We start from the raw sequence: 57,157 nt of genomic DNA, 5'->3' as shown, positions 1-57,157 counted from the left end.
GGCGAGGGCAGCGGCATGGTGGTGCTGGTACGCGCCGGCTTCGCCCGCGAGCACGGGCTGACGGGGCTCGCCGACATCGCGGGCTACGGGCTGTCCGCCGACGGGTTCCACGCCACCGCCCCGCACCCGGAGGGCAAGGGGGCGGCCCGGGCCATCGAGGCGGCGCTGCGCCACTCGGGCGTGGCCGCCGACCGGATCGGGTACGTCAACGGGCACGGCACCGGGACGCCCAAGAACGATCCGGCCGAGACGCGGGCCATCACGCTGGCGCTGGGCGAGGAGCAGGCCGCCCGTACGGCGGTCTCCAGCACCAAGTCCATGATCGGTCACCTGCTGGGCGCCGCCGGGGCCGCCGAGGCCATCGTCACGGCGTACGCGCTGGCCGAGCGGACCGCGCCGCCCACCGCCTCCTTCACCACGCCCGACCCGGACTGCCCGCTGGACTACGTCCCGGGTGCGGCGCGGCCGCTGTCCACGGGGGCGGCGCTGTCGAACAACTTCGCCTTCGGCGGGGCCAACGCCGCGCTGGTGCTGACCCGGACGGAGGACGGTCACCGTCCCCCGCTGCCGGACACCGACCGCGTGGTGGTCACCGGCATCGGGCTGCTCAGCCCGGCGGGCGGGTCGGCGGCCGAGGTGTGGTCCGCGTACGAGCGGGGCGAGAGTCCCGTCGACTGGGCCGGCGGGATGCCGCTCGGCCGGGTGGACTTCGACCCGGAGCCGTACCTGACGAAGCGTCAGCGTCGCCGGATGGACCGGCTCGGACAGCTCGGCGTGGCCGCCACCGTGAAGGCGCTCACCGACGCGGGCATCGCGCCGGGCGGCGCGGAGGCGGAAGCGGCCGGCATCGTCTTCGGCACCGGCACGGGCCCCATGGAGGCCATGGAACGGTTCACCGTCCCGCTGCTCGCCGAGGGACCGGCCGCCGCCGACCCGGCGGTGTTCCCCAACACCGTCTACAACCAGGCGGCCGGCCAGATCGCCATCCACCTGGGCCTGCGCGGCCCCACGTCCACCCTGTCGGTGGGCCACGCCACCGGCGCGGCGGCCCTCGCCTACTGCGCCGACCTGCTGGCGGCCGGGCACGCCGACACCCTGGTGTGCACCGTCACCGACGCGCTCACCGAGCAGGTGGCCCGGGCGTACGCCACCGTGGGCGCCGCCTCCACCCGGGCGCCGGGCGCGCCGGCCGACGGCCGGTTCACCCTCGCCGAGGGCAGCGTCGCGGTCGTCCTGGAGCGCCGCTCCCACGCGGTGGCCCGGGGCGCCCGCATCCTGGGCGAGGTCCTGGGGCAGGGCATGGCGTCGGACGCCAGCCGGGCCCGGCTGTGGGACCCGCGCGGCCGGGGCCTGGAACGCGCGATGCGGACGGCCCTGGACGACGCGGGGATCGCCCCGGAGGGGCTCGGGGCGGTCTGGCTCGCCTCGGCCGGGCTGCGGGTGGCCGACACCGCCGAGGCGGAGGCGGTACGGCGGCTGCTCGAAAGCTGCCCGGTGCCGCCCGCGCTGCACGCCCCGAAGACCGTGCTCGGTGAGCCCATGGGCACCGGCGGGGCGCTGAGCCTGGCGCTGGCCCTGCACGACGGCGGCTCCGGTGACCGGCCGGTCCTGCTCAACAGCTCCTCCCTGGGCGGCAGCCATGTGTCGCTGGCCGTGCGCCGCGCCGCCCCCGGTGAGGGCACCCGTACATCCCACGTCACCCCGACAGGAGAGACCCGATGACGCTCGAAGGACAGGTAGCCCTGGTGACCGGCGGTTCCCGGGGCATCGGTGCCGCCGTGTGCCGCCGCCTGGCCGCCGACGGCGCCGCCGTCGCCATCAACTACCGCAGCTCGGAGGGGGCCGCCAAGGAGCTGGCCGACGAGATCGAGGCGGCGGGCGGCCGGGCCCTGGCCGTGCCCGGCGACGTCGCCGACGCGGCGCAGGCCGAGGAGATGGTGCGCCGGGTCACCGAGGACCTCGGCGGACTGGACGTCCTGGTCAACAACGCCGGGGTCGCCCAGGACGCGCTGATCTACAACATGGGCATGGACGACTGGCTGGACGTCATGCGCGTCAACTTCGGCGGGGTGTTCCACTGCACCAAGGCCGTGATGCCGCACTTCATGGCCAGGGGCAGCGGCGTCATCGTCAACGTCTCGTCCGTCATGGGCGAACGCGGCTGGATCGGCGAGTCCAACTACGCCGCTTCCAAGGGCGCGGTCAACGCCTTCACCCGCTGCTGCGCCATGGAATCCGCGCGGTTCGGCATCCGGGTCAACGCCGTGCTGCCCGGCTTCGCGCCCACCGACCTGGTGGCGGGCCTGACCGAGGGCGCCACCGGCCGCTCGATCAAGAAGCAGATCCCCATGCGGCGATTCGGCGAGGTGGAGCAGATCGCCGAGGTGGTGCGCTTCCTGAGCGGCCCGGAGTCCTCGTACATGACCGGCTCGCTGGTCAACGTGGACGGCGGCGCGATGACCGCGCTGGGGCTCGGCCGCCCGTGACGTCACGCCGCCGGGGCGCGGGGTGTATCCACGGCCCCCTCAGGCGGATCTCAACCATGACAGCGGGCCGGCGCCGCCCGCCCACCCCCCACAGCACTTCCCTTTCACCCGGCTCTGTGCCCGGCTCACCTGGAGGACATCTCATGGACCGCACCACCATCGTCGACGCCGTGAACGACGCCGTCATCGACGCCCTCGGCGTGGAGCCGGAGGAGGTCACGCCGGACGCCACCCTGCTGGACGACCTGGGCGCCGAGTCGATCGACCTGCTCGACATCCTCTTCCGGCTGGAGCGCTCGCTCGGCATCAAGATCCAGGCGGCGGAGCTGGCCGCGTACGTCCAGGGCGGCATCCCGGACGAGGAGTTCGGCGACGAGAACGAGATCGTGTCGGCCGTGGGCCTCGCCCAGCTCAAGAAGGTCATGCCGCAGATAGACGTCGACGCGCTGGCCGGCACCCTGCACGCCACCAAGGTCATGGGCCTGTTCACGGTGGACAACCTGGTCGCCCTCGTCGCGCACCGCGCGGGTCTCGGCGCCGCCGAGACCGCCGGCGCGGCCGCGTGAGGACGGCGCCCGTGACCGCGATACACATCATCGGCACCGGCGGCTACCAGCCCGGTGAGCCGATCTCCACCGAGGAGATCGCGCGCCTCGTCGGCCCGCTTCCCGACGAGGTGCGCGAGGGCCTCTCCATCGAGCGCCGCTTCTGGATGATCGACCCCGCGACCGGCGAGCACCGCGAGAACAACTCGGACATGGCCTACAAGGCGGCCGTCCGGGCCCTGGACTCGGCGGGGCTCGAGCCGGGCGACGTGGACCTGCTCGTCCTGGCCACCGGCACCCCGGACTTCCCGCTGCCGCCGCTGGTGAACCTGGTCCAGGAGCGGCTGGGCCTGGCGCGCTGCGCCACGCTGGAGCTGCGCTCCGGCGGGGCGGGCGTCGTCCAGGGCCTGGACATCGCCCGCATGTACCTCCAGTCGGGCGTCTACCGCACGGCGCTGGTGATCGGCAGCGAGGCCATCTCGCCCGTACTGGCACCGGTGTTCCTCGGCAAGGACCCGAACAAGATCCGCATGCGGGACCGCATGCCGGTGTACATGTTCGGCGACGGCGCCGGAGCGATCGTGCTGCGGGCCGAGGAGGGCGCCACGTCGGGCGGGCTCCTCGGGGCGTCGATGGAGGCGATCGGCGGCGACCGCAAGGCGGGCATCCACTCGGTGGGCGGCGGCACGCACGCGCCGATCCACGAGCAGCTCAAGGCCAAGCGGCTGGTCGACCTCAAGGTCGACGTGGTCGGCGCCGGGGACTTCACCCCGGTGATGGTCACCGAGGCGATCAGCAGCACGCTGCGGCGCAGCGGTGTGGACGTGGAGAGCGTCGACCTGTGCCTGGTCCCGGAGGGCAACGTCGGCTGGATGCTCGACTCCCTCCAGGAGCTGGGGCTGGACACCGCCGACTGGAAGGCGCTGGACGGCAAGATCATCGACAGTCTGTCCACGATGGGCGCCGTCGGCTGTGCGGCGGTCCCGCTGTTCCTCGACGACGCCTGGCGCAGCGGCCGGGTGCGGCCGGGCGACCGGCTGATGCTGGTGGGCGTCGAGTCCACCAAGTGGATCTACGCCGGTGCGGTCGTGGACTGGACCGCGCCCGCTCCCACCGCCTGAGGAAGGAGCCGGCCATGACGTCCCATCAGCCCGCCCCGGTCGCGGAGGTCGGCACCGGGCGGTTCCGGCAGGCCATGGGGCGCTTCCTCACCGGCGTCGCGGTGGTCACCTCGTCCGGCCCCCAGGGGCCGCACGGCACCACGATCAGCTCGCTGGCCTCCGTCTCGCTCGATCCGCCGATGCTGCTGGTGTGCCTGAGCCGGCACTCGTACGGGGCCGAAGTGATTCGCTCCTCGGGGACGTTCACCGTGAACGTCCTGGGGCGGGACCAGTCGGAGCTGGCGGGCTGGTTCGCCACTCCGGGCAGGCCGCGCGGGGCCGCCGGCTTCGCCGGGGTGGCGCACCGCACCGGCAGCACGGGAGCGCCGGTGCTGGACGGCGCGGTGTCACACCTGGACTGCCGGGTCGCCCAGCGGGTCGTGGCGGGCGACCACACCATCTTCATCGGCGAGGTGGCGGAGGTCGGGCTCGCCGCCAGCGCCGACCCGCTCGCCTACCACCAAGGGCAGTTCCTGCACCTGCCGTGAGCTCCTCCGGGGCGCGCGCGAGGGGCCGGCGCGCGGTTCGCGCCGGCCCCTCGCGCCGCCTCCGGGCCCTGCCACCCGAGAAGACCGCGGGACGAGACCGCGACGACATCCAGGGAAGTGACCATGAACGACATCGCCTTTCTCTTTCCCGGCCAGGGGTCCCAGCGCCCCGGCATGGGCCGCGACCTGGTGGCGCGCCGCCCGGACCTGGCCGACCGGTACTACGGGCCCGCCGACGAGCTGCTGGGCTTCGAGCTGTCGAAGCTCTGCTTCGAGGGCTCCGCGGAGGAGCTGCTGCCCACCGAGATCACCCAGCCCGCGGTGTTCCTCACGAGCATCGCCGTCCTGGACGTGCTGCGCGGCCACGGTGTCACCCCTTCGGTCGCGGCGGGGCACAGCCTGGGCGAGTACACGGCGCTGGTCTGCGCCGGCGTGCTGGCGTGGCGGGACGCGCTGCGGTTGGTGCGCCGGCGGGGCGAGCTGATGGCGCGGGTGAACGAGCGCACGCCCGGCGCCATGGCCGCCGTCATCGGGCTGCCGGCCGCCCGGGTGGAAGAGCTCTGCGCCCGGACGCGGGAGCGCACCGGTGCCGTGGTGGAGATCGCCAACTACAACGACCCCGCGCAGCAGGTCGTCTCCGGGGAGCGGGACGCGGTGCGCGAGGTGGCCGCGGCGGCCAAGCGGCTCGGTGCCGAGCGGACCGTCGCGCTGAACGTGGGGGCGCCCTTCCACTGCACCCTGATGGGCGAGCTGGAGCAGGAGTTCGCCGCCGAGCTGGACGCGGTGGAGTTCCGGGACCCGCGACTGCCGGTGCTGGCCAATGTGACGGCGTCTCAGGTGCGTACCGGTGCCGAGGCCAGGGACTGCCTGCGCCGGCAGCTCGCCGGGGCGGTCCGCTGGGAGGAGACGCTGCGCGCCATCGCCGGCCGCGGCGTGACGTCGTTCGTGGAGGCCGGGCCCGGCCGGGCGCTGAGCGGCTTCTGCCGCACCACCCTTCCCGACGCGGCGTGCCACCCGGCCGGTGAGGCACGCCGCATCGACCGGTTCCTCAATTCCTGGCAGGGGCTGGGCAGTACGCCGGTCGAATGACCATCTCCGCAGTCGCAGCGGAAAGCCGCGTCCCGCGAACGAGCCTACTCATCGGTATTGCCGTTCGCGGGACTTTCACTTACGCTGCATCTAGTTAAGCGGCGAACTATGTGGTGGGGGTGCGGAAAAAGTGGAAGAGAGCGACATGGAAGCCCTGACCAAGCTTGCCGATGCCGTCGGACGGCCTTCCCCCGCAGCGCTCGAGAAGGCCAAGGCACTCTTTCCGTTCATCGCTCAGGAATCCGAGTTGCAGGAATCCGCGTTGCGGGATTCCGGGCTGCGGGAATCCGGGGCGGACGACCGGGAGCCGGTCGCGGTGTCGGAGGCCGGACAGCCGGAATCACACGGCTGAGGACCGCAGTCCGGCGCTGCTTTCCAGGGCGTAGGCCCGCAATCCCATTTTTTTGATCGCGTCGAACAGCACCTTCGCCTGTTCCGAGCGGTCCGCCTCGCGCTCCAGAGCGCGCTGTAGGTGCTTGAGGCAGCGGGCACGGATCGGCCCGATGGAGCCGCGTGCCATTCCCAGCGTGGCGCTCACCTCGTCGTACGACATCGGCGGGTCGGCCACCAGCAGACCCAGCAGCGCCTGGCACTTGGGCGAGAGCGAGCAGAAGGCGTGCAGCACCTCGTCGCGCCGCTCCTTGGCGAGCGCGGACTCCTCCGGCTGGTTCGCCGACGGCTCCGGCCGGTCGAACACCTCGGGGTCCTCGATCGGCGTGCTGCGGCCGCCCCTCTGGATGTGCTTGAGGCTCTCGCGGCGGGCCGCGACCGAGATCCAGTGGGCGAGCTTCTCCGGGTCCCTCAGCTTCCCCAGGTGCTGGATGACCCTGAGCCAGGTGACCTGGCTGACGTCCTCGCAGTCCGCCGGTCCGAGCCGGTGGCCGCGTGCTATCGCCCATATCAGCGGGGTATAGCGGTCGACGATCCTGTTCCAGCTTTCCTGACTGCCGGCCAGGCACTCGTCGACGAGCGTATGCAAAGGTACAGCTTCCACGTACATCCCCCGATAGTTATGTGGAACGTGTGCTTCCTTGTTCTTCTCGCCCTGCGGTGACTCCCCGTTCTGTCACCACTCGTTCGCAAGACCCCCTGAGAAGCTCTTGACGGTGGCTCAATAACCACCATCCGGACTGCTACAGGTGTTAACTATACGGTGCTGCTCCGGCATTGTGTCAACGGCCGAAATGGCTCCTTACAACTGCCTATGCCGGAGGTCCGGTTGCGCGGGCGCGCAACCGGACCTCCGGCGGTTTCGCATTTTCAGCGGGCAGTCAAGCCTCCGGATTCCGCCGTCGCTCGGCTGTAGGGACACCCGGCGGCCGGTTCCGGTTCCACCACGGGCGCCGGGGGTGCCGGCGGTGGCGGAACCTCGCCACGGGCCGTCACGGGCCGCAGCGTCATCCTCATGCCGTACTTCGCCCGCAGGGAGATGTCCGGCTGCATGACCACGGGGTGCCCGGGGACCATGTCCAGGTGGAAGCGCTGGAGGATCGACGCCACCACGATCGTCAGCTCCATGGTGGCGAAGGCCAGCCCCACGCAGTTGCGCGGCCCGGCGACGTACGGCATGTAGGCGTACCGCGGCCGGCCGGCCGAGCGCTCGCGCGTGAACCGCTCCGGGTCGAAGCCCTCGGGGTTGTCCCAGAAGGCCGGGTTGCGGTGCGTGATGTACGTGCTCAGCAGCAGGAACGACCCGGCCGGGATGTCGTACCCGCCGAGCACGTCGTCCTCCAGCGGCATCCGCGCCACCTGCCACAGCGGCGGATAGAGCCGCAGCGCCTCCTGGATGAACATCTTGAGGTACTTGAGCTGCGGCAGGTCCTCCTTGGACGGCGGCCGGCCGCCCAGGACGGAAAGCACCTCCGCGCGGGCGCGCTCCGTCTCGGCCGGGTGGGTGGACAGCAGGTGGCAGATCCACGACAGGGTGGCGGCCACGGTCTCGTGCCCGGCGATGAACAGCGTCACCACCTGGTCGCGGAGCTGCTCGTCCGTCATCAGGTGGCCCGTCTCCGGGTCCGGGGTGCGCATCAGCGTGGACAGCAGGTCCTCGTCGTCCTCCGGCTCCCCCTGCGGCCGCCGGCGGCGTTCGGCGATCAGCCGGTACACCGTGTCGTCCAGCAGCCGCCGCGCCTGCCGGAAGCGGCGGTTGCGCGGGGTCGGCACCCGTTCCGGGATGTCGGCGACGGCGATCAGCTTGCTGTTGATGTGCTCGAGCTGGGCCCCCACCGCCCGGCCGAGCCGGAGCGCGTCACGGGACCAGTCGGCCCGGAACAGGCACCGGGCCAGGATCTCCAGGGTGAGGCTCTGCATCTCGGTCCGGGCGTCGATCACCTCCCCGTACCGGGCGACCCGCTCCCACCGGTCCAGCATCCGCGCCGCGCTGTCCACCATCACGCCGGCGAACCGCTCCAGCGGCTCCTTGCGGAAGGTGGGCGCGACGGTGCGCCGCTGCGCCCGCCACACCTCCCCCTCGGTGGTGACCAGCCCCTGGCCGACCGAGACGCTCACCTTGCGGTTGAAGTCGTCGGGATGCGGATAGTTGGCGAAGTTGTCCACCAGGATGTGCCTGAGGTGGTCGGGATGGGTGACCAGCACGACCGGCACCGGGCCCCGGAACTGCACCAGGTCCCCGTGGTCGCGCCACGCCTCGACGAACGTCCGCAGCGGGTCGCGGCGGAAGTCCAGCGCCGAGCCCAGCAGCGGCAGCCCGCGCGGCCCCGGCGGCTGCCGCCTGCCCGCGGCCGGGCGCCCCGGCATCACCGGGCTCCTTCCGCCGCGCCCTTGACGTGCTCCAGCCGCATCGGCATCCCCCCGCGCGGGTACAGGAAGACGTTCGACGTCGGCTCGCAGACGTGCCCGCCCGCCAGCGTCAGCCGGTACGCCTGGAGGATCCTGGCGATCACCAGGGGGGCCTCCAGGACGGCCACCGAGGAACCCGGGCACAGCCGCGGGCCCCGGGAGAAGGGGACGTACGCGTACAGCGGCGCGCCGCCCGTGGCGCTCTTCTCGAACCGCTCGGGCAGGAAGCCCTCCGGGTTCTCCCAGAACTTCGGGTGGCGGTGCATCAGGTAGGGGCTGATGAAGACCTGCGACCCGGCGGGTATGTGGTACCCGCCGATCTCGTCGTCCTCCAGGGGGCTGCGCGACATCGTCCACACGGACGGGTAGAGGCGCAGCACCTCCGAGTAGAAGGCCTTGAGGTAGCGCAGCCTGGGCAGGTCGGCCGCGGTCGGCTCCCGGTCGCCGCACACCTCCGCGATCTCCGCCCGGGCCCGCCGCTCGGACTCCGGGTGGCGGGACATCAGGGAGAACGCCCACACCAGGGACAGTGCCGTGGTCTCGTAGCCGCCGAGGAACATGGTGACGACCTCGTCGCGGAGCTGCTTGTCGGACATCCGCTCACCGGTCTGCTCGTCCTGGGCGTGCAGGAACCGGGTCAGCAGGTCGTCGGGGGCGTCGCTGTCCCGGCGCCGCTCCTCGATGAGCCCGTAGACGAAGGAGTCCAGGGTGGCGCGGGCCTGGAGGAAACGGGTGCGGGCCCGGCTGGGCAGCGACTGCGGCAGCTCGACGAACCGCTGGAGGCGCACATTGGTGTACGCGTTGCAGATCCGCACCGCGCGGGCCAGCTCGCCCGCCCGGTCGCTGACGTCGGTACTGAACAGCGTCCGCATGACGATGGTGAGCGCCAGCCGGAACATCTCGGGGGTGATGTCGAAGGTCTCCTCGCGGGTGGCCTTCGGGTACCAGTCCCGTACGAGGTCGTTGGTCGCGTCGACCATGGCGGGGGCGAACCCGGAGATCCGGGACCCCTTGAAGGCGGGCTGCGCGAGCCGGCGCTGGCGGAAGTGGAAGTCGCCGTTGCTGGTGAACAGGCCCTGACCGACCCAGGGTTCGAACTTGCCGACCGACAGCGGGTCCTTGGGGTAGTTGGACTGCCGGACGTCGAGGACGTGCTTGATGTGGTCGGGGTGGACGATCAGGAACAGGGTGCGCTTGCCGGGCAGGCGGAAGCGGACGATGTCGCCGTACTCGCGCCAGGCCCGGGTGAAGGTGCCGACCAGGTCGCGGACGAGGTCGGGGCCGCAGCCGACCACCGGATAGCCCTGCGGGCCCGGGGCCTGGCGGACGCGGCCGCTCAAGGTCAGACTCATGGTGGTGCCTCGCTCTGCTGGTGGCCGGCCGTCAGCGGTTGCGGATCCTGTGCCTGGCGACGTGGAGGATGTTGCCGAAGGTGAGCTTGAGGATGCTGCCGGGGCCGCTGCCGGGCTCGGGCGCCATGCCGACCTGCTCGACCATGGAGGCGGTGCTCTCCTCGTGCCACAGCTCGGCGAACTTGCCGTCGCGCACGAGGTGGAAGTCCAGGCCCGTCATCGTCATCCGGCGGCCGGTGCCGGGGAAGCCGTACAGCTCGCCGTGGAAGGTGCCCGTGGCGGTCCACCGGTCGATCACCTTGTCGCCCATGACGACCACGTCGTCCAGGAAGAACCGCAGGTCGGGGAAGGCGTCGTGCATGAGCTGCACGGCGGCGCGGTGCCCCGCGGGGCCCTGCGGGCAGCCGGGCAGCGGCATGTGGTCCACCCAGTCGGAGGCCAGCAGCTCGCGCTCGGTGGCGGCGTCGTTCTTGTCCCAGACGTCCTCGATGTAGCGGCGGGCCATCTCGTGGTACGTCTTGTCGAGCGAGCCGTCGACGTTGGCGTGTTCCCGGGTGTCGATGTGTGCGGGACGCGACATCATCGGTCCTTTCGGTAGCGGTGTGGGTATCGGCGTGCGTGGTCGGTCACAGCTCGGGGCCCACGTCGGTGACCCCGGCGGCGCGCAGGATCTCCTGGGCGGTGTGGCTGCCGGAGACGATCACCCGCAGGGCGCTGGCCGCCTGGGCCCAGTGGCCTGACAGGTAGAGCCCCTCGATGGGGGTGCGGTAGGTCAGGCGCTTGCTGCCCGCCTGCGCCGGGGTGTTCTCCCAGCCGTACGCCGCGCCCCGGTGGTTGCCCGTGTAGCGCTCCAGCGTCAGGGGGGTCGCGCTGGAGACGAAGGTGAGTCCGTCCCTGAACCCGGGGTAGAGCCGCTCGATCAGGTCGAGGTACTTCTCCTCCAGCTTGGGCTTCAGCTCCGACCACGGCTCGGGACCCTCGTACGGGGCCAGTGCCGTGGAGGTGACCAGGTGCTCCCCGGGCGGGCCGAGGCTGGGGTCGAGCAGCGTCGGCACGACCACCACGGTGGCGGGGGCCTCGCCGCCGGAGAAGCCGGCGAAGGTGCGGTCGTGGTCGTGGCTGTCGTAGATGAACGTCTCGTGCGCGCCGCCCGCGGCCGCGATGTCGAGGGTCGTGGCCGCGTACACCACGAACATCGACATGGAGCCCTTGAGCGAGCGGAGCCTGCGGTTGTACGCCTTCGGCAGGTGCTCCAGGCCCACCAGGTCCTGGAAGGTGTGGGTGGCGTCGGCGTTGGAGATGACGACCGGTGCCCGCAGTTCCTGGCCGCCGGCCAGGACCACGCCCTCGGTCCGGCCGTCGCGGACCAGGATGCGCTCCACCGGGGAGTTGGTGACGATCTTGCCGCCGTTGCGCTCGATCGCCGTGGTGAAGGCCGCGACCAGGTGCTGGAAGCCGCCCTTGCAGTGGTACAGGCCGTGCATCTGGGTGAAGAGGAAGCGGGCGAACAGCTCGAAGGACAACTGCGAGGGCGGCAGGCCCATGTACGGCCATCCGGCGGTGCAGAACGCCTTGCAGCGCGGGTCCGTGATGTACCGGTCGAGGACCTCCCCGAGCGTGGACATCCGGTTCCCGAACAGGGTGGGGAACCGTTCCACCGCCTCGCCGAGCTCCTTGGGCGAGAGCTGCACCGGCACCTGGTGGGCCTCGGCGAGGAACCGCTCGCACAGCCCGAAGAAGCCCCGGATGCCCTCCTCCTCGTGCGGGAAGAGCCGGACGTGCGACTCGATGAACGCCTCGGCGCCGAAGGGCGCGTCCAGGACGTCGTCGTCGATGACCACCCGGTACAGGGCGTCGGACTCGACGAAGTCGCACATCTCCCGGACGCCGAGGTAGCGCAGCAGGACGTCGATGGTGCCGCCCTCGGCCGCGCCCGGTACGACGTGGATGGCCGGGTCGTAGTAGCGCTCGCCGGCCCGGAAGGCGTGCGCGTACCCGCCGATCCCGGCGGCGCGCTCGGCGACCAGGACCCGCCGGCCGAACTTCGCCAGGTGGGCGGCCGCCGCCAGGCCGCCCAGGCCGCTGCCCACGACGATGACGTCGTGGTCGGTGTCCGGCGTGGGCGGCTCTTCCGTCGGCTCGTGCATCGGCATGGGCTCTCCAAGGGTTCGAGGTGCGGTGGCTTCACTCTCAGAGATCCGCGGCCGGCGGTCCGGGATACAACTGGCGGGCGCTTCAGCGCGGTTGCTGCGCCTTCCGGTGCTTGCGGTCCAGCCAGGACAGGCGCACGGCCGTCCTGATGGAGTGCGCGAGGGTGCCGAGCGGGCCGGTGCCGGGCGGCGGCACGATGCCCATCTGCATGAGCATCCCGGCGTAGTCGCCCTCCTGCCGGAACTCCACCATCCGGCCCTGGTCGTCGTACGTCTCCACGATGATCTCGTCGATCTTCAGGAGCCGGCCGGTGGGCGGGATGCCGAAGAGCGGCCCCCACTGGTGCCCGCGGAAGGTCAGGCGGAGGACGGCCCGGTTGCCCTCGATCAGGATGTCGTGCCACTCGACCTCGAGGTCGGGCTTGGCCGCGCGAACCATGTTCAGGGTGTCCAGGAACTCCTGCCCGCCCTTCATGACGGGGCGGCCGGGCAGGTGGGCCCGGTACTCGGGCGCGTACCACTCGAGGGCCTGCGAGTTGTCCTTGGACCAGGACAGCTCGGCCACCTTGTGCACGTGTTCGCGGGTGAGCCGGAACGGGGCCGGCTCCTTCGCGGTCTTCGTCTGCGCCGGTATGTCGTGCGTGGTCATCGGGCGTCTGCCTTCCTTCGCTGCTGGATCTTCGCCTTGGCCGCCAGGGCCCCGAGCCGGCCGACGGTCTTGAAGGTGTGGGCGACGGTGCCCAGCGGCCCCGCCCCCTCGGGCGGGGCGATGCCGAGCTGGCTGAACACGCCCAGGTAGTCGGCCTGTTGCCACAGCTCGGCGACCTTGCGGCCCTCGAACCGGAGAATGATCATTTCGGTGAGCCGGGTGGGCCGGCCGGTGGGCGGGATGCCCATCAGGTCGCCCAGGTGGGTGCCGGTCAACTCGGCCTGCATGAAGACCTTGTCGCCCTCCCGCACCTGGAGGTGTATGCGCTCCGCGAGGTCGGGAAGCGCCTTGCGCAGGCCGGCGGCCATCTCCTTGAAGTCCGCCGGGCCGTGCACGTCGGGCAGTCCGGGGAAGTGGCCGACGAAGTGCGGTACGAAGTGCTCGTCGATCGCGCCGAGATCGGCCTGGTTCCAGACCCGGTCCGCGATGTGCGCGGCCAGCTCCTTCAGGTCGTCGGTCGGGTCGTCGCCGTGGGGCATCGGGTGTTCCTCCAGTGGATGGGTGTGGGTGTGGGCGGCGGGGTTTGGGGCGGGGGTGGGCCGGGTGGTGGGGGGTGAGGGGCGGGCGGGGGCGGGGGTTGGGGGTGGGGGCGGGGGACGTGGGGTACGGAGGGGGCGGCGGGGGCCGGGGGGCGGGCCGGGGCGTCAGTGGCCGCGGGCGGTCTCCACCGGGCGCTTCTCGCCGGCGGGGTGCGCGTCGGCCGTGCCTCCGGCGCCGGCGCCCGTGCCCGGGGTCCTGCGCGGCAGGACCACCACGGCGACGAGCGCGCCCAGCGCGGTCACCCCGGCCGCTATCAGCATCGAGTCCGTGAGCCCCGCCATGAACGCGTCGTTGGCCGCGTCGAGCAGGCGCCGGCCCGGTTCGCCGCCCATCGAGCCGGCCACGGCACTGGCCGCGCCGACGGAGTCGCCGACGGCCGTCGCGGCCTCGGGCGGAAGCTGGCCCAGCGAGGGCAGGGCGTCGCGGTACGAGTTGGCGAGGACGCTGCCGATGACGGCGATGCCGAACGCGCCACCGACCTGCATGGCGGCATCGGTCACCGAGGCACCGGCGCCGGACTGTCCGGAGGGGGCGGCGGCGAGCATGGCGTCGGCGGCGGCCGGCATGGTCAGGCCCATGCCGAGGCCGAACAGAGCGAGGCTCCAGATCACCTGGGTGTCGGAGCCGATGTCGGCCCCGGAGGTCAGGAACAGGGCGCCGGTGAGCAGGACGAGTCCGGCCGTCACCACGGCCTTCAGACCGAGCCGCTCCACCAGCTTGGGGCTGAGCGGTGCGGCGATCATCATCGTGGCCGCGGCGAGCAGCCGCACGCCCGCGTCCAGCGGCTCGTACGCCAGGACGAACTGGAGGTACTGGGTGAGGACGAACAGCGAGCCGAACATGCCGAACGAGACGGCGGCCACGGCCATGGCGGAGCCGCTGAACCGGGAGTCGCCGAACAGGCCCGCGGCCAGCATCGGGTGGGCGGTGCGCCGCTCCCAGACCACGAACCCGGCCATGAGCAGCGCGCCGACGCCGAGCGAGACCAGGGTGACGCTGTCGGTCCAGCCGTTGCGCGAGGCCTCGACCAGGCCGTACACGAGCACGCCCAGGCCGGCGGCGGAGAGCAGCGCGCCCATCAGGTCGAGGCCCGGGTGGTTGCGGTTGCGCGACTCGGGGATCAGGAACGCGGCGGCGAGCAGGGCGACGACGACCACGGGCGCGTTGACGAGGAAGACCGAGCCCCACCAGAAGTTGTCCAGCAGGAAGCCGCCGACGACCGGGCCGAGCGGTACGCCGAGCGCGGCGCTGCCGGCCCAGATGCCGATGGCCTTGGCCTGTTCCTCGGCCGGGAAGACGTCCTTGATGATGGCGAGCGTCGCGGGCATGATCATCGCCGCTCCGGCGCCCATGGCCGCGCGCATGGCGATGAGCATGGCGGCGTCGGTGGAGAAGGCGGCCGCCAGGGAGAACGCCAGGAACACCACCATGCCCAGGATCAGCAGGAGGCGCCGTCCGAAGCGGTCGGCCAGGCTGCCGCAGAGCAGCAGCAGCCCGCCGAAGGTGAGGGTGTAGGAATCGACGATCCACTGCATCTCGGTGCCGGTCGACGCGAAATCCTTCTGGATCATGGGCAGCGCCATGTTGAGGATCAGGTGGTCGAGGCCGATCAACAGCAGGCTGAGGCAGAGCGCGGCCAGGATCTGCCAGCGATGCCGATGGACGGTACTGCGGTCCACGGTCTTCTCCTTCGGTGGATGAGGAACCCCGCTTCCCGGAGGAGCGACAGCCCTGTCGTTCATACGGATCCGCGCGGAGTGGGGCTGGATACAGCCGGAGGCTGAGTGACGGCCGGGACGGCCCGGCCGCCGTGAGGTGGGTCAGCGGTGGGCGCCGCCGCGAGCGGTGCGTTCGGCACGGCGGCGGACGGCGCTCAGCATGTCGAGGCGCATGAGGCTGCTGAAGGGCTTGATGACCCGCCAGTACGGCGTGAACCGGCGCACCGCCTCGGGGTCCGTGGCGTACACGCGGGTCTCGGTGTGCACCCGCATGCCGGAGCCGTCGGGTTCGGCCCACAGGCCGAAGATGCCCTTGATGTACCCGGGCCGGTCGAACGCCAGGAACTCCTCGGGGCTCAGGCCCGGGATGACCGCCTTGGCGAGGCTCGGCTTCCAGGGCTGTCCGACGAAGCCCATGACCAGTTCGCCGCCCGGCACGTCGTCCAGCACGGTGAAGCCCATCCGCGTCATGCCCTCGATGGCGTCGACGCCGCCGGCGACCCGGCTCCGGTCGTGGCCCGTCAGCCGGGACGGGAGCGTGCGCAGGAGCATCAGCGGCCGCATCACCGTCATGTCACTGAACGTCACCTCTTTGAGCGCCCGGGCCACTTCCGGCTCGGGTGCCGCGACGGCGCGGTGGTGGTGCGTGTGCCAGTGGGGACCGGGGAGCCAGTGGTCCAGTCGTGCCGTCATGAGCCGCCGGCCCGCGCCGGGCGCGCCGCGCGCGCCTGCTGCCTGTCCACCATGGGGGTTCCTCCTCGAAACAGCGGGCTCACCGTCTCCAGATCCCGTGAGGGCGGGCCCGGATACATCCGCCGCCCGGGCGCGGACCCGCGCCGTGGACGCGGACCCGGCGGGGGCGCGGACCCGGCGTACGCACCGGGAGAGCACTGCTCGCCACTTTCCGAGACTGGAGTTTCGGAACTACAGGCTCGTATACTGCCACCATGCCGGACTCTGGACAACAGCTCGGTCGCCCCCGGGACGGCCACATCGACCGGGCGGTGCTCGCGGCCGCCCGTGAACTCCTGACCGAGGTCGGGTACGCCCGCGTGACCATGGACGCGACCGCCGCCCGCGCGGGAGTGGGCAAGGCGGCCATCTACCGCCGGTTCGGCTCCAAGGCGGAGCTGCTCTTCGCGGCGGCGGTGCACGACATGGGCATCGAGCCGCCGCCGGACACCGGCTCCCTGCACGGGGACCTGCACGCCCTGGCGCGGCTGATACACGAACGGCTGGGCAACCCGCTGGCGCGCCAGGTGACGCCGGCGCTGATGGCCGAGATGGTGCGCTCACCGGAGCTGGCCGCGCGGCTCCAGCAGACCTTCGTCGCCCAGCAGCGCGCCGACTTCGTGGTGCTCCTGGAGCGGGCGGCGCAGCGCGGGGAGCTGGCCGGGCCACACGATCCGGCACTGGCGCACCTGCTGCTGAGCGGCCCGGTGTTCATGGCGCTGTTCGCCTTCCACGACCCGGTGGACGACGCCCTGCTCGGCGCCATCGCCTCGGCGGTGGCCGCCGGCCTCATCGCCGGAACAGCCACCCCCTAGGTCGTGTCCACACGCTCCCTGGGCCGTCGCCATCCCCTCCCCCGGCCGATGTGGCACCTGTTAAGTTCCTGCCAGATACATAACGGAGCTGTGCGCACACCGTCCGGAACGGGACACGGAGCACGTAAGGACGCACCTGGGCATGGGTGAGAGGAACGGAACCGCGCCGGCGCTCTCACGGCGCCAGCAGCAGCGGCGCGCGACGATCGACGAGATCAAGCACGTGGCGCGCGGGCTGCTGGTCGACGAAGGCGTCGGCAGCGTCTCCATCCGCGCGATCTCGCGCCGGATGGGGATGACCGCCCCGGCGGTCTACCGCTACTTCACCAGCCACGAGGAACTGCTGCGCACCCTCCGGGCGGACATCTTCATCGAGGTCGCCGCGTACCTCGAGGCGTCCTGCGACACCCTGCCCGAGGACGACGCGCCGGGCCGCCTGATCGCCGCCGCGCGGGCGCTGCGCCGCTGGGGGCTGGAGCACAAGCGGGAGTTCGGGCTGCTCCTCGGCCCCAGCGCCCCCGGGGCGATCAGCGGGGGCGAGTCGGACCTGGAGCAGGACGCCGGCTGGGTCTTCGGTGTGCTCTTCGCCGATCTGATGGCCAAGCTCTGGCGCTCCCGCCCCTTCCCCGTCTCCCCGCCCGGCTCCCTGCACCCCCGCCTCGCCGACCAGCTCGACCGCCTGCGGGCGCACCGCGACATGGACCTGCCCGTCGAGGCCATCGCCGTGATGCTGCGGTGCTGGGTACGGCTGTACGGGCTGGTCTGCATGGAGGTGCTGGGGCACCTGGACTTCGCCCTGGACGACGGGGGCCCCTTCTTCGAGCGCGAACTCGCCGACACGTGCGAGACGCTCGGCGTCGGGCAGTACTACGCCGCGCCGGCGCAGGGGGCCGCGCGGTGCGGCAGGTGAGCGCGGCCCGGCCGGGGCACGGCGCTCACACCGTCTCGCCGGGGATCGACAGGTAGGTCTCGCGCAGCGCGCTCAGCACCGGGTGCCCGGCCGGGAAGTCCGTGCCGTCGATGGCGCCCAGGGGGCGGACACCGATGGCGGTGTTCGTGGCGAAGGCGGCCGCCATGCCCTTGGCCCGGTCCAGGGTGAGCGGGACGGTGCGGTGTGCGGCGCCCGGGGCGTGCCGCTGGAGCAGCGCCATCGTGACGCCGGGCAGTACGGGGGCCCGCGGCCACACCACGGTGCCGTCGTGGTCGACGAAGCCGGCGTTCCAGGTGGCGCCCTCGCTGACGAGGCCGTCGCGGCCGGTGAACAGCGCGTCGTCGCCCCCGGCGAGCTGGGCGGTGCGGCGGGCGTGCAGGGCGCCGAAGAGGCCGACGTGCTTGACGTGGGGGAGGTCGCGCTCGTACATGACGCTCCGGACGCGCAGCGGCGAGGCGGGCAGCCCGCCGGCCCCGCGCACGGTGACCAGCACGCCGGGGCGCTCGCCCCCGGGGCGACGGCCCACCTCGGCGCCCGGGTCGTGGACCGTGACGCGCACGACGCACGGCGTCACGTGCCCCTCGAGGGCGGCGCGGACGAGGTCGCGGACACGGGCGGTGTCCAGCTCCGCGCCCCACACGGCGCGGCAGTCCCGCGCCAGGCGTTCCATGTGCAGCGTGAGGCCGCGGATCGTGCGGTCGGCGTCGACGCGCATGGACGTGAAGTGCCCCAGGTTCGTCAGCGCCAGGGGGAGCACGTCGTCGGCGGTCACGGGCCGTCCCTCGAATGTGGCCATGCCGCCCAGCATGTCAGGCCCGCCGCGGGGGTACGGGCGGGCCCCGGCGCCCAGGTGGCCCCGCGCGGCTTCAGGCTTCCGTGACGAGGGGGGCGAGGCGGCGTACGGCGTCGTCGACGTCCGCCGCCGAGGGAGCGGCCACGTAGCTGATCCGGACGTGCGGGGTGCCGCTGTCGGTGGCGTAGTAGTGGCCGCCGGGGGTGAGGGCGACCCCGTGCGCCAGTGCGGCGGCGGCGAGCCGCTCCTCGGTTAGGTGGCCCGGCAGCGACACCCAGAGGTGGTAGCCGCCGCGCGGCCGGACGGCCAGGGCCCGGGGGCCGAACGTCGCGGACACCGCGTCGGCGGCGACCTTCCTGCGCTGCTCCAGCGCCGATCCGAGGGTGGCGAGGGCACGCTTCCACCCGGGTGCGGTCACCACCTCCAGGGCCGTGTGCTGCAAGGGCGCGGGGACGAACATCGTGTCGATGAGGTGCGCGGCGCGCAGTCTCGCCATGACCGGGCCCCGGGCCGCCAGGGCGCCGACGCGGAGGTTGGGCGAGGTCACCTTGGTCAGCGAGCGGATGTGGACCACCGTTCCGTCGGGGTCGTCGGCGACCATCGGCGGCGGCGTCGGGCCGGCGTCCGCGTGCGCCATGTGGCGGGCGAAGTCGTCCTCGATCACGAAGGCGCCGTGCTGCCGGGCGACGCGGAGGATCTCGCGCTGCCGGGCCGCCGACAGGCAGGCCCCGGTGGGGTTCTGGAACAGCGGCTGGACGATGACGACGCGCGCCCCGGTCCGGCCGAGCGCCTCGTCCAGGTGGTCGGCGCGGAGCCCCTCCGCGTCGAGCGGGACCGCGACGGGGCGCAGCCCGGCGGCCCGGGCGGCCGCGATGGTCCCCGGGTACGTCGGTGACTCGACCACGACGGGGGCGCCGGGCTGGCCGAGGGCGCGCAGGGCCGTCGCCAGGGCGCCCTGCCCGGCGCCGCAGACGAGGACGTCGTCCCGGCCGAGCCCCCCGCCGATGCCGGCCGCGAACCAGTCGCGCAGCTCCGGCAGTCCGCCCACCGCCGGGCGGTCCCACGTCGCCGGGCGCCGGGCGGCGCGGGCCAGGGCGGTCCCGAGCATGGCGAGCGGCTGGAGCGTGGGGTGGAGGTAGCCGCCGTTGAGGTCGACGACGTCGGGGCCCAGGGTGGAGAGGGTGCCCAGCAGGCCGGTCGCCGTGAAGCCGCGCGCGGCACCGGCGGGCGAGCCGGCGGAGGTGGCCGGCTGGAGCGCCGCCTCCTGCCACGAGGTGTCGCCGGCGCGCTGCACGGGCCGCGCCTCGGCACGGAAGGTGCCGGCGCCCGGGCGGGAGGTGACGACGCCCCACTGGGTGAGGAGGGCCAGCGCCTGCGAGACGGTGGTGGCGCTCACGCCGAAGCGGCGGACGAGTTCGCGGTGCGTGGCCAGCCGCGTCCCGGCGGGCACACGCTCCAGTTCACGGGCCAGTGTGTCGGCCACTTTCCGCGAACTGCTACTGTCATTCATGAGTATAGATAGTAGCGCTATCGTCCCGGAGCGAGTATCGCCACTGCGGAACGGCACGGTGCTCGCCGGCCTCGGCGTGGTGTGCTTCTCCTTCAGTTTTCCCGCCACCGTCTGGGCACTTGACGGTTTCGGCCCCTGGAGCGCCACGGGCGTCCGCGGTGTCCTGGCCGCCGTCATCGCGCTCTCCGCGCTCGTCTCGACCAGGGCTCCGCTACCGGACCGCTCCGACTGGCCGGCGCTCGCGGTCGTCGCGGCCGGATGCGGGCTGGGCTTCCCGCTGCTGACCACCCTCGCGCTGCGGACGTCGTCCACGGCGCACTCGGCGGTCGTCATCGGCGTCCTCCCGATGGCCACGGCGGCGATCTCCGCCCTCCTCACCGGCCGCCGCCCCTCGGCGGTGTTCTGGGCCGCCGCCGGGACCGGCGCGGCCACCGTCGTCGCGTTCACCCTGCTGCGAAGTCACGGCCGGCCGACGGTCGGGGACCTCTACCTCTTCGCCGCGCTGCTGGTCTGCGCGGCCGGTTACGCCCGGGGCGGGCGGCTCTCGGCCCGCATGCCGGGGTGGCGCGTCATCGCCTGGGGCGTCGTCCTGGCCGCGCCCGCCAACCTCGTCGTCTGCGCGGTGGCGCTTCCGCAGGAGCCGGTGCACCTGACGGTGAAGGCCCTCGCCGGCATGGCGTACGTCGCCGGCGTCTCCCAGTTCGGCGGGTTCGTCGTCTGGTACCAGGGCATGGGCCTGATCGGGGTGCCCAGGGCCAGTCAGCTCCAGCTCGCCCAGCCCCTGCTGACCCTGGTGTGGGCCGTGCTCCTGCTGGGCGAACGGCTCACCCCCGCCGCGCCCGTGGCCGCCGCCGTCGTGCTCGCGTGCATCGTCGTCACCCAGCGGGCCCGCTCCTCCTGACCGTGACCCCGCCTCCCCCTGCGGGCCACGACGTCATACGAGGGCGGGCCGCTGCGACCGGATCCAGGCGACTCCGGTGAACTGCTTGACCGCCACCTTCGTCCGCACGAAGCCGGCCGGTGACAGGCCCGCGTACCCGTGGAGGAAGAGGTCCTGGTACATCCGGTCGCCGAAGGCGACCACGAGGTCGGTGGACCGGTCCTCGGCCAGGCGCGCCCGCAGCGGGCCGCAGTCGAGCACCCGGAAGAGCTCCACCACCGCGGAGCCCGCGTAGCCGCTGTCCGCCTCGTGGACGATGCCGTGGTGGAAGGCCGCCCGCATGCGGACCCGCGCCGGTGACCCGGCACCGGTGTCCAGCGGCCCTTCCCGGTTCACGGCGGCCAGCGCGCCGGTGAGGCCGTCCAGCAGGCGGGGGACGACCCGGGTGTCGTCGATGTCCGGGGGCAGCACCAGGAGGTAGCCGTCCCCCTGGGCCTGGCGGCCGCAGGCGTCCCAGCCGACCGCCGCCCGCGCGCAGGCGGCACGCACGACCCGCAGCAGGGCGCGCTGCAACCGGATCATGTTGGTGTTGCCGTGCGCGCTGTACCGCTCGATGTCGACGGCGAGGCACAGGCGCCGCCGCCCCGGTGGCAGTCGGTCGTCGTCCGGTGTCCCGGTGTCCGTGGAGCCGGTGGGCGCCCGGGTCCCGGGTTCCGGTGCTCCCGGCGCGACTCCGGTCCACAGCGGCGCCCCGGTCCAGATGTCCGCGCGGGACACCGTGAACGGCACGTCGTCGCGGGTGCGTACCTCTCCCTCCGCCCGGGTGCCGCTCAGCAGCGGATGCGCGAGCACGCCCCTCAGCCGGAGGCGGCCGGACAGCTCCGTGACGGGTGGCGGACATGCCAGGAGGGCCTGCGCCCAGCGGCCGTCCGGGCGGAGCGTCCCATCGGCGCGGGGCGCGGCGAAGACCCAGCGCAGGCGGTTGCCGCCGAGCCCGAAGGCGGCCACCCGCGCGCCGCCGGGATCGGCCGACCCGGGCCCGGGGCGCATGTCGAGGGCCCTGAGATCCTCGTCGTCGAACGTGACCGCCAGCTCGACCTCCCGGTAGCCGGCTCCGGCCGGCGACTCCTCCAGGTCGAAGGGGAAGCACAGCAGAAGGGCGGTGGGGGCGGCCGTGGCCGGTGCCAGGGCCTCCGCCGCGGTGTCGCGGAGCGCGTACGCCAGCGGCCGGGCGAGGGTGATTCCGGGCGCCGCCAGCGGGCCCCTCGGTCTCAGCCCGCCGCGCAGCACCAGGTCGGGGGTGGCCAGGATGTCGTCGGGCAGCCGGCCGTCCGTATCCCGGTGGGACGCGGACGGGTCGTCACCTGCTGCATCGTGCATGCCTCGTGCTCCTCGGCTCTCGTCGTCCGGCTTCACGATGACGGGGGCGCGACCATGGTGTGCCAGGCGAACACCCGGTACCGCAGCCCCTCCGCGGCGGCCGGGAGGCGGGAGTCCCGGACGCCCTCGCAGACCTCGTCCAGCAGCGCGCGCAGCGCGGTGGGCTCCCAGCGGCGGTGGCGTGCGGAGCCGCCCAGGGGGCCGAGGTCGAGCCCGCGGTCGCCGACCAGCAGCAGCACGCTCTCCGGCCGCTCCCCGTCGGTCGGTACGTCCTCGGGCCACCAGACCTCCACCGGCCCGGACCGCCAGCCGGTCCCGCCCCCGGCCCAGGTCTCCGGCTCCAGCCGGATGCCACTGGGCTGGTCACGGGTCACCAGGGAGGTCCGGCGGCTCAGTCCGACGCCGACCAGCCAGGCGTACAGCGGGGTGTGCGCACCCGTGCTGACGCCGACCCGGTAGCGGTCCCCCGCGCGCAGCCCGTCACCTTCGCGGAACACGCGCCACTCGTGGCCGTCCCGCTCCTTCTCCACCTCCATCGTCGCCCGCAGGTCCCCGGGCAGGCCGTCGGCCCCGGGGTCCACCAGTTCCCGCAGCCGCTCGCCGCGGGCCACCGTCTCCAGCAGGGCGACGGCCGCCCGGGCGCGGGCGGACTGTTCCACCGTCAGTTCCGGTACCCGCCACGGATGCCGGTAGGGCAGCCCGCGCACGTCGGTCACCTCGAGCCCGGCCTTCGTCACCCGTACGCGGGAGCGGGCTTCGTCCTCGTGCGCGGCCTCCCTGAGCCGTGGTGACTCGGCGAGCCGGGCGCGCAGGAGCCCGGCGAGGGGCCCGTCCACCGCGATGTGCACGGGGTGACGTGTGTGGACGCGTACGGGCAGCGCGTACGAGCCGGACGGCACGGGGCCGGGCGGCGGGTCCAGGAGCGCGTCGGCCCCGTCGACCGCCACGACCTGTGTCTCCACCGTAGGGGCGGGCGCCTCCCCCGCCGCGGGGAACACCAGCCGGACCCGGTCCATGCGGTCCAGGCCGAACAGGGCGCCCCCAGTCGCGCGCAGTGCACCGCCGACCGCGCGCAGTTCCAGCCTCTCGGGCTGCTCGGGCACGTCGAGCGAGAACGGCAGCCGCCCGGACGGCCCGCCCGCGTCGGGCCTCTGGAGCGCCTCGGAGGACCGGACGTGCTCGCGGACGCGGGAGATCAGCACCGACCAGGGGACGGCGGTGCGGCGGAAGTCCCCCAGCGCCTTCGCCAGGCCCGCCGTGAACAGCCCCTGCCCGTCGTACTCGTAGGCCAGCCCGTGCCGCTGGCACGCGACCAGCCGTACGACATCGGGGTCGGGCATGCGCGGTGCGGTGGCGAGCCGGACCGACCGGTCGACCCCCGCCTCGACGGGGACGTCGGACGGCACGGACTTGATCCGCCACCGGCGGGGGTCGCGGACCATCCCCCCGGAGTGGCAGCAGTCCAGGACGCAGGTGACGTTGGGGGTGATCCGCGTCAGGCGGCGGAGCGCGGCGGTGAGTTCCTCGGCCAGCAGGCCGCGGAAGTCGGTCGCGGTGCTGTGCCCGTGGTCGTCCGGCACCAGGTACTGCAGGTGCGCCGGACCGCCGGGGAGGTGCCGGCGCAGGTACGGGGGTACGGGGAGGAGGGCGCCGTGTCCCGAGTAGTAGACGACGACCGCGTCGCCCGGCCGGGTGTCGTGGGCGAGCCGCGTCAGCGCCTCGGCCATGCCGTGGTAGGTCGCCCCGCCCTCCGCCCGGACGCGCAGGTCCGTGAAACCGCGGTCGCCCAGGAGCCGTTCCATGACCGCGACATCGGCGCCCACGCCGGTCAGGTCGTAGGTGCGGGCGCCGAGCAGCAGGGCGCGCCTCGTCATGCCGGTCTCCTCACTTCTTCTGGCGGATGTCGCCGGCGGGCGCCGGCGTCCGGCCGGTCGTACGGTTCTTCACGCGCCCACGTGGATGAAGGGCGCCCAGTGGAACGGGTGCTGCGCGTCGGTGGCGGACGGGCCGGTCCGGGGGCCGCTGTCGCGGGTGCGCAGGCGTGGTCCGGCCGGGTGCGCACGGGTGCCGGCGAGGGCGGGGACGTCCGCGAGGTCCGCGAGGTCCGCGAGGTCCGCGAGGTCCGCGAGCCGGGCGTACTCCTCGTACCTCCCGTCCTCCGTGAGGCTCCGGACCTCGCGCTGTGCGCGGGCGAGCGCGGTGGCGACCGGCGGGTGGTCCGGGGCGACCAGGTGCCGGTACATGGCCGTGATGACGAGGCACCCGGTGATGTCGTCGACCGGCCAGAGCGACACCACCGCGTGCCGGGCGCCGCTGATGACGGCCGCGCGGGTCAGCCCGAGCACGTCGCCTCCCGCGGTGGCGGTGCCGCGACCGGTGTCGCACGCGGACAGGACGAGGAGTCCCGGGGCCACGTCCGGGCCCAGCAGGTCGTCCACGCCCAGATCGTCGTGGCCCGCGAGGGCGAGGCGGCTGAGGTACGGCGTCAGCTCCCGCACGTCGCCGTGGGTCGCCAGATGCAGGACGGCGCACCCGGCGGCCGCCTCCAGGACGCGCCCGCGGCCGGCCGCCCGCCCGGTGAGCACCGTGCCGCGCGGCAGGAGCCGGTGGACGGCGGCGACCTCCGTCACGGTGCCGGGCAGCGGCGTCAGGCCGCGCTCGGGCGCGGTGGCCGGTGCGCCGACCAGCAGCGCCGGCGCGTCCGCCCAGAGCGGGTCCGTCGGCCGGTCGCCCGCCCGGGCGAGCAGGGACGCCGCCGGCAGGTACGAGACGTCGTGCGTGACGCCGAGGACCGAACCCGCCCACGGCAGTGCGTGGAACGGCACCAGGGACAGCGCGGCGGGGGGTACGACGACGACCCTGGGGTGCTCCTGGAGGAGCGCCGGGCAGAAGCCCAGGAGGGCGTCGGACAGCGCGCCTCCCGGCTCCGTCACCTCGCGCCCGGACGCACACGCGGTGTGGAAGCGGCGCGCCGTCGCCACGAGGGCGTCCGCCGGCAGCCGCCGGCGCTCGGCGCGCAGCCCGTCGCGGGTCACCGCCCAGCAGAGGAGGTCGTGGTCGAGCAGGTGGTACTGGAGGAGCACGGTGTCCGGCGGGAGGGCGCCCGCCACCGCGGCGGCGTCCCGCACCGGGCCGGGACCGCGCCGGGAGGTGAGCGCGCGGGGGGCGAGGCGGCGCACCTCGGCCTCCGCCGCGCCGAGTGCCCGTTCCGCTTCGGTGAGGACGTGCCGGGTGGCGTCGGGGGCACAGCGTGCGGCGGCCGCCTCCGCCGGCTCGGGGGTGGGTGTGGCGGTCCACGTCCCACCGTCGCGCAGAGCCGTGGCCGCCTCCTCGAACCGCGCGGCCCAGCGGGTCTCCGCCTGGAGCCAGCGCCGTACCGCCCGTAGCGCGGCGGGGTGTCCGGCGGCGGCGTCCAGGGCGTGCACGGCGTCGAGCAGGCCGGAGCGGCTGCGGTCCGCGGTGGTGAACGCGGTGGCCCTGCCGCCGGGCAGTTCCCACTGGGACAGCACGGCGGTGTGATAGGCGCGTGCCACCGCCGGGTCGTCGGCCGAGGCCGCCCGCAGGGTGTCCCGCCCCATCCTCGACCGGTGCTCCTCGTACGCGGCGACGGCCTCGGCGGCCCGCTGGGCGGCGCCCCGCGGGTCGCCGAGGGCGAGCGCCGCCTCCGCCGCGATCGCGGGCCGCACCCAGGGCTTTTCCGGCTCCCCACCGGCCGTCCCGGCCCGCCGTTCCGCCTCGGCGGCACGCTCGGGCTGGCCCAGTCGCAGCCGGAGCGCGGCCACGTGCAGGGCGGTGAGCGATCCGCGTTCCTCCAGCCGGTCCGCCTCCGCCCGCGCCTGTGCGAGCCGGCCCGTCTCCACCAGGAGCGCGCAGCGCGCCAGGGAGGGCGGGACCTGTCCGGCGGCCGCCGTCGCCTCCTCGGCCGCCTTCTCCGCCTCGGCCGACATGCCCGCCGACCTGTGCCGGCGCAGTCGGTGCAGCTTCTCGGCGGCGTGCGTCGCGCCGAGGTGGGCCCGCAGGCCCTCCAGGGGCCCGCGCACCGCCTCGACCACGGCCGGGGGCCGCTCCCGCCCGAGCAGCAGGCGGGTGCCCAGGGCGATCACGCGGGCGAGCCGGGGCCGTGCGGCGGCGATGAGATCCGGATCGCCCAGTCCCACCGCCTCGTTGAGGAAGAGTTCCGCCGTGACGGCGGCGGACAGCCAGGCGTTCACCTCGGACACCGTGACCGGCCGGTCCGCGGCGGCCTCCCCTGTCACGTCCCCGGCGGCCTCCCGGTCCCGGTCTCCCGCCCGGTCCCGTTGCCGATCCTCCAGCCGTGCCACGCGCGTGCGCAGTTCGCTGTCGGCGAGCACCAGGGCGGCCAGCCGGTGGCGGGCCTCGTGGTACGCCTCCAGGGGGCCCGTCACCGCACCGGCCACCCCGGCCACCCCGGCCGGCGCGTCCGGCGGGGGCCGCTGGGCGTCCGGCAGCGCTCCCCGCCGGTCCGCGAGCCGCTGCGCCAGTTCGCCCGCCTGGCTCGCCCGGACGGTGTGGCCCTGGCGGGCCCAGGTGCCGGCCCGGGCGGCGACGAGGTGGGCCATGCCCAGGAGCCAGGAACCGCTGCCGACGGTCGACGCCCAGTGGCGTACCGGCTCCACCTCGTCGACGGGCAGCGGCCGGCCGTCCTCCACGGCGTCCAGCAAGCGGTGCACCGCGAGCAGCGCCGCGCACGCCCCGTCGCCGGCGGCCGTGGCGAGCGACAGCGCCCGGTCGAGGTGCGCGGTGCGGTCGCCCCGCTTCCGGCGCAGCCGGGCGACGTGGGCCAGTCGCAGTGCGGCCGCCGCCCGGCCGCGGGAGGCGCCCGCCGTGCGGAACAGCGCTTCCGCCCGGGCGTAGTGCTTCGCCGCCCGGTCGAGGGTCCTGCCTGCGGCGGGCACCGGCAGGCAGCGCTCCGCCGCGCCGGGCACGCCCAGTTCCGCGTCGCCCGCGAGCAGCTCCGCCATGGCCGAGGGCGCCGGGTTCCCGGCCGCGTACCGCTGGGCTTCCCGGCGCAGCGCCTCGGCCCGGCGGTTGTCCCCGGCCCGGGCGCGTACGTCCGCCGCGACGAGCAGGTGGTAGGCGACCGGGGCCGCGAGCCCGCCTTCCGCGATCTCCCCCGGCAGTTCGTCGTACCACCGCACGGCCTCCCACGCCTCGTCCGCCCCGCCGACCGCGGCCACCACCTCGGCGGGTTGGGCGGCGATGACGTCCCGGCTCCCGAGGACGGCGCGGGCCACCAGCAGGTCGGGCAGGTACCGGCCCGCCAGGAAGGCGGGGAGCCGCAACCCGGGGTCCCTGGCGAGGATGGCCAGCCTGGCGTGCGTGCCGTCCATGGCTTCGAGCAGGGCGCGTTCGTCCCCCGGCGGCAGGGCCCAGTCGACGAGGCCCCCGGGGCTCCAGTTGACGTCCATGGCGACCGCCGCGGTCCGGAGGGTACGGGTCACCAGGTCTTCGTACCTCTCCTCCGGCACGGGCTCGCCCAGCACGGCCAGGGCTCGCCCGGCCTCACCGGCGGCGAGCGCGGCCCCGGCCGCCAGCCAGCCGCGTACCGGCTCCGCCCAGCGGTCCGGCCGGACGGCCACGGGGTCGAGGCCGCGTTCCTCGGTCATCAGGAGCTGCGTGAGCAGTCGGATGCCGTCCCCCGTGTGACGGCCCTCGAAGGTCACTTGAACTTCCTGACGACGAGGGCGACCACGACGCCCAGGACGATCAGGCCGGCGGCTCCCGCCGCTCGTCGGGGCCAGCCCGGTGCCGGGCGTGCCGTTCCAGTGTTTCGAGGCAGAGGTTCAGCGCGTACAGCAGTTGGTCCGTGAGTGCGTCGAGCAGGGCGCAGGCCGAGGGCTGAGCGGGCGGCGGCGAGGAGTCGCGCGGCGAGTCGGCGGGCTCGCGATGGGCGACGGCCGCGCGGGGCCGTCGAGTCGCTCCCTTCCGCGCGGTACGCGTCGAGTTCCCTGACCGTCATGGGCGTGCCGGCCGCCGGGGCGCCGAACGCCCGGGAGGGGGTGACGGGATGACCGGTCGTGTCGGCCTCGAAGAACGCCCGTACCTCCGCCGCGCACCGGCGGTGGACCTCCGCGAAGAGCTCCTGGGTGGCGAGCGACGTCGGCGCCGTCCGGCAGACGACCCCCTCGATCAGCGGGGTGCGTCGCGGTCCGCTCATCGCGTAGTCGCCCTCCAGGCCGACGTCGGCCGCCTTCAGGTACACGACCCGGTACAGCAGCCACAGCTTCTCGGACTCGCGCCCGTGGTACTCGCACCAGTAGACGGCGTCCTCGGTGACGTCGCCGGCCGTGGCGTCGTGGAGCAGGGAGTACCTGCCGCCGTCCACGAGGAAGTCCGGGGCGACGACGACCCGGAAGCCGGTGGTGACGGACCGCGTGACGGCGAACGGCCATACGCGCGTGCCCTGGGCGTTCACGCCGTGGTCCATGACGATTCCTCCTCCATGAGCCGCGAACCGGGGTGCTCGGCCTCGAACTCGGCGAGCTTGGCGTGGAACAGCGCGACCAGGCCGTTCAGCGCGTCCTTCTCGGACGTGGCGTTGAGCATGCGGTCCCGCAGGCGGGCGATGTCCTGTTCGACGCGGTCGCCGTAGGCGGCGACGCGGGTCTCCACGTAGGTGAGGAGCGCGTCGGCCATGTGGTCGCGCACGAGCCGCATCACGGGTGACGTCGCCGCCACCGTGTGCAGGTACGTCTTGACCAGCGGAATCCTGTCCTTGACCATGCGCACCCAGGAGAGCCGCTGGGCGCGATGGGTGATCTGCTGCGTTTCGGGGGTCGCCTGCCGGGCCATCTGCCGGAGCTGGTTCTCGAAGAGGTCCAGCAGGACGGCCATGAAGGGTACTTCGACGTACAGCGGTGAGGGGAACCCTCCCTTTTTGACCATGGTGCCGTCGGGGCCGGGAACGGCGAAGTCCAGTCCCACGGAGCTGACCGGAAGGAAGCGGACTCCCGTGGTGCCCTTCGTGTTCCGGAGCTGGACCGCGACCGCGTTCTTGAAGTCCGGATTGCGCAGCAGGCAGTCCATGACGGCCTGCACCGTGTGCCCCGCCGCCGCGAGGACGTCCCACTTGGTGATCACGAAGTGGACGGTGGCCCGTGCCTTCTGCATGTAGCCGAAGATCGGCACGAGTTCGTCGACCAGTTCGTAGTCGCCCTCGAAGCAGCGCAGGATTTTGATGCCGTCGAGCAGCACCAGGAGGAACTCCGACTCCTCGATCCGGCTCTGGACGCGCCGGCCGCTCTCCGCCTGCCCGTCCGGCTCGGTGAGGGTCTCACCGGAGTAGTCCAGGTACTCGATGGAGAAGGGGCTGAAGATCTGGTTCCGGGGCGTGCGGACCGAGCAGGTGAACTCCCACACGGAGACGTCGGCCCGCCGGGTGGGGTCCGGCCACGCGTCGGGCCTGGAGATCTGCTGGTAGATCCGGTTCAGCCTGGTCGACTGGTCGGGCGGCAGCTCGACGTGGAACCCCGTGTCCGGTCGGGGGATGGCGAGTCTGCGGAACAGACTGGCGAGGTAGACGGTCTTGCCGGACCCGGACGGGCCGAGCACGGTGACGGGAATGGCCGGCATGCGGTGCCTCGCATTGGCTTCGGGTGACGGTCTCCTTGGCGCACGAGCGAGTACGGCGAGCCGCACGCGACGGTCCCCCCGTTCTCCTGCCGGTAGTAGAGCGCTTCGGCGGGCGCGCGAACCGGTCGCAGTGCGGGTTCGGTGGGATACCGGTGCGACATCCGGTGGGCCGCCCGGTGAGCCGTCGGGCACAGAAACGTTCCGGCCGCCCGGACCCGGCGGACGGGTGTCCGCCGGGCCCTGACGGGGTCACGCGCTCACTGGTCGACGGCGATGCTCCGCAGGGCGGAGACCGAGCGCACGGTCAGACGGCAGCGCCCGTAGCTGACCGCCTCCGCGGTCCTCAGCTCCTGCAAGGCGTGCTGTACGCGGCGCTCGCGCGCCCCGATCAGCTCGCCCCACTCCGCGTGGGTGAGCCCGGGCCGGACGGACAGCCCCTCCGGGGTGCGGACTCCGTACTGCTCGGTCAGGTCGAGCACGGCCCGGCACAGCCGCGCGATGACGGGGCCCCGGGTGAACTGCGTACGCCGGCGGACCGCCGTACGGCTGCGATGCGCGAGGCTGCGGCTGACCGCCAGACCGGCGGCCCGGTGCCGGGCCATCCACCCCAGCCACTCGTCCTGCGATATCCGCCGGGCCCGCACCTTCTCGAACGCCGTGACCGTGGCCGAGCGGGGCTCGTTGTCGAACGCCGCGGTCTCCCCCACGACATCACCGCCCGCCCGGATGTCCACCAGCACGGCCGCGTCCCGGCCGTCGGTGGTGGTGACCTTGGCGAAGCCGCTCAGCAGGACGAGAACGAACGTGTCCGTGGCCCCCGCCAGCAGCATGATCTCGCCGGCTTCGTACGTGTGCCCCGTCCCCGTCCGCATCAGTGCCGCCCGCGCCGCATCGGCGCCTTCCCCGTCCGTCACGCCGTCCAGCTCCCACAGCAGCGTCCCACGCGGGTAGACACCCCCCACCGGCCGCATCGCCGTCCCGCCTCGCCCCCGCGATATCTCCGCACCCAGCATTCCGTCCCCCTCCCGGACGTCCGGCTTCCGCGCAACATGGTTGAGCAAAGGGGCATACGCCGCAAGGCGTGAACTTGACTACCAGATGGGAACATGAGTGCCCACACGGGCCGTTGCCGCCGGCCCCGGCGACCGTACGGTGATCATCTGACCGCCCGGCCCGTCACGTGGTCCACTGCCGGAGCTTCTCCGGGTTCAGTACGCCCCAGATGTGCGTGACGCGGCCGTCGGCGACGTCGAAGGCGTACACCGCGACGGTGGCCCCGGCGTGCCGCGCCAGCAGCCCGGGGCGGCCGTTGACGGTGCGTTCGACGAGCGTCAGGCCGGGCACCCTGGTGGCGATGCCGACCAGGAAGCGCGCCACCTGCTCGCCGCCTTCGACCGGGTACGGCAGCGCGGTGACACGGCCGCCTCCGTCACCGACCGCTGTCACGGCGGGATCGAGGAGCCCGATGAGGGCGCCGATGTCCTTGGCCTCCCAGGCCCGCTTGAAGTCCCTGACGATGCCGGCGGCCCTGTCGGCCGGCACCGGCCCGGAGGAGGGCCGGGCGTCGCGGAGCCGGCGGCGGGCCGAGGAGGCGAGCTGGCGGCAGGCGGCGGGGCTGCGGCCGACGATGCCGGCCACTTCGGCGAAGGGGTAGCGGAAGACGTCGTGGAGGACGAACGCGACGCGTTCGGCCGGCGTCATGGCCTCCAGGACGACGAGGAAGGCCATGTTGACCGACTCGTCCAGGGTGACGCGGTCGGCCGGGTCGCCGGTCGTGGCACCCGACGGCCCGTCGAGCCGCTCGGTGGGTTCCGGCAGCGGCTCGGGAATCCAGTGCCCCACGTACTGCTCGCGCCGGGCCCGCGCCGAGCCGAGGAGGTTGAGGCAGATGCGGGTGGCGACCGTCGTCAGCCAGCCGCCGACCGACTCGACGGCCTCCTGCCGCTCGCGGGACATGGCGTACCAGCGGACATAGGTCTCCTGGACGACGTCCTCGGCCTCCGAGAGGGAGCCGAGGAGCCGATAGGCCAGATTGATCAGCCGCCGCCGCTCCGCCATGAGCGCGGCCGGGCTCGGATCGGGCATGCCGTCCCCCGTTTTTCTCGTGTCGCGTGCGCTGTCGGTGAGTACGACCGGACAGCCCCTCGGAATGTGAGGCCGCCGCCCCGCCTCACACCGCGCCGGTCTGCTCGGTCGTAGGGGGCGGAGCGGTGTCCGCTCCGCGCGACACCCACCGGACGGCACACGGAAGGACCGGTACGCGATCATGGAACCCGTCAACGCGGCCATCATCTACTACAGCACCACCGGCGTCGTACACGCCCTGGCTGAGGCCGCCGCCGAGGGCGCGGCCGAGGCCGGCGCCCGTGTACGCCTGCGCAAGGTCGCCGAAACCGCCCCGCCCCACACGGTCGGCGCCCACCCGGAGTGGGCCCGGCACGTGCGGGACACCGCCGACGTCACCGAGGCCGCCCACGAGGACCTGGAGTGGGCCGACGTGGTCCTGTTCGGCACGCCCACGCGCTTCGGCAACCCGGCGAGCCAGCTCCGGGCGTTCATCGACACCACCGGCCCGCTGTGGTTCCGGGGCGGGCTCGCGGACAAGGTCTACTCGGCGTTCACCGCCTCCAACTCCGCCCACGGCGGCCAGGAGTCCACGCTGCTGGCGCTGGCCAACACCTTCTACCACTGGGGCGGCGTCATCGTGCCCCCCGGCTACACCGACCCGGTCCAGTTCACGATGGGCAATCCCTACGGCACCTCCCACGTGGCGGGCACCGGCGCGCCCGGCGACGTCCCCCTCGAAGCCGCCCGCCACCAGGCCCGACGCGCCGTCGGGACGGCCGCAGCGCTCAAGGCCGGCCGCGGCGCCTCACACATCGGCGGGCAGTCCGGTCCTACCCGGTGAGGCGACAACCCCTCACCCCGTCCATCCACCGAGGAGAGACCATGACGACGTACGAAGCCGACATCAGGGCCCTGCTGGAAAGCCGCGTCGAGGCCAGCCGGAGCAAGGACATCGACCGGCTCATGTCCCACTACTCCGACGACATCGTCTACTACGACGCCGTCCCCCCGCTCCAGTTCACGGGCCCCGACGAGGTCCGCGCCAACTTCCTGCGGTGGTTCGGCGAGTACGAGGGCCCGATCGGCCTGGAGACCCACGCCCTCACGGTCGCGAGCACCGACGCGGACATCGCCTTCGCGCACATGCTGCACCTGGACTCGGGAACCCGCAAGAACGGGATGAACATGGGGATATGGGTGCGCTCCAGCGTCTGCTTCCGCCGGTCGGACGACCGTTGGCTGATCACCCACGAGCACATCTCGCTGCCCATCGACCCGAAGACGCTCCAGGCCTGGCTGCCCCCGGGCATGTGACCGCCCCGGAGACCCGAGGAGCGTCGGCGGCCCTCACCGGCGACCGCCGCCGCCCGGCTCACGCGGCGGCGGTCGCGGCGCCTGTCTACCGGCGGCTGCGCACCAGCAGGTAGAGGAAGTACGGCGTACCGATCACCGCGGTCATCAGACCGGCGCCGAGCTGCGCCGGTGCGATCACGGTGCGGCCCGCCAGGTCGGCGGTGCACACGAGGACGGCGCCGAGGAGCACCGCGACCGGCACCACGCGGGCGTGCCGGCGTCCCACGAGGGCACGGGCCGCGTGCGGGGCGACGAGGCCCACGAAGCCGATGGTGCCGGCGGCGGCCACGGCGGTGGCGCTGAGCAGGACGCTCAGTACGAGGAAGCCGAGACGTCCGCGTCCGAGGTCGAGGCCGAGGAGCCTGGGGGTGTCCTCGTCGAGGGAGACGAGGTCGAGTTCGGTGCGCCGGGCGACCGCGACGGCCACGCCCACGGTGAGGGCGACGGCGAGGGGCAGCAGGTCGGGCAGGGTCCGGCCGTAGGTGGAGCCGGACAGCCAGGTGAGCGCCTTGGTGGCGTTGAACGGGTCGGTGAGGATGATGAGCAGGCTGACCAGTGCGGCCGCCCCCGAGTGGATGGCGAACCCGACGAGCACGAGCCGGGTCTGCTGGAACCCGTTGCGCGCGGCGAGCCCGAAGAGCAGGACGGAGGCGGCGGCGGCACCCGCGAACGCGGCACCGGCCACGCCCCAGCCGCTCGCCATGGGCACGGTGGTCACGAGGAGCACGGCGCCGAGGGCGGCACCGCCGGAGACGCCCATGATGCCGGGTTCGGCGAGGGGGTTGCGGGTCACGGCCTGGACGAGCGTCCCGGCCAGGGCGAGGGCGGCGCCCGCGAGGAGGGCGGCGAGGACCCGGGGCACGCGGGTGTCCAGGACGAAGCCGACGGTCTGTCCGGCCCGGCCCAGTGCCCAGTTGGTCACGTCGCCGAGGAGCAGCTTGGCGTCGCCGAGGAGGACGGCCGCGATGACCACGCCCACGAGTACCGCGACCAGGGCGGACGTGACGGCGAGGAAGACGGTGCGGCTCCTGATGCGCAGCCGGTCGGGGGCGACACCGCTGGTGTCCCGCAGCCGTGCGGCCATGACCGTCACGAAGACGGCTCCGACCAGGCTGGTGACGACGCCGGTGGGCACGGCGACGGCCGTCTCGGCCGGCACGAGGGTGCGCAGCAGCACGTCCGCGCCGAGCACGAGTCCGGCGCCGACGAGACCGGCGACCGGGATGCCGGCACGGGACTGCGCGAAGCCGCGGAACCGGCGGGCGAGGGGACGGACGAGTGCCGGGGCGCACAGGCCGACGAAGCCGACCGGTCCGGCCAGGGTGACGGCGGCCGCGGAGAGCAGGGCGGCGAGGACGACGGCGGTCACGCGGGTGGCGCGGACGGGTACGCCGAGGCCGCGGGCGGCGTCGTCGCCGAGGGCCAGTGCGTCGACCCGGCGGGCGAGGAGCAGCAGCCCGAGGAGGCCGGCGAGAGCGATGGGCGCCATCTGCAGGACGCCGTCGAAACCGTTCTGGGAGATGCTTCCCTGGTTCCAGTGGTAGACGCCCTCCGCCTCCTGCGGGAAGAGCAGGACCACTCCCTCGGTCATGGCGGTCAGGCCGAGGGTCAGGGCGCTGCCGGCCAGCACGAGGCGGATGGTGCCGGTGCCCAGGCCGGACAGGCCGAGCACGACGGCCGCGGCGGTGAGTCCGCCGGCGAAGGCGATGCCGGAGGAGGCGAACAGCGGGAGGGAGAGGCCGGTGGCGGCGGTGAGCCCGAGGGCGAAGTAGGAGCCGGCGTTGACGGCGAGGGTGTCGGGCGCGGCCAGGACGTTGCGGCTGATGGCCTGGAGGGCGGCGCCCGCCATGCCGAGGACGACCCCGACGAGCAGCCCCGCCGTCATCCTCGGCAGCCGTGAGGCGACGACGACGGACGCGTCGGCGGCGTCGGCGCGTCCGGTGAGGGCCTTGAGGACCTCGGAGGCGCCGACGGAGGCGGTGCCCTGGGTGATGTCGACGAGTGCGAGACCCGCGACGACGAGGAGCAGGGCGGCCGTCACCGCGGCCGCGCCCGTGCGGGACGGGGGCGCCGGCGGACGGGTGGCGGGGGTGGTCGCGGTGACGGCCATGGTGCTGCTTCCTTCTACTTCTTCTTCGTCAGTTCGGTGACGACGGAGTCGATGTACGTGTTCATCGACTCGGGACCGCCGAACATCCAGATGCCGTCGGGCAGGCGGTGGACGTTGCCCTTCTTGACGAACGGCAGCGAGGTCCACACCTTGTCCTTGGCGAGGGCGCCGGTGAAGGGGGTGCTGTTCTGGTCGCCGTCGTTGCCGATGTAGGCGAAGCGCACGTCGGCGCTCAGCTTGGTCAGGCCCTCGACGTCCGTCGTGCCGAGGCCGTACGCCGGGTCGCCCTTGACCGTCCAGTCGTTCTTCAGGCCGAGCTTCTCGTTGACCGCGCCGATGAGCGAGCCGCTGGTGAACGGTCGGATCGAGGTCTGGTTGGAGACGACGTACCCGTCGGCGAAGGCGTACTTGGCGCCCGCGAGTCCGGCCGCCGCGAGGGCCTTCTTGCCCTCCTCGATCTTCGCCGCGAACTTCTCCTTGAGCTCGCCGGCCTTCTTGGTGGTGCCGGTGGCCTGGGCGAGCAGGTCGAGGTTCTTCGTCATCCGCCCGATCGGGTCGGCGGCGTCGGCCGACTTCACCTCCACCACCGGGGCGACCTTGCGGAGCTGCTTCACGGCGGCCGGCGGCAGGTCGGTGCTGGCGACGATGAGGTCCGGCTTCAGGGCGGCGATGGTGTCCATGCTCGGCTCGCCGCGGGTGCCGATGTCCTTGGGCTCGTTCTTCAGCGGGACCGCGCTGTCCCAGGTCTTGTAGCCCTTGACGTCGGCGACGCCGACCGGGTCCACGCCCAGCGAGATCAGCAGCTCGACCTCGTGCCACTCGGTACCGACGACCTTCTTCGCGGGGCCGTCGAGTTCGACCTTCTTCCCGGAGGCGTCGGTGAGCGTGATGCGCTCGGCGGTCTTCTTCGCCTTGTCGTCGGCGGCGGGCTCGGTGGTCCCGCAGGCGGTCAGGGTGAGGGCCGCCGTGGTGAGGACCGCGGCGGTGACGAGGTGTCGTCTCATGAGAGGGAGTTGAGCCTTTCGCTTCGCGAGTGGTGCCGACCGATGGCCCGGGTGCGCAGCCGGCCGGTGAGGGGGTCGGTGTCGACCTCGATGCGGATGCCGTATGTCTCGGTCAGCCGTTCCGCGGTCAGTACGTCTTCCGGCCGGCCGTCGGCGACGATCCGTCCCTGCCGGAGCAGGACGATCCGGTCGGCGACGGCCGCGGCCTGGTCGAGGTCGTGGAGGACGACACCGACGGCGATGCCGTGCTCGTCCGCCACATCGCGCATGAGGTCGAGGAGTTCGACCTGGTAGCGCAGGTCGAGATAGGTCGTCGGCTCGTCGAGGAGCAGCACGCCCGTCTCCTGCGCGAGGCAGCCCGCGAGCCACACCCGCTGGAGCTGCCCGCCCGACAGGTGCTCGACGCCCCGGTCGGCGAACTCCTCGACGCCCGTGCGTGCGAGCGCGCGGTCCACGGCCGCCCTGCCCCCGGGGTCGGCCTTGCCCCAGCGCCCCCGGTAGGGGTAGCGCCCGAACTCGACCACGTCCCGCACGGTGAGCCCGCTGGGCGTGGGCCGCCCCTGCGTGAGCAGGGCGACCATGCGCGCGAACTCCTGGGAGCTCAGCGCGAGCCCGTCGGTGTCGCCGTCGATGACGAGTTTCGCGGCCTTGGGCCGCTGCAACCGCGCGATCGTCCGCAGCAGCGTCGACTTGCCGCTGCCGTTCGGCCCGACCAGGGCGGTCACGTCGCCGGGCCGCAGCGTCAACGAGGCGTCGTGGAGGACGTCGACGCCGTCGTAGGCCACGGTGACACCCGTGGCTGACAGTTCATGACCACGGGGGCGTCCGGCCGCGGCGGTCTCTTCACCTGCTTGCACGACGGGAAGGTTAGCCTAACCTTCATTCTCGACGTAGAGGGGGCCACCCACCGAGACAAGATTGAAATCAGCCAACCGCGGCGCACATCGCGCCAAGGCCGTGACCTCGACGCGGACGCGGAGGATCGCCGTCCTTGCGGGCGGGCCGGTGGCGGTGGTGGTGACGTGGCCGCGAGCTGCGGGGCTCCGGCCCGTACGGCGGTCCCCGGCGGGCGGTGCCGCCTCATCGGAGAAGGCCGCCCTCCGACCGAGATGTCCCATCGGTCAGGAGGGCGGCCTTTTCCTACTGGTGGTGCGTCAGCTCATGCGTCGGACATGCGCCCGCTCCAGTGCCGGTGTCAGGACGGGTCGCCGTACTGAAGGCCGCGTCCGTTGGTGCCGACGTACACGCGGCCGAAGGTGTCGGGGTCGCCGGTGACGACGCCGACACCACCGATGCTGCCCCACTGGTGGGCGTCGTCGTTGACGCGGAGCCAGGTGGCGCCCTTGTCGGTGGAGCGGAAGACCCCGGTGACGTCCTTGACGGTGCCGATCAGGTACAGGGCCTGATAGGAGGCGCCCGGTGCGGCCTTGCCGAAGCCGACGGCGGAGGCGGACTTCACCGTGGTGATCCTGGCGAAGGTGCGGCCGCCGTCGGTGGAGTGCAGCAGCCCTTGGCCGCCGCCGGCGATCCACAGGTCTCCGGCGACGCCGGGGACGGCCGTGAGTCGGCCGGAGGGCAGATGGGTGGCGCGGGCGGTGAAGGTCGCGCCGCCGTCGGTGCTGGCGTGGAGGGTGCCGCCGGCCAGTGAGTAGAAGGTCCTGGCCGAGGAGCGGTCGGCGACGACCACCGCGCCGGTGCCCAGGCCGCTGACCTTCGACCAGCTCGCCCCCTTGTCGGTCGAGCGGTACGGGACCTGGCCGGACTGGGTCCAGACGATGGCGGAGCCGTCCGCCGCGAGCGCGACGCGGCCGTCCTGGGCACCGGGCACCGGCTCGGCCGTGAAGCCGCGCCAGGTGACGCCGCCGTCGGTGGAGTGGGCGCCGTCCTGCGCGCCGCCACGGCCGACACGGACCATCATCGAGGGGTTCGCCTGGGCGAAGTCGATGTCGGTGCTGTTGGTCATCATCGGGTTGCTCAGTCGCCCGGCGGGCACCTTGGTCAGGTCGTCGTGGCGGAAGCCGCCCTGGTCGCCCATGGCCGTGATGACGGTGGCACCCCCGGGCGGGGCGATCGCGTCCATCAGCGCCGTCTCCTCAAGGCCCCGCGCTCCGGCGGTCCAGTGGCTGGTGCCGCCGCTGTCGGTGGCATCGGCGTCCTTGCTGCGCCAGATGCCGTTGCCGGTGCCGTACAGCACGTGCCCGGAGTCGAAGGGATCGATGGCCAGGGCGGTCATCCAGTGCCCGGTGTGGGTGCCGATGTACGGAGCGGCCGAGGCGTTCCGCACCGATTTCCCGGCAAGCGCCTTCCATGTCGTGCCGCCGTCGGTGCTGCGGTAGATCTCGTCCTCGGGCCACCAGCGGCCGAGAGTGGTGACCATCACCGTGGAGGGCTTGCGCGGGTCGACGGCCAGACCGGAGAACCCGTAGCTGCCCTGGGACGGGGAAATGTTCCTCCACGCCCCGCCGGCCGGCGTGTGCTTCCACACCGAGCCCGCCGTCACGCCGTTGGGGCCGAGTGCGTTGGTGTACGTCAGGTACAGCGAGCCGTCCCCGGAGAGCACGCCGTGCTGCGGCATCTGTCCGGTGGGCTGCCCTGGTACGGCCTGCCAGGTGCTGCCGCCGTCGGTGGAGCGGTAGAGGGAGGTGGACCTGTCGGCGACGCCGACGTAGACCGTCTTGCTGCCGGCCGGGCCGTACGTCACGAAGGAGATGCCCGCGCCGCTGCCCGCCCCGTCCTTGACGGGGAACGAGGAGACCCGGCTCCACGTCGCGCCGTGGTCGGTGCTGCGCCACAGGCCGTTCTTGCGGGTACCCAGGAGCAAGGTGCCGTTGTCCGCGGGGTTGACGGCCAGCCGTTCGCCCGCCCCGCGGCCGTCCTCGTTGCCGCCCAGCTTGAACGGCAGATCGGTGCGCTGGAAGGTGCGGCCCCGGTCGGTGGAGCGCAGCAGCGCGCCATGGCCGGCCCACTCGTTGGTGTAGGTGCCCGTGGCGAGGTAGAGCCGGTCGGGATCGACCGGGTCGGTGGCCAGCGCGTCGATGCCCAGCAGGTTCCAGTCCTTCTCGCCGAGCCAGTCGGTCAGCGGGATCCACTGCTCGGCCGCGGTGTCCCAGCGGTAGGCGCCGCCCATGTCGGTGCGCGCGTACAGCAGGCCCTTCTCGCGTGGGTTGAACACCAGCCCGGTGACGTAACCGCCGCCCACCACTTGCGCGTTCCGCCAGGTGTAGGGGCCGGCGACAGCCGTCTGCGCGTCGGTCACCTTCACCAGCTTCCACTGCTGGTTGGTGCTGCCCCGGCCGGGATACTGGATGATCGCCGCGCCCTGAGCCGTGGAAGCACCGGAGACGTCCAGGACCTGGCCGCTCCTGCGGGAGGTGAAGGTGACGGCGCCGGAGTCGCCCACGCCGTCGATCCGCCACTCCTGGGAGGCGGAGGAGCTGTCGGTCTGCTGCTCGGCGGCGGCCGACCGGGCGGTCGAGCCGCCCGCTATGCCCAGCACCTTGCCGCTGTTGCGGTTCACCAGCTCGTAGTGGCCGTCCCCGGTGGGCCTCAGTCTCCACTGCTGGTTGGCGGTGTTCTGGTCGGTCCACTGCTGGATGCGGGTGCCGTCGGCGGTGGAGAAGGCGTTGACGTCCATCACCTTGCCGCTGCGTACGGAGACGATCCGGTAGTAGGCGCTGCCGTCGATCGTCGCGGCCTGGGAGTCCTCCTGGGTGAACAGGAGGTACGGCACGACGGCGGCGGGCACTCCGAGCAGCAGAGCGGTGGCGCTCCAGCGACGGCGGTGACGTCCGCGGCGCCCGCCGTTCGTGGGGTTCTTCATAGGGGGGTGTTCTCCTTGCGTATCACCGTGGATCGGGCAGCTCAGCGCTGCAGGGTGAGGACGCCCGGCCGGTACGGGAGTCGGTCGTAGGGGCCGTCCGCGCGAGGGGACTTGCCCTGGTAAAGGAACTGCAGGTTGCAGGGGTCGATGGTCATGGTCTGGTCGGGGTTGGTGCGGACCAGGTCGCCGTGACTGATGTCGTCGGTCCAGGTGGCCCCGCTGTTGGCCTTGCCCGCGAAGGGGTTGCTCTCGGTGGCGGCCTGCGGGGTCCACGCGCCGCTCAGGCTGGGGGCCGTGAACGAGCGGAAGTAGCGCCGCTCGTTCGCACCCCGGGCCTCGACGATCATGAGGTACTGGTTCTGGCCCTTGACCTTGTAGACCTGCGGCGCCTCGAAGAGGTTCTTCGCCGTGTCGCTCATGACGGTCGTGTACGCCGAGCCGAAGGTGCCCGGGAAGTTCCCGATCGGCATGCTCGCCCGGTAGATCTTGCCGTTGTCACCGGCGAAGAACAGGTACATGTTCTTCTCGTCGGCGATCAGGGTCTGGTCGATCGGGCCGGTGGGGGATTCGGTGCGGGGGATGCTGCCGGTGAACAGCGGCCGCGGCGCGGACCAGCCGTTGGGGTTGGTGGGGTCGGTCGACGTACGGTAACTGAAGGGCGATGCCCCCCACTGGTACGCCAGCACCCAGATCTTCTTGGGCGCGAAGTAGAACAGCGTGGGCGCCACCGCGTTCTGATTCATCCTGGTCTGGCCGGCCGACGCCATGTCCGACCAGTTGGTGAAGGGGCTGAACGCCATCGAGCCGTACGAGGTTCCCGACGCGCTCGACGCGTAGACCAGGTGCTTCCCGCCCACCACCACGTGGGTGAAGTCCTTCACCGCGGCCCACCCGTTCGACGGCTGCGCGAGGGGACCCGTCGAACTCCACTTGTACGTGGACGGAAGAGCACACGTGCCACCTCCCGTCCCGGACGGGGCGGTCCACTTCTGGTTGTTGACGGACGCGCAGCGGTGCAACTGGATGGTGGTCCCGTTCGCGGTGGCCGCGCCGACGGCGTCGAGGCACAGCCCGGACTGGACGCCGGTGATCGTGCCGTCGGCGTTGACGTTCCACCGCTGGTTGGCGCCGCCGTTGCAGTCCCAGACGATCACCGGGGTGCCGTTGGTGGTTCCCTTGCCGCCGGCGTCCAGGCACTTGTTGTCGTGGACCTTCAGCTCCTTGGCGGCGGTGCGGGTCCAGCGCTGGCCGGCGCGTCCCTCGCAGTCCCACAGGCGCGCCCGGGTGCCGTTGGCGGGGGCGGAGCCGGGGGCGTCGAGGCAGCGGCCCGAGGCCACGCCCCTGATCTCCCCGTCACCGCCGGCCGGCTTGGCCGGACCGGCACCCGAGCCGGACGTGAGAGCCGTCATGACGGCGGCGTACGCGGGCTTCGGCCTGCCGTTGTTGTCGAACAGCAGGGGGCTTTCCCCGCGGCGCCAGGAATCGCTGTCACGTACGCCCCACACCGTGATGCCGGTGCACCGGGCCACTGACAGGCAGGCGCTGACCGTGTTCGCGTAGTGGGTGGGTGCTGCCTGAGCGATGTCCAGCTCGGTGATCTGGACGTCGACGCCGAGGGCGGCGAAGGCCGCCAGGGTGGTCCTGAAGCTCGCCGGTGGGCCGCCCGCCCCGAAGTGGCTCTGGAACCCCACGCAGTCGATGGGCACGCCGCGTGACCTGAAGTCCTTGACCAGGCGGTAGACGCCCTGGGTCTTGGCGTCCGACCAGTTCTCGATGTTGTAGTCGTTGTAGCAGAGCTTGGCCGAGGAGTCGGCCGCGCGGGCGGTACGGAACGCCTCCTCGATGAAGCCGTTGCCGAGCACCTTCTGGAATACCGAGTCGCGGAGCCGGCCGCTGCCGCCGTCGGCGAATGCCTCGTTGACGACGTCCCAGGCGTAGATCTTGCCTCTGTAGTGGCTCATCTGGGTGGTGATGTGGTGGTTCATCACGCTGCGCAGCGTCTTCGCGTCGCGGATGGCGCTGACCCAGGAGGGGAGCTGCGAGTGCCAGACCGTGGTGTGGCCGCGCAGGCGCTGGCCGCGTGCGAGGGCACGGTCGACGATCCGGTCCGCGGGGCCGAAGGTGAAGTTGCCGCGGGACGGTTCGACGGCGTCCCACTTCATCTCGTTCTCCGGGGTGATCATGTTGAACTCCCGGTCCGCGATCGCGGTGTACGCCGGGTCGCCGAGCCTGCCGGCCGCTACAGCGGTGCCGAAGTACCGGCCCGCGGGGGCTGCCTGGGTACCCAGGCCGGCGGCCCCGGCGGAGCTGGGCAGGAGCGTCACGACACCGGCCACCAGCGCCGTGGCCGACAGTCCGATCGCCAGCGTCCGGCGACGCCGGCGGAAGCGGTGCAGGCCCTTCACGATTCTCCTCGCCGGCCGCGGGTCGTCACGGATGCCGTGATCGTGCGCGCGTCGGCCAGGGCGGCCCGACCTGTCGCGGTGTGGCTGCGGTGCGGGGCCCGGGGCGGTTCCTGCGCACCGGTCGTCCTGGGTGCGTGGGTGTGTCGCCTCATGGGAGAGCCTTTCTTCAGGGAATACGTCAAGGGGGAGTCGGGAACCCGCCACGCCGGCGCATCAAGGCGCGTGGCGGGAGGGACACCCCTGAAGTGGAGGCTCGTGAACGCGCGATCGCGTAACGGAAAAGTCGCGCCGGCGGGACGATCGCTCAGTGATGCATCTCGCAGGCAGAAAGTGTTATGCCAGGCCCTGTGCTCTGGTCCCCCTTCGGAGAAGGGAGCGCCGCACCGGTCATCGGTGTCGGCTCGTGGGCCGGCACCGGCGGCGGTTGTGGAGATGAGCCTGTCACTGAGCGGCCCGGTACGGCACGCTCAGGGAGCGTTTCTCACGCTCGGGCCCGGCGTGTGACGAAGGAAGCCTGGCCGGCGAAGGCCCGCGTGCCGTCGGAGCCGTCGAGCCAGATGCCACCGTCGCGGTGGCGGAGGACCGATCCGGGGTAGTTGTGCGCGTGCAGGGTCACCGACCCGGCGACCGCCCCGGGGCGTGGACAGAAGGTGGCGTCTTCCCGGAACAGTTCACTGCCGTCGTCCGTACTCAGTCGTAGCCGCAGGTAGTGGTGGCGAAGGTATCGCCCGTCCGCCGCGCGGAAGGTGACGCACCGTGAGTCGGCCAGGCCGCCGACGACCGTGAAGGTGACCCGTCGCCGTGCCTGCGCGCTGCTGGAGGCGGAGACTCGGCCGAGCGTCGCGAAGTCCCCGTCGTAGCTGACGAACAGGCCGGGTTGGTCCACGGACTCCAGCGACCGCTCACCCAGCGGAACGGTTCCGGCGGCTGCGGGCGGGCTCACCCGGGACGGCTGGGCCGGAGTGGGGGTGCGTGTCGGACCCGGCGTAGTGGTACGCGACGGGACGGGGGTGGACAGGACCGGAGTGGGGGTGCCCGCCGTGGGGGCGGCGGTGACGCCGGGCACCCGAGGCGCCGGTTCGGGCCAGGTCGCGTAGGTGGCGGTCCCGGCGATGAGCACCGCGCCGGTGGCGAGGCTCACCATGGGATGGGCGGTCACCGCGTGCAGCTTGCCGACCAGCCCGCCGTGCAGACCGCCTCCCGCCGTCGCCGTGCCGGCGGTGACGTGTGCCGTGGCCAGCCCGGCGGCGCTCGCCGCCGTACCCGAGAGCAAGCCCTTGGTGGCCAGCGCGGCGACGAGCGTGGCGGGGACCGCCAACGGCGCGAGGCCCAGGAGCAGCAGTTCGGCCGGAACCCGTTCCCCCGTCGTCGCCGTGCAGGTCGGGCAGTCCCGGGTGTGCCGCGCGATCCGCTTGCGCCACACTGATGTGGTGAGTCCGTCCCAGTCGACGACGGTCTCGTTCAGCCGCGGACAGCGCGGGTCGGCCTCCAGCGCGGCGACGATCGTGCGGCTCAGTTCCAGTTGTTCGCGCATGCGTTGGACGCGCACTCCGGCGTGGGCGACGCTGAGCCCCATCGCGTCGGCGATGTCGTGACGGCTCAGCCGGCCGGCGCATTCCTGCCACCACAGCGACAGCAGCACCCGATGGTCCGGGTCGAGCCAGCGGCCGGCTTCGACCACCTGACGGCGCTCGTCCGACATGTGCAGCCGCAGGATCGTCATGTCCTCGATCGCGGCACCGGCGTCCGGGAGCCGGAGTGCCTCGTCGATGACCGTGGTCCGGTCGGCGAGAGCGCGTTGCCGCTGCCAGTGGGTGGTGATCTGGCGGAGCGTGATCGACACCAGCCAGGACCGGAAGCTCTCCGGGGCACGCAGGGCGGGCAGGTCGCGCACCACGCGCATCAGGGTTTCCTGGACGACGTCGTCGACGTCGGCATGCCCGCTCAGCGCTCGCCCCACGATGTTGTAGAGCAACGGCAGGTACGCGGCGATGAGCTCCTCGCGCGCCCGATCGTCACCGGCCTGCGCCGCGACGACCAGTCTCGCGTGGTCCGCGTCCATGAGCCCCATTCCCACCTTCTTCGGGGAGCGATCCCCCGAGTACGGCGGCATACCTTAGCGTCGGCACAGGTGTACGGCCAAAGCCCGTGACGTGGGCGGACGAGCCGGCCCCCGCCGACTCGTAGGGTCCTGTACCGCGGACGCGTCCGGGGAGCAGGCGGCCAGAACGGCTGCGAGCCGTGTCTCTCCGGCAGGTCGAGGACGTGCGCCGCCGCCCTGACAGCGGGGCGCCGCGCCGGGCACGCACCCGGCCGGGAGCGCCAGGGGCGGCGGGCGACTCAGACCAAGCGGTTGCTCAGTGCTACCCTTCCGGCTCTCGTCCGGACATTCATATGCCGCACACATGGCGCACACAGGCACCCGGTTCCGGGGCCCCAGGTCGCTGCGAGGAGACATCGCCCGTGGGCACAGTCGTCGACGACGCCGCCTCCGAGGAGTTCCATGCCTTCTTCGAGCGGCACTACGCCGAACTCGCCCGTCTCGCCCATCTGTTGACCGGCGAGGCGGACGCGGCCGACGACCTGGCCGCGGACGCGCTGCTCGCGCTGTGGCACCGCTGGGACCGGGTACGGGCGAGCGAGCATCCGGCTGCGTACGCGCGGGGCGTGGTCGCCAACCTGGCCCGGACGCGGATACGCGGCGCGGTGCGGGAACGGCGGCGCGTCGCGCTGTTCTGGGCGCAGCGGGAGGAGAGGACCGAGAATCCGGACGTGGCCGGGGTGGTCGACGTACAGGGGGCGCTGCGCAGGCTGCCGTTCCGGAAGCGGGCGTGTGTGGTGCTGCGCCATGCGTTCGACCTGTCCGAGAAGGACACCGCGCTGGCCCTGGGCGTGTCGGTCGGTACGGTGAAGAGCCAGACGTCGAAGGGGATGGCCGAGCTGCAGCGGCTGCTCGGCACGCGGGACGCTCCGCGTGAGGTGCACGCGGCGATGGCGCGTACCGGGAGTGCCGGAGGGAGGGACCGATGACCATGCGGCGGGACGTGCGGGACGAGCTGCGTGCCCAGCTTCACGAGGCGGCCGGGGCGCACCGGCCCGACCGGGCACGGATCCTGGCGCGGCTCGAGCGCGGCATGGCACAGGCGGGCCCGCCCCGCTCGCCGGCGGCCCGTCCGCCCCGGTTCGGCTGGGTGCGCGCGGTGGGCGTCACCGCGGCGGTCGCGGGCATCCTCGCCGCTGGCGGCTACGGCGTGGCCCTGGTGGCGAACGACGAGCCCGAGCAGCAGACGGTCGCGGTCCCGCCGACGCCCGCCCCCGCCTCCACGCCCGCCCCGTCGGCGGACCCGACGCGCCCAGCGCCCCCGCCGGCGGCACCGCGGCCCGTGGACCCCACACCCGTGGACCCCACGCCGAGCGTCTCCCGCGAGTCCCGCGCGCCGAGCGGCTCCCCGTCGCGTACGCCCGATGCCGGCGCGCCCGCCGCAGGTGAGCAGGACGGGCCCCTGTGGTCGGACGGCTCGGTGGACCCGCACAGCAACGACTTCTGGGCGCAGAGCAACGTCACCCTCAAGACGCGCGAGGAACTGACCGCGCTGACGGTCGAGTTGCGGATCGCGCAGACCGGCGGGGTCACCTCCACCGGTGCCTGGCGGTCGCTGCCCGAGGACGACTTCACCCTGACGGTCGCCGAGAAGGACGGCTACCTCGTCCACACCTGGGTGCTCAAGCAGGGGCGTACGGTCCCGGCCGGACAGTGGGTGTTCGCCGGGCAGTACGACCACGCCCCCGGCGGCCGGGACGCCCGGGACGACCGCTACGCGGCCACCGCCCGGACGCCGGGCGAACAGCTCGCCGTGTCGGGCGACTTCGCCCCGCGCGACGACTGATTCCAAAAAGGCGGCAACCTTTTCCCCACCCGTGGCGACCGGAAGGTGCAAGATCTCCCCCACGCAAGGAATGGGCATGACTGCACGAGCTGAACAGCGCGTCCGCCACCGTCGCCGGGTCACCACGCGCCGGGCGGTGATCGGCGGAGCCGCCGCCCTCGGGCTGACCGGTGCGGCGATCGTCACCACGACGATGCTGGCCCCCGCCGGGGCCGCCGCGTCCTGGCCCTCGGACACCGGCAGCAAGCCGGTGCCGAAGACCATCCCGGTCTCCGGTGAGTACGACGGCGGGATGAAGAAGTTCCACGGCACCGGCGCCCTGGGCGGCAGCGGCCAGGACGAGGGCCAGTCGCCCCTCTTCGAGCTGGCCGACGGCGCCGTCCTGAAGAACGTCATCATCGGCACGCCCGCCGCCGACGGCGTCCACTGCAAGGGCAGTTGCACGCTGCAGAACGTGTGGTGGCTGGACGTCGGCGAGGACGCCGCCACCTTCAAGGGCACGTCGGCCTCGGCGACGTACAAGGTCATCGGCGGCGGGGCGAAGAAGGCCGACGACAAGGTCCTGCAGTTCAACGGGGCCGGCAAGCTCACCGTGACCGGCTTCAGGGTCGAGGGCTTCGGCAAGCTGGTCCGCTCGTGCGGCAACTGCAAGACGCAGTACAAGCGCACGATCGTGCTGCACGACATCGACGTGACCGCGCCGGGCAAGTCGATCGTGGGCGTCAACCAGAACTACGGCGACACCGCCACGCTGTCGAAGGTCCGGATCCACGGCGACGCCAAGAAGAAGATCAAGACCTGCGTGCGCTTCAAGGGCAACAACACCGGCAAGGAGCCCACCCAGCTCGGCAGCGGCCCCGACGGCACCGCGTGCCGCTTCTCGGCATCGGACATCACGTACAACTGAGCCGTACCGGGCGGGACCCGCGAGGTGCTGCGGCGGCCGCGACCCCACGCGGCCGGTGCGACCGGACGTCCGTCACCACAGGGCGTCCGGTTCCTCGCCGCCTACGTCAGGGAGGGGGTACCGCCGCGAGCCGGCCGCTGCCGCCCCGCCGAAGCCGGTCGGCCGTCCGGCCGGGGCCCGTCCGGCGCCGAGCCGGCCGGTACGGTACGCCGTGCCGGCCGGCCGAAGGCGCCCGTGTCACCCGCGCCGGTCGCGCACCGGCGGCGCCACCGCGGCCGGACGGCCGTGCACCCGCTGGTGCGCCAGCGCCCACCACACCTCCGCCAGGTCCGCCGGATCGCGCAGACTGGTCCCGGAGACCTCCTCGAACCGGCGCAACCGGTTGCGCAGCGTGTTCGGGTGGACGAACAAGGTGCGCGCCGCCGCCTCCAGGCGCAGCCCGTGCTCCAGGTACGCCGCCACCGCCTCCTCGAGCTGGGCGCCGTCGTCACCGCGCTCGTGCAGGGGCGCGAGCCGCTGGCGTACCAGACGTGCGCCCAGCACGGGCGTCTGCGTCACGGCAGCCCGCAGCCCCAGCTCGTCGCAGGTGAACACCCCGGCCATGCCGAACGCCGCCGCCGTCCGCACCGCTCGGCCCGCCGCCGCGAACTCCTCGGCCAGGTCGTGCGCGGCGACCGCCGCACCCAGGCCCACCACCAGGTTCCGGCACAGCGTGGAAGGGCGCGCGGTCAGCAGGCCCGCCGCGTCACCCTCGATGGTCGTCACCATGGGTTCACCGGCCGGGTCCACGGCCAGCCACGGCCGCAGTGAGCGCACCACGGCGGTCAGCGCCGTCGCCCCGGACACCGCCCGAGCCCTGAACGGCAGGCGCGCCGCGCCCGGCTCCCCGGCGAAGGCCCGCGCCACGGACGGATCCGCCGGTGTTGTCAGCAGCAGACGCACATAGGCCCCGAGCCGGCCCTCGGCCGATTCCGGACGTGTCCCGGCCCCCACGTCCTGGCGCGCCCTGCGGCGCACGATCCGCAGCGTCATCGCCCCCGCCCAGGACCACACCTGCTCACCGATCGCCAGCAGCTCCTCGGGGGTGGCCTGCCGCGCGGTCATCTCGGCGCCGAACCGCGACCACACCACGCCGACGCCGATCCGGTAGGCGTGGATGACGTCGTCGACCGGCACGGTGTCACCGATCGTCCCGACGGCGGCGGCCGCCACCACCGGGGCGCGGCCGCCACCACGAGCGGCCACGGGCACGGCGTCCGCGTCCCCGGCGGCGCACAGCCGCGCCACGACACCCAGGCCGCGGTCCACCGCGCGCGTCACGCGCAGCGTCAGCAGATCGGGCGGCACGCGCGCGTACGACGGCAGTTCCGCCCTCAGCCGGTCGGTCAGCTCGCCGACGACGGCGGGCAGATCGTCGCGCAGGGCGGCGACCGCCGCCGGCACTCTTGTGGAAACCTCCTCCGTGCCCCCCATTGGTCGCTGCCTTCCTCCATGGTGCGTTGGTCGAACGCTCGCCATGCTAGGTCCAGCAGTCCCGGCATCCGGAGCACCGACATACGTCACGGGCCCGGTGAGAGACGGGACTTGGGGGACCGCGCTGCCGGTCCCACCCCCCTCATGACGCACACGAAGGACTCCCATGGCCTTTTCCTGGAGGCGCGCGGTGCTGCCCGCCGCCGTCCTCGGCATACTCGTGCCCGCCGGGTTCGGCGCACAGGTGCTGCTTTCCCCCGACGGCGACGCCCCCTCGGACGCCTCCGCCGCACCCCTGAGCAGTGCCTTCACACCCGCCTACGGGGACGTGGAGAGCGACGGGGCCGGCGCCGTGGTCGCGCAGCCGACCACCCGGCCGGACCGGAAAGTTCACTCCGCGTCCGTCCGCGTCGCCGACTACGACCCGGGGCAGCGCCGGGCGGTGCTGAAGACGTCCCGGCAGGGGGCCGTACGCGCCGGTGACGTGGTCGCTTCGGCGCCGACCCGTTCGGCGCCCGCCGGGGCGCTGTTCAAGGTCGCCACGGTGGTGGAGAGCAACGGGGACGAGGTCTCCGTGACGACGGCGCCCGCGACCCTCCCTGAACTCCTCGGCGAGCGGAACGTGGAGGAGCGCGCGGCCGTCTCCGCCCGCGAACTGTTCGTCAGGCCCCTGTCGGAGGGGGTGACGGCGACGACCGACCGCGCGCCGGCCGCTGCGGACACCACCGCGGCGTCCCCCTCGTCCGCCGACTCCGCGCCGGCCGCTCCCGCGCTGTCGAAGGACGCCGCGTCCTCTTCCCAACCGGCGGACAAGGACGCAGGCTCCGGCACCGGCACCGCCTCACCCGCACCGTCCGCGTCACCCTCACCGTCACCGTCACCGACCCCGTCCTCCACCGCGTCCTCGGAAACCCCTGCCCCCACCTCCGCACCGGCGACGACCGCCGGGCCCGGCCTGCCGCGTGAGGCGGCGACACCGCTCACCACGCTCCGCCTGGCCCTCGATGTGCCACTGCCCGCCGGGATCGAGGCCACCGACCGCTCGCCCGCGCGGCTGGCGGGCGAGGTGCGGTTCACCCCCGAGGTGTTCTTCCAGTACGAGAAGCGGCGCGGTCTGTCGGTCCTGCCCGAGCGGGCGGCCGTGGGCCTCGGCGGCTCGTACGCGTACGACTGGCAGCTCCACGGCAAGGTCACCCGCGCCGTGGACTCCGGCGAGATCACCCGGCCGCTCGCGGCGGTCACGGGCAGGCACACCTTCTGGGTGGGTCCCGTGCCGGTCGTGGTCAACACCGAGGTCGTCTTCGTCTACCGCTTCACGGCCGACGGACGCATCGTGCTCGACGCCGACCAGCGCACGTCCGGTTCGTTCGACATCGGCGCCCGCTACGAACGCGCCACGGGCTGGCAGCCCGTCCACCACGCCGAGCAGCACACCGAGGGCCACCGTCCGCGCGTCGAGGGTGCCGCCATCGCCCAGGCCGTCGTCGGCGCCAAGGCCAAGGTGTCCCTGTACGACGCGGCCGGAGTCGGCGGCGACCTCTCCGTCCACCTGCGGGGACGCGCGAGCGCGGCATCGGACGGAGCGCCCGCCTGGGAGCTGACGGCCGGGTACGACCTGAGGACCGAACTGACGCTGCACTTGCGGATCTTCGGCATCAGCGTCGTGGACCTGCGGACCACTCCCTTCACCCTGCACGGAGAGCGCCGCCTCTTCGGCCAGGGCACGCCGAAGACGTGACGCGGCCCTGATGGCGGGGCGCCGGCGTCGGGCTCGGCGCCCCCGGCCGTATCACCGTCCCCGCCCGTGCACAGTCGCGCGACGAAGCCGGACATGCGCTGCCGCAGGATCATCAGCGGCAGCGCATGTCCGGATCTGACAGAACATGGTCATTGTGGCCCTCGTGGCGGGGCGCGATGATCGGCACATGCTCCCACCGCACAGAGTGGTCATCGCCGCCTTCCCCGGCGCCGAACTGCTCAACGTCACCGGTCCCGCCGAGGTGTTCTCGATGGCGGCGCGGGTCTCCGGTACCGGCCGGCCCGGCTACACCGTCCGCATCGCGACACCCCGGGGCGAGCCGGTGACCACCTCCAGCGGGATCCGGCTGATGGCCGACCTGAGCCTGGACGGGGTGAACGGCGACGTGGACACCTTGCTCGTGTCGGGCGCCGTCCGCGTGCACGACCACGAGGTGGAGCCGGTACTCGACCGCGGGGTCATCGACTGGCTGCGGGAAGCGGCACCCGGCGTCCACCGGCTGGGGTCCGTCTGCTCGGGAGCTCACCTGCTGGCCGCGGCGGGTCTGCTGGACGGTCACTCCGCCACGACCCACTGGCGGACGGCCGCGCGGCTGGCCGCCGACCACCCGCTCGTCACCGTCGATGCCGATCCCATCTTCATCCGGGAAGGCCGTCTGTGGACCTGCGCCGGCATCGCCTCGGGGATGGACATGGCCTTGGCCATGGTCACCGAGGACCATGGACCCGCACTCGCCCTCGCCACCGCCCGGACGATGGTCATGTACGTCAAACGCGCCGGCGGCCAGAGCCAGTTCAGCGTGCCGCTCACCGTTCCGGCCGCGCCCGGCGACCAACTGGACGACCTGCGCGTGTGGATCGGTGAGCACCTCACCGAGGATCTCTCCGCCGAAGCCCTGGCCGCGCGGTTGCACCTGAGTGTGCGCCACTTCTCCCGGCTGTTCCGTGCGCGCACCGGAACCACCCCGGCCGCGTACGTCGAGTCCGTCCGGCTGGAGGCCGCCCGCCGACTGCTCCAGGACAGCGCTCACGGCCTGCCCGAGATCGCCGCCCTCAGCGGCCTCGGTTCGGTGGAGAGCCTGCACCGTTCCTTCCGGCGCCGTCTCCGTACCACCCCCGCCCAGTACCGGCGCCGCTTCCGCTGAGCCCCGCCGTACTCCCCCGACCGCCGGCGGACCACCGCGCGGCGGAAGACAGTCATGCCCAAGGAGAGAAACGTGTCCCGATCGAAGGTCGTCCCCATCCCGGTCATGGGCAGGCACCACATCAACGCGTACCTGTTGCTGGGCCGCCGGCCCGTCATCGTGGACGCGGGAACGCCGGGCAGCGGCCGAAGGATCTACGAACAGGTCGCCGCCCACGGGGTGGACCCCACCGACGTGTCGCTGATCGTCATCACCCACGGCCACATCGACCACTTCGGCTCCGCCGCCGAACTGCACCGTCTGACCGGTGCTCCCGTGGCGGGCCACATCGCCGACCTCGGCCCCTACCGCGCCGGCCGGGCCCGCGAACCCTACCTGCCCACAGGGCTGATGGGCCGCCTGATGGCCAGGAACACGAACCTGCACATGCGGGTGGAACCGCTCGAACCCGACGTCCTCGTGACCGGCGAGACCGACCTGGAGGACTACGGGATCAGCGCGCGCGTCATGCCCACCCCCGGACACACCGCCGGATCGATCTCCGTCCTCACCGCCCAGGGAGACCTGGTCGCCGGCGACCTGATCGCCAACTCCCTCTTCGGTCTCGTGCGGGGCCGCCCCGCCAACCCTCCCTTCCACGACGACCCGCGGAACAACCTCGCCAGCCTGCGGAAGATGCTCGACCTGAACCCCACCATGCTCCATGTCGGCCACGGCATCCCCTGCGACCCGACCGGGTCCGCCGCTGGGCCGACCGGGAACACCAGCGGCTGTCCCGGCGCGAAGCAGCGGGGCGGCTCCCCACCCGCGCGGAGACCGGCACGGCCTGACCGCCAGGCACAGGACGAGAACGCCCGCGGTAGCGGTTCATCGGGCGGTCACGAACCAGCGGCGGGGCGCGGCGGCACGCGCGTGGACAGTGTCCGGACCAGGACCAGGGTGCTGAGGGTGAACATCACCACGCCCAGCGGGACATGGAGCGAGGGCACGTGGGCGACGCCCAGCGCGACCTGTGCCGAGGCGAGGAGGAGGAAGCCGGCGGCGTACAGGACGGGTCGGGGTGATCCGCCGCCGGGGCGCCAGGCCAGGACGGCGGCGAGCAGGTACAGCATGGCGGCCGCGTACATCACCTTTGATCCGACGTCGTGCATCAGGTAGCCGTGGGACGAGGTCAGCAGCATGCCCGCGGTGACCGCCTGGAAGAGGAGGGTCAGGGTCTGCAGGACTATCGCGGTTCTGAGGAAGGTGAGGCGGCGTGGTGCAGCCGTCGTCGTCGTGGTGGTCATGGTGTGGTCCCCCTATGTGTGGTGTGCGGCAGCCAGTCCGGTGCCTGTCCGCATCATGGCGTTAACGCGGGAAGGGCGGCGCTCAGAAGGTGATCCCGAGCGCGAACCGGGTCAGCAGGTCGGATGGTTCGAACGGACGGCGTCAGCGGGGGTGAGCGGGGTCCCGGAGGTGAGGTGGGTCAGCTTCTCCGGGTTGCGGACGAAGTAAAGGCCGGTGATGCGGGCGTCCACGACGCGGGCGGCCATGACGCCGTCGAGCTCCCCGCCCACGTGCATGGCGAGCGCGGGGCTGCCGTTGACGACGGTGGGTTCCCACGTGATGGTCTCCGCGACCTTGGCGGAGCCGCCGAGCCAGAAGCGGACGAGCTTCTCGGCGCCGACGACCGGGCGCAGCGCGGCCCGTTTGACGCCGCCGCCGTCGCTGAGCAGGACGACGTCGGGGGCGAGCACGTCGAGAAGGTCCTGCGGGTTCCCGCTCTCGATGGCGCGCCGGAAGGACTCCAGGGCGGCCCGGGCCTCGCTCGCGGGAGCGGTCCTGCGGGGACGGCGGGCACCGACGTGCCGCCGGGCGCGGTGCGCGATCTGACGCACGGCGTCGGGGCTCTTGCCGACGGCCTCGGCGATCTCGTCGTACTCGACGTCGAAGACCTCCCGCAGGACGAAGACGGCTCTCTCGGTCGGCGTGAGGCTCTCCAGGACGAGCATCATCGCCATCGACATGCTCTCGGCGAGCTCGACGTCCTCGGCCACGTCCGGGGTGGTGAGCAGCGGCTCGGGCAGCCACTGGCCGACGTACGACTCGCGGCGGCGCTTCACGGCGCGCAGCCGGTTGAGCGACTGCCGGGTCGTGATCCGGACGAGGTACGCCCGCGGGTCGTCGACCCGCTCCAGGCCGACCCGGGCCCAGCGCAGCCAGGTCTCCTGGAGGACGTCCTCGGCGTCGGCGGCCGATCCGAGCATCTCGTAGGCGACGGTGAAGAGCAGGTTGCGGTGGGCGACGAAGGCCTCCGTCGCCGGGTCGGTGGTGTGGTCGGTCATCGCTCGGTCCCCTCCTCCTTCGTACGCCTGGACAGGTCGCCCGCGAGGGCCGACGACGGTCGCCCGGAGTGCACGACGCCCCAGATGTTCTCAGCCATGTGCGGCGGCTCCTCCCGGGCAGGGACCGTGTTCCCGGCGTCCGGCGCGGAGGCCAGGCGGCGCTTGCGCTTCGGCATGCCGAACGTCGGGTGCTCGGTGCCCCACAGTGACATACGGACGATGCCCGCCTTGATCCGCGCGGCCTTCCGGCCGCCCACATACGTGGGCTTCGCCCGCGCCTCGCCGTCGACCAACTGCAGGATGCCGTCCCGCCGCCCGAGGCTGATGTGGTTGCCGTGGTAGTCCAGCTTGACGTTCGGGACCTCGCGGCCGGTCAGACGGGCCACGATCGCCTCCGTGGCCTGCCTGCCGGTGTAGCCGGCCGACGCGCAGGACATCGGCAGCGGCCGCCCGTTGTCGCCGATGGCGTACGCGCAGTCGCCGACGGCGTAGATGTCGGGGTGCGTGACCGACCGCATGGTGCGGTCGACGACGATCCGGCCGTGCTCGGTGACCTCCAGGCCGGAGGTGGAGGCGACCGGTCCGGCCGTGAACCCCGCCGTCCACACGGTCGCGTCGGACGCCAGGGCCGCACCTCCGGCGCACCGCACCCGGTCCGCCTCGACGGCCTCGACGGTGACGTGCTCCAGGACGGTGACGCCGAGCCGCGCGCAGCCCTGGCGCAGATGCTCGCGGGCCCCGGCGGACAGCGCGGCGCCCAGCTCGCCGCGGGCGAGCAGCGTCACCGCGAGCCCGGGCCGGGACTCGGCGATCTCGGTGGCGGTCTCGATGCCGGTCAGCCCGTCGCCGACCACCAGCACACCTGCCCCGCCGCCCGCACGGGCGCTCAGGCTCTCCAGTCGCTCACGCAGACGCAGCGCGGAGGGACGGACGCTCACGTCGAAGGCGTACTCGGCCACACCGGGGACGCCGTGGTCGGCACCGTGGCTGCCGAGCGCATCCACCAGCGTGTCGTAACCGAGCTCGACGCCACCGTGGCCGTCCTCCAGCGCCACGGTCCGCCGCGCGGGGTCGACGGCGGTGACCCGGGCGACGCGCAGGTCGATGCCCGTGCCCCCGAACACCTCGGCGAGCGGCGGCGCCGCGATCTCCTGCCCGGCCGCGAACTGGTGGAGCCGCAGCCGCTGGACGAAGTCCGGCTCGGCGTTCACCACCGTGATCCCCACATCACGGGAGGACAGCCGCCGTGCCAGCGTCCCGGCCACGTACGCCCCGGCGTAACCGGCCCCGAGGACGACGATGCGATGCTGGTTCATGTCTCGCTCCTGTCGTTCCGCCTGACCCCGAAGGCGTGAGGAAGGAGCGCGGTCGCGCTGTCCCCCTGCCTCCGGGGCGTTCGGCATCCAGACACCTCGACCATCACCGCTGTGACAACATGTGACGCAGCTCACTCCACCGGGCGGGCACGCATCGCCCGGGGACTGGAGCGCACGCGCCCAACCAGCGTCACGGAACGTCACCAAGAACGGGCGGGTAGCCAACAGCTCGGCAGCCAGCGCTCCAGCCACTTCCGGACGCCTCCGACCGCACAGCAAACGGACTCACCGGCAGCCACTGCGGCTCAGCCCAGATAGCTGCGCATGATGCCGGCGAAGTCGCCCTTGTCGTAAATGGCGTCCGCCATGGCGACCGGGAGCGGTTGACCGTTCACCAGAATGGTGGGCGTTGCAGGGGATCCCGCCCTGGCGTGAGCCTCGTCGGCACTGATGACGAAGTTGTTGTCGTTCGCGCTCCTGTCACCAACGACGCAACCCAAGCGGTCACCCGCCGCAAGTCCACCATCTTCGGCGCCCCCCGAGGCAGCCAGCCGGCCAACTGGACGGGGAAGAAGGGCTTCGTCGGCGGCACCAACGACACCGAAACTGCCCTCACCCACATCGGAGCCCGCGAGTACGACCCCACGATCGGCCGCTTCATCAGCGTCGACCCGATCATGGACCTGACCGACTCCCAGCAACTCCACGGCTACACCTACGCCAACAACAGCCCCGTTACGTACTCCGACCCCACGGGCCTGATGCCGGACCACGGCGGTGGCACCAGCTCCTGCACCTACCCGTGCAAGTCCGAGGCCGACGCGATCATGGCCAAGGAAAAGCAGCCGAACCAGGGGAACGGAAAGTCACACGACAACGGCAAGAAAGGCGTAATGAGTCAGGCCGACTCCGCATTCACCAATGTGGACGGCAGCACATGGACCTTCACAGACGACAATCCGAAACAATGCCAATTGTGGACCGGGGACGAAATTCGACGTACCCAGCAGTCCCGGGATCTACACCATTCACCTCAGCGACGGAAGGAAGTACGTCGGCAGCTCCACCGACAGCATGAGAACACGTGTCAACAAGTCGATGCGTTCACGCCACGCGGTCCGTAAAGGGGGATACACCGTCGATGACGTCGTGAACGTCACACACTTCCACTTGCCGAGCGGTGCCAATGCTGTTACTTCTCGTCGAGTTGAACAGACCGTCATGGAGGGGTTGAAGTCCAGGGGGGTGACCCTGGTGAACCGCAGAGGCCCCGAGATAGACGTCCCATTCAGTGGGTATCTGCCGTAAAGTCCAAACTCGGAGGCAAAATGGGAACCTGGGGATCCGGCCCGTTCGATAACGACACAGACTGAAGATTACCTCGATGGGCTGGAAGGGAAGCCTGCCGCGCAGCGAATGGCCGTCCTGGACTAAACGTTCCATGCAGCCATCGAGGGCGGCGGGAGGTCATCCAGTTCAGTCTTGCCGGAGGAGGTGATTGCAGCCGCTGGCGTAGTCGCGGCCAATACACCTGCGAGGCGGTCGCTTGAATGGTACGAGGAGTACCCCGAAGTCGTAGAATGGCTGGCAAAACCGATTCCCGCCACCTTGGCACTTTCCGCTCTTCAGGCATTGGAAGTCGCACTGCCCACGGATGGATGGTTCTGGCGAAGCTGGGTAGATGCCTCGGAGCGGGAAGAAGCGCAAGCCGCGATCGGCAGCTTGAGATCTATGCTGCAGTCGTTCAGCGAGGGTGAGCCTCAGTAACTTCTGGACTGTATCACTGAAAGGCCCACCACCCGTAAGGAATCCCACTGATGGGTTATTCAGTGGGATTCCTTGCGGTTTGGACGGCAACCCGGACGACAACGTCAGCGGACGACGGCGGCGGCAGTGGCCTTCGTCGTTCCTCTTATGA

45 protein-coding genes and 2 pseudogenes (1 of these 47 running past the window's edge) are annotated in these 57,157 nt (G+C 72.7%); 19 read left to right on the top strand and 28 right to left on the bottom strand.

Annotation, left to right across the window (positions count from 1 at the left end; translation table 11 throughout):
* The 7 genes from E2B92_RS23160 to E2B92_RS23130 form a co-directional block, all read left to right on the top strand.
* A protein-coding gene (locus E2B92_RS23160) for a beta-ketoacyl-[acyl-carrier-protein] synthase family protein (protein ID WP_126886379.1) crosses the window boundary here: on the top strand, positions 1–1,722 show its 3' portion. It extends 678 nt beyond the left edge of the window; 1,722 of the gene's 2,400 nt are visible here — the last part of the coding sequence; the start codon falls outside the window, past its left edge; its stop codon occupies positions 1,720–1,722.
* A complete protein-coding gene (locus E2B92_RS23155; protein ID WP_126886381.1) occupies positions 1,719–2,486 on the top strand; it encodes a 3-oxoacyl-ACP reductase family protein in 768 nt (255 codons plus the stop codon). Before E2B92_RS23160 ends, E2B92_RS23155 begins: the two co-directional genes overlap by 4 nt.
* A 143-nt stretch (positions 2,487–2,629) precedes the next feature.
* Complete coding sequence (locus tag E2B92_RS23150) at positions 2,630–3,052, top strand: acyl carrier protein (RefSeq protein WP_126886383.1); 423 nt, start codon at positions 2,630–2,632, stop codon at positions 3,050–3,052.
* Positions 3,053–3,063: 11 nt separating this feature from the next.
* The gene (locus E2B92_RS23145; RefSeq protein ID WP_126886385.1) at positions 3,064–4,152 is read left to right on the top strand and encodes a 3-oxoacyl-ACP synthase III family protein; all 1,089 of its coding nucleotides are present in this window, start codon (positions 3,064–3,066) and stop codon (positions 4,150–4,152) included.
* A 14-nt stretch (positions 4,153–4,166) separates the two neighbouring features.
* The gene (locus E2B92_RS23140; RefSeq protein WP_126886387.1) at positions 4,167–4,679 is read left to right on the top strand and encodes a flavin reductase family protein; all 513 of its coding nucleotides are present in this window, start codon (positions 4,167–4,169) and stop codon (positions 4,677–4,679) included.
* 123 nt (positions 4,680–4,802) lie between these two features.
* The gene (gene fabD, locus E2B92_RS23135) at positions 4,803–5,768 is read left to right on the top strand and encodes an ACP S-malonyltransferase (protein WP_126886389.1); all 966 of its coding nucleotides are present in this window, start codon (positions 4,803–4,805) and stop codon (positions 5,766–5,768) included.
* Positions 5,769–5,913: 145 nt separating this feature from the next.
* Positions 5,914–6,120: a hypothetical protein gene (locus tag E2B92_RS23130; protein ID WP_126886391.1), complete on the top strand. Its 207-nt coding sequence runs from the start codon at positions 5,914–5,916 to the stop codon at positions 6,118–6,120.
* Here the strand turns inward: E2B92_RS23130 and E2B92_RS23125 are convergent.
* The 9 genes from E2B92_RS23125 to E2B92_RS23085 form a co-directional block, all read right to left on the bottom strand.
* Positions 6,109–6,747: an RNA polymerase sigma factor gene (locus tag E2B92_RS23125; protein ID WP_235023937.1), complete on the bottom strand. Its 639-nt coding sequence runs from the start codon at positions 6,745–6,747 to the stop codon at positions 6,109–6,111. The two genes, E2B92_RS23130 and E2B92_RS23125, sit on opposite strands and share 12 nt — an antisense overlap.
* Positions 6,748–7,028: 281 nt before the next feature.
* The gene (locus tag E2B92_RS23120; protein ID WP_126886394.1) at positions 7,029–8,525 is read right to left on the bottom strand and encodes a cytochrome P450; all 1,497 of its coding nucleotides are present in this window, start codon (positions 8,523–8,525) and stop codon (positions 7,029–7,031) included.
* Positions 8,525–9,919: a cytochrome P450 gene (locus tag E2B92_RS23115; protein ID WP_126886396.1), complete on the bottom strand. Its 1,395-nt coding sequence runs from the start codon at positions 9,917–9,919 to the stop codon at positions 8,525–8,527. The genes E2B92_RS23120 and E2B92_RS23115 overlap by 1 nt, the downstream gene beginning before the upstream one ends.
* A 31-nt stretch (positions 9,920–9,950) precedes the next feature.
* Positions 9,951–10,499, bottom strand: coding sequence for an ester cyclase (locus E2B92_RS23110; RefSeq protein WP_160159778.1), 549 nt, complete (start codon positions 10,497–10,499; stop codon positions 9,951–9,953).
* Positions 10,500–10,545: 46 nt separating this feature from the next.
* Positions 10,546–12,072 (bottom strand): phytoene desaturase family protein, encoded by a 1,527-nt coding sequence (locus E2B92_RS23105; protein ID WP_126886399.1) that lies wholly within the window; start codon positions 12,070–12,072, stop codon positions 10,546–10,548.
* A gap of 82 nt (positions 12,073–12,154) precedes the next feature.
* Positions 12,155–12,718 carry an ester cyclase gene (locus E2B92_RS23100; RefSeq protein WP_126886401.1) on the bottom strand — a complete coding sequence of 188 codons (564 nt, stop codon included), beginning with the start codon at positions 12,716–12,718 and terminating at the stop codon, positions 12,155–12,157.
* Complete coding sequence (locus tag E2B92_RS23095) at positions 12,715–13,257, bottom strand: ester cyclase (RefSeq protein WP_126886411.1); 543 nt, start codon at positions 13,255–13,257, stop codon at positions 12,715–12,717. The genes E2B92_RS23100 and E2B92_RS23095 overlap by 4 nt, the downstream gene beginning before the upstream one ends.
* Before the next feature lie 165 nt (positions 13,258–13,422).
* Entirely contained in the window at positions 13,423–14,997 is a 1,575-nt protein-coding gene (locus E2B92_RS23090; protein ID WP_160159777.1) for an MFS transporter, read from the bottom strand.
* A gap of 141 nt (positions 14,998–15,138) precedes the next feature.
* Entirely contained in the window at positions 15,139–15,729 is a 591-nt protein-coding gene (locus E2B92_RS23085; protein WP_126885651.1) for a hypothetical protein, read from the bottom strand.
* A 254-nt stretch (positions 15,730–15,983) separates the two neighbouring features.
* Between E2B92_RS23085 and E2B92_RS23080 the strand changes: the two genes are divergently transcribed.
* Positions 15,984–16,583: a TetR/AcrR family transcriptional regulator gene (locus tag E2B92_RS23080; protein WP_126885650.1), complete on the top strand. Its 600-nt coding sequence runs from the start codon at positions 15,984–15,986 to the stop codon at positions 16,581–16,583.
* A gap of 142 nt (positions 16,584–16,725) precedes the next feature.
* Positions 16,726–17,493 carry a TetR/AcrR family transcriptional regulator gene (locus tag E2B92_RS23075; protein ID WP_235023936.1) on the top strand — a complete coding sequence of 256 codons (768 nt, stop codon included), beginning with the start codon at positions 16,726–16,728 and terminating at the stop codon, positions 17,491–17,493.
* Positions 17,494–17,518: 25 nt separating this feature from the next.
* On the opposite strand, the gene E2B92_RS23070 is transcribed toward E2B92_RS23075, so the two are convergent.
* Both E2B92_RS23070 and E2B92_RS23065 read right to left on the bottom strand, forming a co-directional pair.
* Entirely contained in the window at positions 17,519–18,310 is a 792-nt protein-coding gene (locus E2B92_RS23070) for an aminotransferase class IV family protein (RefSeq protein ID WP_126885648.1), read from the bottom strand.
* A 70-nt stretch (positions 18,311–18,380) separates the two neighbouring features.
* Positions 18,381–19,817 carry an aminotransferase-like domain-containing protein gene (locus E2B92_RS23065; protein ID WP_126885647.1) on the bottom strand — a complete coding sequence of 479 codons (1,437 nt, stop codon included), beginning with the start codon at positions 19,815–19,817 and terminating at the stop codon, positions 18,381–18,383.
* A 76-nt stretch (positions 19,818–19,893) separates the two neighbouring features.
* Between E2B92_RS23065 and E2B92_RS23060 the strand changes: the two genes are divergently transcribed.
* A complete protein-coding gene (locus E2B92_RS23060; RefSeq protein ID WP_399431658.1) occupies positions 19,894–20,718 on the top strand; it encodes a DMT family transporter in 825 nt (274 codons plus the stop codon).
* 33 nt (positions 20,719–20,751) lie between these two features.
* On the opposite strand, the gene E2B92_RS23055 is transcribed toward E2B92_RS23060, so the two are convergent.
* The 7 genes from E2B92_RS23055 to sigJ all read right to left on the bottom strand — a co-directional run bounded on the left by E2B92_RS23055 (position 20,752) and on the right by sigJ (position 31,755).
* Positions 20,752–22,077 (bottom strand): hypothetical protein, encoded by a 1,326-nt coding sequence (locus E2B92_RS23055; RefSeq protein WP_126885645.1) that lies wholly within the window; start codon positions 22,075–22,077, stop codon positions 20,752–20,754.
* 32 nt (positions 22,078–22,109) lie between these two features.
* Positions 22,110–23,951, bottom strand: a complete 1,842-nt coding sequence (locus E2B92_RS23050; RefSeq protein ID WP_126885644.1) for a caspase family protein — start codon at positions 23,949–23,951, stop codon at positions 22,110–22,112.
* A 69-nt stretch (positions 23,952–24,020) separates the two neighbouring features.
* Complete coding sequence (locus E2B92_RS33840; RefSeq protein ID WP_126885643.1) at positions 24,021–27,761, bottom strand: CHAT domain-containing protein; 3,741 nt, start codon at positions 27,759–27,761, stop codon at positions 24,021–24,023.
* Entirely contained in the window at positions 27,758–28,525 is a 768-nt protein-coding gene (locus E2B92_RS23040) for a hypothetical protein (RefSeq protein ID WP_126885642.1), read from the bottom strand. The genes E2B92_RS33840 and E2B92_RS23040 overlap by 4 nt, the downstream gene beginning before the upstream one ends.
* On the bottom strand, positions 28,510–29,670 hold the full coding sequence (locus E2B92_RS23035; RefSeq protein ID WP_126885641.1) for a hypothetical protein: 1,161 nt from the start codon (positions 29,668–29,670) through the stop codon (positions 28,510–28,512). Before E2B92_RS23035 ends, E2B92_RS23040 begins: the two co-directional genes overlap by 16 nt.
* Before the next feature lie 257 nt (positions 29,671–29,927).
* On the bottom strand, positions 29,928–30,641 hold the full coding sequence (locus E2B92_RS23030) for a Crp/Fnr family transcriptional regulator (RefSeq protein WP_160159776.1): 714 nt from the start codon (positions 30,639–30,641) through the stop codon (positions 29,928–29,930).
* A 205-nt stretch (positions 30,642–30,846) separates the two neighbouring features.
* Positions 30,847–31,755 (bottom strand): RNA polymerase sigma factor SigJ, encoded by a 909-nt coding sequence (sigJ, locus tag E2B92_RS23025; RefSeq protein WP_126885639.1) that lies wholly within the window; start codon positions 31,753–31,755, stop codon positions 30,847–30,849.
* A gap of 181 nt (positions 31,756–31,936) precedes the next feature.
* On the opposite strand from sigJ, the gene wrbA reads away from it, so the two are divergent.
* Both wrbA and E2B92_RS23015 read left to right on the top strand, forming a co-directional pair.
* Positions 31,937–32,578 carry an NAD(P)H:quinone oxidoreductase gene (wrbA, locus tag E2B92_RS23020; RefSeq protein WP_126885638.1) on the top strand — a complete coding sequence of 214 codons (642 nt, stop codon included), beginning with the start codon at positions 31,937–31,939 and terminating at the stop codon, positions 32,576–32,578.
* Positions 32,579–32,619: 41 nt separating this feature from the next.
* Positions 32,620–33,051: a YybH family protein gene (locus E2B92_RS23015; protein ID WP_126885637.1), complete on the top strand. Its 432-nt coding sequence runs from the start codon at positions 32,620–32,622 to the stop codon at positions 33,049–33,051.
* An 85-nt stretch (positions 33,052–33,136) separates the two neighbouring features.
* Here E2B92_RS23015 and E2B92_RS23010 read toward each other — a convergent pair whose 3' ends face one another.
* From E2B92_RS23010 to E2B92_RS22985, 6 genes are all read right to left on the bottom strand, one after another.
* The gene (locus tag E2B92_RS23010) at positions 33,137–35,200 is read right to left on the bottom strand and encodes an iron ABC transporter permease (RefSeq protein ID WP_126885636.1); all 2,064 of its coding nucleotides are present in this window, start codon (positions 35,198–35,200) and stop codon (positions 33,137–33,139) included.
* 14 nt (positions 35,201–35,214) lie between these two features.
* Positions 35,215–36,204 carry an iron-siderophore ABC transporter substrate-binding protein gene (locus E2B92_RS23005; protein ID WP_126885635.1) on the bottom strand — a complete coding sequence of 330 codons (990 nt, stop codon included), beginning with the start codon at positions 36,202–36,204 and terminating at the stop codon, positions 35,215–35,217.
* Positions 36,201–37,061, bottom strand: a complete 861-nt coding sequence (locus E2B92_RS23000; RefSeq protein ID WP_126885634.1) for an ABC transporter ATP-binding protein — start codon at positions 37,059–37,061, stop codon at positions 36,201–36,203. Before E2B92_RS23000 ends, E2B92_RS23005 begins: the two co-directional genes overlap by 4 nt.
* 338 nt (positions 37,062–37,399) lie before the next feature.
* On the bottom strand, positions 37,400–40,024 hold the full coding sequence (locus tag E2B92_RS22995; RefSeq protein ID WP_126885633.1) for an RICIN domain-containing protein: 2,625 nt from the start codon (positions 40,022–40,024) through the stop codon (positions 37,400–37,402).
* 41 nt (positions 40,025–40,065) lie between these two features.
* Positions 40,066–42,429, bottom strand: coding sequence for a non-reducing end alpha-L-arabinofuranosidase family hydrolase (locus tag E2B92_RS22990; protein ID WP_126885632.1), 2,364 nt, complete (start codon positions 42,427–42,429; stop codon positions 40,066–40,068).
* A gap of 481 nt (positions 42,430–42,910) precedes the next feature.
* Positions 42,911–44,491 (bottom strand): sigma-70 family RNA polymerase sigma factor, encoded by a 1,581-nt coding sequence (locus tag E2B92_RS22985; RefSeq protein WP_126885631.1) that lies wholly within the window; start codon positions 44,489–44,491, stop codon positions 42,911–42,913.
* A gap of 401 nt (positions 44,492–44,892) precedes the next feature.
* Between E2B92_RS22985 and E2B92_RS22980 the strand changes: the two genes are divergently transcribed.
* From E2B92_RS22980 to E2B92_RS22970, 3 genes are all read left to right on the top strand, one after another.
* Positions 44,893–45,459 carry a SigE family RNA polymerase sigma factor gene (locus tag E2B92_RS22980; protein WP_126885630.1) on the top strand — a complete coding sequence of 189 codons (567 nt, stop codon included), beginning with the start codon at positions 44,893–44,895 and terminating at the stop codon, positions 45,457–45,459.
* Entirely contained in the window at positions 45,456–46,316 is an 861-nt protein-coding gene (locus E2B92_RS22975) for a hypothetical protein (protein WP_133087669.1), read from the top strand. The genes E2B92_RS22980 and E2B92_RS22975 overlap by 4 nt, the downstream gene beginning before the upstream one ends.
* A gap of 76 nt (positions 46,317–46,392) precedes the next feature.
* A complete protein-coding gene (locus tag E2B92_RS22970) occupies positions 46,393–47,223 on the top strand; it encodes a pectate lyase (protein WP_126888038.1) in 831 nt (276 codons plus the stop codon).
* 237 nt (positions 47,224–47,460) lie between these two features.
* Here E2B92_RS22970 and E2B92_RS22965 read toward each other — a convergent pair whose 3' ends face one another.
* Positions 47,461–48,666 (bottom strand): helix-turn-helix domain-containing protein, encoded by a 1,206-nt coding sequence (locus tag E2B92_RS22965; RefSeq protein ID WP_235023935.1) that lies wholly within the window; start codon positions 48,664–48,666, stop codon positions 47,461–47,463.
* A gap of 196 nt (positions 48,667–48,862) precedes the next feature.
* On the opposite strand from E2B92_RS22965, the gene E2B92_RS22960 reads away from it, so the two are divergent.
* The 3 genes and pseudogenes from E2B92_RS22960 to E2B92_RS22950 all read left to right on the top strand — a co-directional run.
* Positions 48,863–50,434 carry a hypothetical protein gene (locus E2B92_RS22960; RefSeq protein WP_126888036.1) on the top strand — a complete coding sequence of 524 codons (1,572 nt, stop codon included), beginning with the start codon at positions 48,863–48,865 and terminating at the stop codon, positions 50,432–50,434.
* Between the two features lie 187 nt (positions 50,435–50,621).
* Positions 50,622–51,599: a GlxA family transcriptional regulator gene (locus E2B92_RS22955; RefSeq protein WP_126888035.1), complete on the top strand. Its 978-nt coding sequence runs from the start codon at positions 50,622–50,624 to the stop codon at positions 51,597–51,599.
* Positions 51,600–51,653: 54 nt separating this feature from the next.
* Positions 51,654–52,253, top strand: a pseudogene (locus tag E2B92_RS22950) (MBL fold metallo-hydrolase); the annotation flags it as partial.
* 224 nt (positions 52,254–52,477) lie between these two features.
* Here E2B92_RS22950 and E2B92_RS22945 read toward each other — a convergent pair.
* The 3 genes from E2B92_RS22945 to E2B92_RS22935 all read right to left on the bottom strand — a co-directional run bounded on the left by E2B92_RS22945 (position 52,478) and on the right by E2B92_RS22935 (position 55,239).
* Positions 52,478–52,885 carry a hypothetical protein gene (locus E2B92_RS22945; RefSeq protein WP_126888034.1) on the bottom strand — a complete coding sequence of 136 codons (408 nt, stop codon included), beginning with the start codon at positions 52,883–52,885 and terminating at the stop codon, positions 52,478–52,480.
* A gap of 111 nt (positions 52,886–52,996) precedes the next feature.
* On the bottom strand, positions 52,997–53,923 hold the full coding sequence (locus tag E2B92_RS22940) for an RNA polymerase sigma-70 factor (protein WP_126888033.1): 927 nt from the start codon (positions 53,921–53,923) through the stop codon (positions 52,997–52,999).
* Positions 53,920–55,239 (bottom strand): NAD(P)/FAD-dependent oxidoreductase, encoded by a 1,320-nt coding sequence (locus tag E2B92_RS22935; RefSeq protein WP_126888032.1) that lies wholly within the window; start codon positions 55,237–55,239, stop codon positions 53,920–53,922. Before E2B92_RS22935 ends, E2B92_RS22940 begins: the two co-directional genes overlap by 4 nt.
* A 500-nt stretch (positions 55,240–55,739) precedes the next feature.
* On the opposite strand from E2B92_RS22935, the pseudogene E2B92_RS34180 reads away from it, so the two are divergent.
* Positions 55,740–56,016: pseudogene (locus E2B92_RS34180) on the top strand (RHS repeat-associated core domain-containing protein); the annotation flags it as partial.
* Between the last annotated feature and the right edge of the window lie 1,141 nt (positions 56,017–57,157).

Origin of the sequence: Streptomyces sp. WAC05374, assembly GCF_004353505.1 — a bacterium.
Taxonomy (GTDB): Bacteria; Actinomycetota; Actinomycetes; order Streptomycetales; family Streptomycetaceae; genus Streptomyces.
Note: the sequence above shows the minus strand (reverse complement) of the source record. Positions and strands in the feature narration are given on the sequence as shown.

What these genes read in the sequence shown, in the direction of transcription:
- E2B92_RS23155 (WP_126886381.1), top strand. Translation starts at nt 1,719, where the DNA reads ATGACGCTCGAAGGACAGGTAGCCCTGGTGACCGGCGGTTCCCGGGGC.
- E2B92_RS23150 (WP_126886383.1), top strand. Translation starts at nt 2,630, where the DNA reads ATGGACCGCACCACCATCGTCGACGCCGTGAACGACGCCGTCATCGAC.
- E2B92_RS23140 (WP_126886387.1), top strand. Translation starts at nt 4,167, where the DNA reads ATGACGTCCCATCAGCCCGCCCCGGTCGCGGAGGTCGGCACCGGGCGG.
- fabD (WP_126886389.1), top strand. Translation starts at nt 4,803, where the DNA reads ATGAACGACATCGCCTTTCTCTTTCCCGGCCAGGGGTCCCAGCGCCCC.
- E2B92_RS23130 (WP_126886391.1), top strand. Translation starts at nt 5,914, where the DNA reads ATGGAAGCCCTGACCAAGCTTGCCGATGCCGTCGGACGGCCTTCCCCC.
- E2B92_RS23120 (WP_126886394.1), bottom strand. Translation starts at nt 8,525, where the DNA reads ATGCCGGGGCGCCCGGCCGCGGGCAGGCGGCAGCCGCCGGGGCCGCGC.
- E2B92_RS23115 (WP_126886396.1), bottom strand. Translation starts at nt 9,919, where the DNA reads ATGAGTCTGACCTTGAGCGGCCGCGTCCGCCAGGCCCCGGGCCCGCAG.
- E2B92_RS23110 (WP_160159778.1), bottom strand. Translation starts at nt 10,499, where the DNA reads ATGTCGCGTCCCGCACACATCGACACCCGGGAACACGCCAACGTCGAC.
- E2B92_RS23105 (WP_126886399.1), bottom strand. Translation starts at nt 12,072, where the DNA reads ATGCCGATGCACGAGCCGACGGAAGAGCCGCCCACGCCGGACACCGAC.
- E2B92_RS23100 (WP_126886401.1), bottom strand. Translation starts at nt 12,718, where the DNA reads ATGACCACGCACGACATACCGGCGCAGACGAAGACCGCGAAGGAGCCG.
- E2B92_RS23095 (WP_126886411.1), bottom strand. Translation starts at nt 13,257, where the DNA reads ATGCCCCACGGCGACGACCCGACCGACGACCTGAAGGAGCTGGCCGCG.
- E2B92_RS23085 (WP_126885651.1), bottom strand. Translation starts at nt 15,729, where the DNA reads ATGACGGCACGACTGGACCACTGGCTCCCCGGTCCCCACTGGCACACG.
- E2B92_RS23080 (WP_126885650.1), top strand. Translation starts at nt 15,984, where the DNA reads ATGCCGGACTCTGGACAACAGCTCGGTCGCCCCCGGGACGGCCACATC.
- E2B92_RS23075 (WP_235023936.1), top strand. Translation starts at nt 16,726, where the DNA reads ATGGGTGAGAGGAACGGAACCGCGCCGGCGCTCTCACGGCGCCAGCAG.
- E2B92_RS23070 (WP_126885648.1), bottom strand. Translation starts at nt 18,310, where the DNA reads ATGGCCACATTCGAGGGACGGCCCGTGACCGCCGACGACGTGCTCCCC.
- E2B92_RS23065 (WP_126885647.1), bottom strand. Translation starts at nt 19,817, where the DNA reads ATGAATGACAGTAGCAGTTCGCGGAAAGTGGCCGACACACTGGCCCGT.
- E2B92_RS23055 (WP_126885645.1), bottom strand. Translation starts at nt 22,077, where the DNA reads ATGCACGATGCAGCAGGTGACGACCCGTCCGCGTCCCACCGGGATACG.
- E2B92_RS23050 (WP_126885644.1), bottom strand. Translation starts at nt 23,951, where the DNA reads ATGACGAGGCGCGCCCTGCTGCTCGGCGCCCGCACCTACGACCTGACC.
- E2B92_RS23040 (WP_126885642.1), bottom strand. Translation starts at nt 28,525, where the DNA reads ATGGACCACGGCGTGAACGCCCAGGGCACGCGCGTATGGCCGTTCGCC.
- E2B92_RS23035 (WP_126885641.1), bottom strand. Translation starts at nt 29,670, where the DNA reads ATGCCGGCCATTCCCGTCACCGTGCTCGGCCCGTCCGGGTCCGGCAAG.
- E2B92_RS23030 (WP_160159776.1), bottom strand. Translation starts at nt 30,641, where the DNA reads ATGCGGCCGGTGGGGGGTGTCTACCCGCGTGGGACGCTGCTGTGGGAG.
- sigJ (WP_126885639.1), bottom strand. Translation starts at nt 31,755, where the DNA reads ATGCCCGATCCGAGCCCGGCCGCGCTCATGGCGGAGCGGCGGCGGCTG.
- wrbA (WP_126885638.1), top strand. Translation starts at nt 31,937, where the DNA reads ATGGAACCCGTCAACGCGGCCATCATCTACTACAGCACCACCGGCGTC.
- E2B92_RS23015 (WP_126885637.1), top strand. Translation starts at nt 32,620, where the DNA reads ATGACGACGTACGAAGCCGACATCAGGGCCCTGCTGGAAAGCCGCGTC.
- E2B92_RS23010 (WP_126885636.1), bottom strand. Translation starts at nt 35,200, where the DNA reads ATGGCCGTCACCGCGACCACCCCCGCCACCCGTCCGCCGGCGCCCCCG.
- E2B92_RS23005 (WP_126885635.1), bottom strand. Translation starts at nt 36,204, where the DNA reads ATGAGACGACACCTCGTCACCGCCGCGGTCCTCACCACGGCGGCCCTC.
- E2B92_RS22995 (WP_126885633.1), bottom strand. Translation starts at nt 40,024, where the DNA reads ATGAAGAACCCCACGAACGGCGGGCGCCGCGGACGTCACCGCCGTCGC.
- E2B92_RS22985 (WP_126885631.1), bottom strand. Translation starts at nt 44,491, where the DNA reads ATGGACGCGGACCACGCGAGACTGGTCGTCGCGGCGCAGGCCGGTGAC.
- E2B92_RS22975 (WP_133087669.1), top strand. Translation starts at nt 45,456, where the DNA reads ATGACCATGCGGCGGGACGTGCGGGACGAGCTGCGTGCCCAGCTTCAC.
- E2B92_RS22970 (WP_126888038.1), top strand. Translation starts at nt 46,393, where the DNA reads ATGACTGCACGAGCTGAACAGCGCGTCCGCCACCGTCGCCGGGTCACC.
- E2B92_RS22960 (WP_126888036.1), top strand. Translation starts at nt 48,863, where the DNA reads ATGGCCTTTTCCTGGAGGCGCGCGGTGCTGCCCGCCGCCGTCCTCGGC.
- E2B92_RS22955 (WP_126888035.1), top strand. Translation starts at nt 50,622, where the DNA reads ATGCTCCCACCGCACAGAGTGGTCATCGCCGCCTTCCCCGGCGCCGAA.
- E2B92_RS22945 (WP_126888034.1), bottom strand. Translation starts at nt 52,885, where the DNA reads ATGACCACCACGACGACGACGGCTGCACCACGCCGCCTCACCTTCCTC.
- E2B92_RS22940 (WP_126888033.1), bottom strand. Translation starts at nt 53,923, where the DNA reads ATGACCGACCACACCACCGACCCGGCGACGGAGGCCTTCGTCGCCCAC.
- E2B92_RS22935 (WP_126888032.1), bottom strand. Translation starts at nt 55,239, where the DNA reads ATGAACCAGCATCGCATCGTCGTCCTCGGGGCCGGTTACGCCGGGGCG.